Source organism: Candidatus Bathyarchaeota archaeon, assembly GCA_018396705.1.
Classification (GTDB): Archaea; Thermoproteota; Bathyarchaeia; order Bathyarchaeales; family Bathycorpusculaceae; genus DRVP01.
In genome coordinates this window covers 1-54,331 of record JAGTQZ010000007.1, presented here as the reverse complement: position 1 = coordinate 54,331, position 54,331 = coordinate 1, and the positions used below count along the sequence as shown (strand labels likewise).

The 54,331-nt window shown below is 44.6% G+C and carries 62 protein-coding genes and 4 tRNA genes; 24 read left to right on the top strand and 42 right to left on the bottom strand.

Translation table 11 applies throughout. The features are described 5' to 3' along the window. Positions 1-460 (top strand): carboxypeptidase regulatory-like domain-containing protein (locus KEJ24_07905; protein MBS7647743.1); only part of this gene is annotated, 460 nt, incomplete at its 5' end. Between the two features lie 71 nt (positions 461-531). Here KEJ24_07905 and rnz read toward each other — a convergent pair. Continuing rightward, entirely contained in the window at positions 532-1,455 is a 924-nt protein-coding gene (gene rnz / locus KEJ24_07900; GenBank protein MBS7647742.1) for a ribonuclease Z, read from the bottom strand. A gap of 132 nt (positions 1,456-1,587) precedes the next feature. On the opposite strand from rnz, the gene KEJ24_07895 reads away from it, so the two are divergent. Further along, complete coding sequence (locus KEJ24_07895; protein MBS7647741.1) at positions 1,588-2,076, top strand: FprA family A-type flavoprotein; 489 nt, start codon at positions 1,588-1,590, stop codon at positions 2,074-2,076. After that, a complete protein-coding gene (locus KEJ24_07890; protein ID MBS7647740.1) occupies positions 2,073-2,456 on the top strand; it encodes a hypothetical protein in 384 nt (127 codons plus the stop codon). The genes KEJ24_07895 and KEJ24_07890 overlap by 4 nt, the downstream gene beginning before the upstream one ends. 17 nt (positions 2,457-2,473) lie before the next feature. On the opposite strand, the gene KEJ24_07885 is transcribed toward KEJ24_07890, so the two are convergent. The 8 genes from KEJ24_07885 to fliE form a co-directional block, all read right to left on the bottom strand. Then, positions 2,474-3,517 carry an RsmD family RNA methyltransferase gene (locus KEJ24_07885; GenBank protein MBS7647739.1) on the bottom strand — a complete coding sequence of 348 codons (1,044 nt, stop codon included), beginning with the start codon at positions 3,515-3,517 and terminating at the stop codon, positions 2,474-2,476. A 1-nt stretch (position 3,518) separates the two neighbouring features. Further along, positions 3,519-4,397, bottom strand: coding sequence for a ribose-phosphate diphosphokinase (locus tag KEJ24_07880; protein MBS7647738.1), 879 nt, complete (start codon positions 4,395-4,397; stop codon positions 3,519-3,521). 31 nt (positions 4,398-4,428) lie between these two features. Next, positions 4,429-5,709, bottom strand: coding sequence for a hydroxymethylglutaryl-CoA reductase, degradative (locus KEJ24_07875; protein MBS7647737.1), 1,281 nt, complete (start codon positions 5,707-5,709; stop codon positions 4,429-4,431). A gap of 105 nt (positions 5,710-5,814) precedes the next feature. Next, positions 5,815-6,375 (bottom strand): hypothetical protein, encoded by a 561-nt coding sequence (locus KEJ24_07870; GenBank protein ID MBS7647736.1) that lies wholly within the window; start codon positions 6,373-6,375, stop codon positions 5,815-5,817. Further along, entirely contained in the window at positions 6,372-7,079 is a 708-nt protein-coding gene (locus KEJ24_07865; protein ID MBS7647735.1) for a hypothetical protein, read from the bottom strand. Before KEJ24_07865 ends, KEJ24_07870 begins: the two co-directional genes overlap by 4 nt. 121 nt (positions 7,080-7,200) lie before the next feature. Further along, entirely contained in the window at positions 7,201-8,202 is a 1,002-nt protein-coding gene (locus tag KEJ24_07860; GenBank protein MBS7647734.1) for an exonuclease, read from the bottom strand. An 82-nt stretch (positions 8,203-8,284) separates the two neighbouring features. Further along, positions 8,285-8,689: a hypothetical protein gene (locus tag KEJ24_07855; GenBank protein MBS7647733.1), complete on the bottom strand. Its 405-nt coding sequence runs from the start codon at positions 8,687-8,689 to the stop codon at positions 8,285-8,287. Further along, on the bottom strand, positions 8,677-9,207 hold the full coding sequence (gene fliE, locus KEJ24_07850) for a flagellar hook-basal body complex protein FliE (protein MBS7647732.1): 531 nt from the start codon (positions 9,205-9,207) through the stop codon (positions 8,677-8,679). The genes KEJ24_07855 and fliE overlap by 13 nt, the downstream gene beginning before the upstream one ends. 398 nt (positions 9,208-9,605) lie before the next feature. Here fliE and KEJ24_07845 point away from each other — a divergent pair, with 398 nt between their 5' ends. Then, positions 9,606-10,130: a hydrolase gene (locus KEJ24_07845; GenBank protein MBS7647731.1), complete on the top strand. Its 525-nt coding sequence runs from the start codon at positions 9,606-9,608 to the stop codon at positions 10,128-10,130. Positions 10,131-10,163: 33 nt separating this feature from the next. Here KEJ24_07845 and trpA read toward each other — a convergent pair whose 3' ends face one another. Genes trpA through trpE form a run of 7 tightly spaced genes read right to left on the bottom strand, consistent with a single transcriptional unit; the run spans position 10,164 to position 16,665 of the window. Then, positions 10,164-10,982 (bottom strand): tryptophan synthase subunit alpha, encoded by an 819-nt coding sequence (trpA, locus tag KEJ24_07840; protein MBS7647730.1) that lies wholly within the window; start codon positions 10,980-10,982, stop codon positions 10,164-10,166. Beyond that, positions 10,969-12,144 carry a tryptophan synthase subunit beta gene (trpB, locus tag KEJ24_07835; protein MBS7647729.1) on the bottom strand — a complete coding sequence of 392 codons (1,176 nt, stop codon included), beginning with the start codon at positions 12,142-12,144 and terminating at the stop codon, positions 10,969-10,971. The genes trpA and trpB overlap by 14 nt, the downstream gene beginning before the upstream one ends. A gap of 12 nt (positions 12,145-12,156) precedes the next feature. After that, positions 12,157-12,831, bottom strand: coding sequence for a phosphoribosylanthranilate isomerase (locus KEJ24_07830; GenBank protein MBS7647728.1), 675 nt, complete (start codon positions 12,829-12,831; stop codon positions 12,157-12,159). Continuing rightward, positions 12,828-13,628, bottom strand: a complete 801-nt coding sequence (locus tag KEJ24_07825) for an indole-3-glycerol-phosphate synthase (GenBank protein MBS7647727.1) — start codon at positions 13,626-13,628, stop codon at positions 12,828-12,830. Before KEJ24_07825 ends, KEJ24_07830 begins: the two co-directional genes overlap by 4 nt. Then, on the bottom strand, positions 13,609-14,670 hold the full coding sequence (gene trpD / locus KEJ24_07820) for an anthranilate phosphoribosyltransferase (GenBank protein MBS7647726.1): 1,062 nt from the start codon (positions 14,668-14,670) through the stop codon (positions 13,609-13,611). The genes KEJ24_07825 and trpD overlap by 20 nt, the downstream gene beginning before the upstream one ends. A gap of 7 nt (positions 14,671-14,677) precedes the next feature. Then, positions 14,678-15,259 (bottom strand): aminodeoxychorismate/anthranilate synthase component II, encoded by a 582-nt coding sequence (locus KEJ24_07815; GenBank protein ID MBS7647725.1) that lies wholly within the window; start codon positions 15,257-15,259, stop codon positions 14,678-14,680. After that, positions 15,259-16,665 (bottom strand): anthranilate synthase component I, encoded by a 1,407-nt coding sequence (gene trpE / locus KEJ24_07810; protein MBS7647724.1) that lies wholly within the window; start codon positions 16,663-16,665, stop codon positions 15,259-15,261. Before trpE ends, KEJ24_07815 begins: the two co-directional genes overlap by 1 nt. A 183-nt stretch (positions 16,666-16,848) precedes the next feature. Between trpE and KEJ24_07805 the strand changes: the two genes are divergently transcribed. From KEJ24_07805 to KEJ24_07795, 3 genes are all read left to right on the top strand, one after another. Then, entirely contained in the window at positions 16,849-17,778 is a 930-nt protein-coding gene (locus KEJ24_07805; protein MBS7647723.1) for an ABC transporter ATP-binding protein, read from the top strand. Between the two features lie 194 nt (positions 17,779-17,972). Beyond that, complete coding sequence (locus KEJ24_07800) at positions 17,973-18,596, top strand: hypothetical protein (GenBank protein ID MBS7647722.1); 624 nt, start codon at positions 17,973-17,975, stop codon at positions 18,594-18,596. Further along, positions 18,593-19,213: a hypothetical protein gene (locus KEJ24_07795; GenBank protein MBS7647721.1), complete on the top strand. Its 621-nt coding sequence runs from the start codon at positions 18,593-18,595 to the stop codon at positions 19,211-19,213. The genes KEJ24_07800 and KEJ24_07795 overlap by 4 nt, the downstream gene beginning before the upstream one ends. 42 nt (positions 19,214-19,255) lie before the next feature. Here the strand turns inward: KEJ24_07795 and KEJ24_07790 are convergent, their stop codons facing one another. Together KEJ24_07790 and KEJ24_07785 are read right to left on the bottom strand one after the other, a co-directional pair. After that, on the bottom strand, positions 19,256-20,410 hold the full coding sequence (locus KEJ24_07790) for a hypothetical protein (GenBank protein MBS7647720.1): 1,155 nt from the start codon (positions 20,408-20,410) through the stop codon (positions 19,256-19,258). A gap of 104 nt (positions 20,411-20,514) precedes the next feature. Beyond that, on the bottom strand, positions 20,515-21,897 hold the full coding sequence (locus KEJ24_07785; protein ID MBS7647719.1) for a serine hydroxymethyltransferase: 1,383 nt from the start codon (positions 21,895-21,897) through the stop codon (positions 20,515-20,517). 146 nt (positions 21,898-22,043) lie between these two features. Here KEJ24_07785 and KEJ24_07780 point away from each other — a divergent pair, with 146 nt between their 5' ends. Continuing rightward, positions 22,044-23,189 carry an alanine--glyoxylate aminotransferase family protein gene (locus tag KEJ24_07780; GenBank protein MBS7647718.1) on the top strand — a complete coding sequence of 382 codons (1,146 nt, stop codon included), beginning with the start codon at positions 22,044-22,046 and terminating at the stop codon, positions 23,187-23,189. 48 nt (positions 23,190-23,237) lie between these two features. Here the strand turns inward: KEJ24_07780 and KEJ24_07775 are convergent, their stop codons facing one another. Further along, positions 23,238-24,368 carry a 3-phosphoglycerate dehydrogenase gene (locus tag KEJ24_07775; protein MBS7647717.1) on the bottom strand — a complete coding sequence of 377 codons (1,131 nt, stop codon included), beginning with the start codon at positions 24,366-24,368 and terminating at the stop codon, positions 23,238-23,240. A 713-nt stretch (positions 24,369-25,081) separates the two neighbouring features. Then, a tRNA-Lys gene (locus KEJ24_07770) sits at positions 25,082-25,159 on the bottom strand. Between the two features lie 97 nt (positions 25,160-25,256). Here KEJ24_07770 and dph5 point away from each other — a divergent pair. The 3 genes from dph5 to KEJ24_07755 are packed head-to-tail and all read left to right on the top strand — an operon-like array spanning position 25,257 to position 26,796. Beyond that, positions 25,257-26,060 carry a diphthine synthase gene (gene dph5, locus KEJ24_07765; protein ID MBS7647716.1) on the top strand — a complete coding sequence of 268 codons (804 nt, stop codon included), beginning with the start codon at positions 25,257-25,259 and terminating at the stop codon, positions 26,058-26,060. After that, positions 26,057-26,344: a DUF357 domain-containing protein gene (locus tag KEJ24_07760; GenBank protein MBS7647715.1), complete on the top strand. Its 288-nt coding sequence runs from the start codon at positions 26,057-26,059 to the stop codon at positions 26,342-26,344. Before dph5 ends, KEJ24_07760 begins: the two co-directional genes overlap by 4 nt. Further along, positions 26,341-26,796 carry an FAD synthase gene (locus KEJ24_07755; protein ID MBS7647714.1) on the top strand — a complete coding sequence of 152 codons (456 nt, stop codon included), beginning with the start codon at positions 26,341-26,343 and terminating at the stop codon, positions 26,794-26,796. Before KEJ24_07760 ends, KEJ24_07755 begins: the two co-directional genes overlap by 4 nt. Before the next feature lie 27 nt (positions 26,797-26,823). Here KEJ24_07755 and KEJ24_07750 read toward each other — a convergent pair whose 3' ends face one another. The 9 genes from KEJ24_07750 to KEJ24_07710 all read right to left on the bottom strand — a co-directional run bounded on the left by KEJ24_07750 (position 26,824) and on the right by KEJ24_07710 (position 34,990). Continuing rightward, positions 26,824-27,513, bottom strand: a complete 690-nt coding sequence (locus tag KEJ24_07750; protein ID MBS7647713.1) for a DUF120 domain-containing protein — start codon at positions 27,511-27,513, stop codon at positions 26,824-26,826. A gap of 66 nt (positions 27,514-27,579) precedes the next feature. Continuing rightward, the gene (locus KEJ24_07745; protein ID MBS7647712.1) at positions 27,580-28,347 is read right to left on the bottom strand and encodes a hypothetical protein; all 768 of its coding nucleotides are present in this window, start codon (positions 28,345-28,347) and stop codon (positions 27,580-27,582) included. Next, positions 28,347-28,769 carry a hypothetical protein gene (locus KEJ24_07740; GenBank protein MBS7647711.1) on the bottom strand — a complete coding sequence of 141 codons (423 nt, stop codon included), beginning with the start codon at positions 28,767-28,769 and terminating at the stop codon, positions 28,347-28,349. Before KEJ24_07740 ends, KEJ24_07745 begins: the two co-directional genes overlap by 1 nt. Then, positions 28,766-29,821: a hypothetical protein gene (locus tag KEJ24_07735; protein MBS7647710.1), complete on the bottom strand. Its 1,056-nt coding sequence runs from the start codon at positions 29,819-29,821 to the stop codon at positions 28,766-28,768. The genes KEJ24_07740 and KEJ24_07735 overlap by 4 nt, the downstream gene beginning before the upstream one ends. A gap of 15 nt (positions 29,822-29,836) precedes the next feature. Further along, positions 29,837-31,345 (bottom strand): type II secretion system F family protein, encoded by a 1,509-nt coding sequence (locus KEJ24_07730; GenBank protein ID MBS7647709.1) that lies wholly within the window; start codon positions 31,343-31,345, stop codon positions 29,837-29,839. 3 nt (positions 31,346-31,348) lie between these two features. Next, positions 31,349-32,947 (bottom strand): type II/IV secretion system ATPase subunit, encoded by a 1,599-nt coding sequence (locus KEJ24_07725; GenBank protein MBS7647708.1) that lies wholly within the window; start codon positions 32,945-32,947, stop codon positions 31,349-31,351. Positions 32,948-32,952: 5 nt separating this feature from the next. Beyond that, positions 32,953-33,414: a hypothetical protein gene (locus tag KEJ24_07720; GenBank protein MBS7647707.1), complete on the bottom strand. Its 462-nt coding sequence runs from the start codon at positions 33,412-33,414 to the stop codon at positions 32,953-32,955. Position 33,415: 1 nt separating this feature from the next. After that, complete coding sequence (locus KEJ24_07715; protein ID MBS7647706.1) at positions 33,416-34,255, bottom strand: hypothetical protein; 840 nt, start codon at positions 34,253-34,255, stop codon at positions 33,416-33,418. 165 nt (positions 34,256-34,420) lie between these two features. Then, positions 34,421-34,990 carry a hypothetical protein gene (locus tag KEJ24_07710; protein ID MBS7647705.1) on the bottom strand — a complete coding sequence of 190 codons (570 nt, stop codon included), beginning with the start codon at positions 34,988-34,990 and terminating at the stop codon, positions 34,421-34,423. Positions 34,991-35,173: 183 nt separating this feature from the next. Here KEJ24_07710 and KEJ24_07705 point away from each other — a divergent pair, with 183 nt between their 5' ends. The 9 genes from KEJ24_07705 (at position 35,174) to KEJ24_07665 (ending at position 41,669) form a co-directional block, all read left to right on the top strand. After that, a complete protein-coding gene (locus KEJ24_07705) occupies positions 35,174-35,932 on the top strand; it encodes an ECF transporter S component (GenBank protein ID MBS7647704.1) in 759 nt (252 codons plus the stop codon). Between the two features lie 2 nt (positions 35,933-35,934). Next, positions 35,935-36,867 (top strand): hypothetical protein, encoded by a 933-nt coding sequence (locus KEJ24_07700; GenBank protein MBS7647703.1) that lies wholly within the window; start codon positions 35,935-35,937, stop codon positions 36,865-36,867. Further along, positions 36,843-37,367 (top strand): phosphopantetheine adenylyltransferase, encoded by a 525-nt coding sequence (locus KEJ24_07695; protein ID MBS7647702.1) that lies wholly within the window; start codon positions 36,843-36,845, stop codon positions 37,365-37,367. The genes KEJ24_07700 and KEJ24_07695 overlap by 25 nt, the downstream gene beginning before the upstream one ends. A 132-nt stretch (positions 37,368-37,499) precedes the next feature. Beyond that, positions 37,500-38,405: a radical SAM protein gene (locus KEJ24_07690; protein MBS7647701.1), complete on the top strand. Its 906-nt coding sequence runs from the start codon at positions 37,500-37,502 to the stop codon at positions 38,403-38,405. Between the two features lie 394 nt (positions 38,406-38,799). After that, positions 38,800-39,063 carry an MscL family protein gene (locus tag KEJ24_07685; protein ID MBS7647700.1) on the top strand — a complete coding sequence of 88 codons (264 nt, stop codon included), beginning with the start codon at positions 38,800-38,802 and terminating at the stop codon, positions 39,061-39,063. An 84-nt stretch (positions 39,064-39,147) separates the two neighbouring features. Continuing rightward, complete coding sequence (locus tag KEJ24_07680; protein MBS7647699.1) at positions 39,148-39,828, top strand: DUF1847 domain-containing protein; 681 nt, start codon at positions 39,148-39,150, stop codon at positions 39,826-39,828. Positions 39,829-39,834: 6 nt separating this feature from the next. Beyond that, the gene (locus tag KEJ24_07675) at positions 39,835-40,578 is read left to right on the top strand and encodes a radical SAM protein (protein MBS7647698.1); all 744 of its coding nucleotides are present in this window, start codon (positions 39,835-39,837) and stop codon (positions 40,576-40,578) included. A 41-nt stretch (positions 40,579-40,619) separates the two neighbouring features. Further along, on the top strand, positions 40,620-41,168 hold the full coding sequence (locus KEJ24_07670) for a YkgJ family cysteine cluster protein (protein ID MBS7647697.1): 549 nt from the start codon (positions 40,620-40,622) through the stop codon (positions 41,166-41,168). A gap of 45 nt (positions 41,169-41,213) precedes the next feature. After that, positions 41,214-41,669 carry a CBS domain-containing protein gene (locus KEJ24_07665; protein MBS7647696.1) on the top strand — a complete coding sequence of 152 codons (456 nt, stop codon included), beginning with the start codon at positions 41,214-41,216 and terminating at the stop codon, positions 41,667-41,669. 42 nt (positions 41,670-41,711) lie between these two features. Here the strand turns inward: KEJ24_07665 and KEJ24_07660 are convergent, their stop codons facing one another. From KEJ24_07660 to KEJ24_07640, 5 genes are all read right to left on the bottom strand, one after another. Then, positions 41,712-42,065: a helix-turn-helix transcriptional regulator gene (locus KEJ24_07660; protein MBS7647695.1), complete on the bottom strand. Its 354-nt coding sequence runs from the start codon at positions 42,063-42,065 to the stop codon at positions 41,712-41,714. A gap of 65 nt (positions 42,066-42,130) precedes the next feature. After that, positions 42,131-42,206: transfer RNA gene (locus tag KEJ24_07655), tRNA-Gln, on the bottom strand. Positions 42,207-42,250: 44 nt separating this feature from the next. Beyond that, a complete protein-coding gene (locus KEJ24_07650) occupies positions 42,251-42,802 on the bottom strand; it encodes an MFS transporter (protein ID MBS7647694.1) in 552 nt (183 codons plus the stop codon). 173 nt (positions 42,803-42,975) lie between these two features. Further along, positions 42,976-43,440 carry a universal stress protein gene (locus KEJ24_07645; protein ID MBS7647693.1) on the bottom strand — a complete coding sequence of 155 codons (465 nt, stop codon included), beginning with the start codon at positions 43,438-43,440 and terminating at the stop codon, positions 42,976-42,978. 95 nt (positions 43,441-43,535) lie between these two features. After that, the gene (locus KEJ24_07640; GenBank protein MBS7647692.1) at positions 43,536-43,763 is read right to left on the bottom strand and encodes a hypothetical protein; all 228 of its coding nucleotides are present in this window, start codon (positions 43,761-43,763) and stop codon (positions 43,536-43,538) included. Positions 43,764-43,998: 235 nt separating this feature from the next. On the opposite strand from KEJ24_07640, the gene KEJ24_07635 reads away from it, so the two are divergent. Both KEJ24_07635 and KEJ24_07630 read left to right on the top strand, forming a co-directional pair. Then, a complete protein-coding gene (locus KEJ24_07635; GenBank protein ID MBS7647691.1) occupies positions 43,999-44,139 on the top strand; it encodes a DNA-directed RNA polymerase in 141 nt (46 codons plus the stop codon). A gap of 281 nt (positions 44,140-44,420) precedes the next feature. Further along, positions 44,421-45,179: an undecaprenyl-diphosphate phosphatase gene (locus KEJ24_07630; protein ID MBS7647690.1), complete on the top strand. Its 759-nt coding sequence runs from the start codon at positions 44,421-44,423 to the stop codon at positions 45,177-45,179. On the opposite strand, the gene cca is transcribed toward KEJ24_07630, so the two are convergent. The 7 genes from cca to KEJ24_07595 all read right to left on the bottom strand — a co-directional run bounded on the left by cca (position 45,176) and on the right by KEJ24_07595 (position 51,670). After that, positions 45,176-46,603, bottom strand: a complete 1,428-nt coding sequence (gene cca / locus KEJ24_07625) for a CCA tRNA nucleotidyltransferase (protein ID MBS7647689.1) — start codon at positions 46,601-46,603, stop codon at positions 45,176-45,178. The two genes, KEJ24_07630 and cca, sit on opposite strands and share 4 nt — an antisense overlap. 28 nt (positions 46,604-46,631) lie before the next feature. Further along, complete coding sequence (gene thpR, locus KEJ24_07620; protein ID MBS7647688.1) at positions 46,632-47,201, bottom strand: RNA 2',3'-cyclic phosphodiesterase; 570 nt, start codon at positions 47,199-47,201, stop codon at positions 46,632-46,634. A 196-nt stretch (positions 47,202-47,397) separates the two neighbouring features. After that, positions 47,398-47,502, bottom strand: a tRNA-Met gene (locus KEJ24_07615). 256 nt (positions 47,503-47,758) lie between these two features. Then, positions 47,759-48,598 (bottom strand): right-handed parallel beta-helix repeat-containing protein, encoded by an 840-nt coding sequence (locus KEJ24_07610; GenBank protein MBS7647687.1) that lies wholly within the window; start codon positions 48,596-48,598, stop codon positions 47,759-47,761. 261 nt (positions 48,599-48,859) lie between these two features. Then, positions 48,860-49,975: a VIT1/CCC1 transporter family protein gene (locus KEJ24_07605; GenBank protein MBS7647686.1), complete on the bottom strand. Its 1,116-nt coding sequence runs from the start codon at positions 49,973-49,975 to the stop codon at positions 48,860-48,862. 266 nt (positions 49,976-50,241) lie between these two features. Further along, positions 50,242-50,946 (bottom strand): ribose 5-phosphate isomerase A, encoded by a 705-nt coding sequence (gene rpiA / locus KEJ24_07600; GenBank protein ID MBS7647685.1) that lies wholly within the window; start codon positions 50,944-50,946, stop codon positions 50,242-50,244. A gap of 10 nt (positions 50,947-50,956) precedes the next feature. Then, positions 50,957-51,670: a hypothetical protein gene (locus tag KEJ24_07595; protein ID MBS7647684.1), complete on the bottom strand. Its 714-nt coding sequence runs from the start codon at positions 51,668-51,670 to the stop codon at positions 50,957-50,959. A 164-nt stretch (positions 51,671-51,834) separates the two neighbouring features. Between KEJ24_07595 and KEJ24_07590 the strand changes: the two genes are divergently transcribed. Next, a tRNA-Asp gene (locus KEJ24_07590) sits at positions 51,835-51,912 on the top strand. Positions 51,913-51,979: 67 nt separating this feature from the next. Beyond that, positions 51,980-53,191 carry a tyrosine-type recombinase/integrase gene (locus KEJ24_07585; GenBank protein MBS7647683.1) on the top strand — a complete coding sequence of 404 codons (1,212 nt, stop codon included), beginning with the start codon at positions 51,980-51,982 and terminating at the stop codon, positions 53,189-53,191. Positions 53,192-53,710: 519 nt separating this feature from the next. Here the strand turns inward: KEJ24_07585 and KEJ24_07580 are convergent. Next, the gene (locus KEJ24_07580; GenBank protein ID MBS7647682.1) at positions 53,711-54,232 is read right to left on the bottom strand and encodes a hypothetical protein; all 522 of its coding nucleotides are present in this window, start codon (positions 54,230-54,232) and stop codon (positions 53,711-53,713) included. Between the last annotated feature and the right edge of the window lie 99 nt (positions 54,233-54,331).

Here is a 54,331-nt window from a genome sequence, read left to right as displayed (position 1 = left end):
TTTTTGCGCCCACCTCCTTGACAAAGGCTGGAAAGAGCCGAGATGTGTGCAGGCATGTCCAACTGGAGCACTGATATTCGGAGACCTAGACGACCCTAAAAGCACCGTATACAAAGTGGTCACATCTGGAAAAGCCGAGCGTTTTAAACCAGAGCTTGGCACAAATCCAAGGGTATATTATATTGGGCTGTACAGGTTTACTAAGGAATTCATTGCGGGAAGTGTAGTGCTCAAAGACACCGATGAGTGCGCTGAGAAAGTGAAGGTAACCCTCCATAGTAAAGAAGACGATTCAATTCAAGTAGCGCTTACAAATGAGTTTGGAGACTTTGAGTTTGATGGTTTAAACCCGGGAGAATATCACCTAAGCTTTGAATATCCTGGATACCAAGTACAGAAGATGGACGTAAAATTGCAGAAAAGCGTCCATCTAGGATACATCTTTCTTGAAAAGCAGTAGGCAGTGGTCAAGATGAACATCGATGTTGACCTTGGAACGGACATAGAAAGCGTCAAAAAGCTTGAAGGAGTCTACTTGCTTGAAAGCGGGACGTCGATGGACAATAAGTCTTCAGCCACAATGGTGTTTTTAAAGATTCTGCGGGCTTGCTCTAGGAGCATAGAAACATCTTTATACCTTGCACTAATATGAGTTAAAACAAGCTTTTTTACCCCTGCCTTTTTGGCGTTTTCTGCCGCGTGGCTTGGAGTTGAATGCCCGTCCTCGTCAGCCCTTTCAGCCAACTCATCACCGAAGGTTGAGTCATGAATAAGCAAGTCCGCGTCCGCTGCAAATTCCGCTAAACCTTCAAAAGGTCTAGTATCGCCGGTATAAACAATTTTTCTTCCAGGCCTTGGTGGGCCTAAAACATCTTCAGGTTTTATGGTTCTGCCGTCTGCAAGTCGGACGGTTTTCCCTCGCTGCAATTGTCCCCACAGAGGACCTTCTGGAACCTCTAAGGCTTTAGCCTTTTCTGGATAAAACTTTCCGGGGCGAGGTTTCTCCACCAAGGCGTAAGCTAAGCTGGGCAACATATGGTTCGCCCAAACCGCTTGAACAGTATACTCGGGTGTTTCACATACCACGCCAGCCTCACGGATTTCATGAATTTCTATCTGAAAAGTTAAGCCAAACTGCACAGTTTCTCTTACACATTCAATGAACTTTCGTAGTCCCGGAGGCCCGTAGACGATGAGCGGCTTTTCTCTACCATGCAGCGCCATGGTTTGCATGAGCCCCGGCAAGCCTAAAACATGGTCACCATGCATGTGCGTTATGAAGACTCTTGTCATCTTGTGGAAACTGGCGCCTGCCAATACCATCTGCCTTTGCATGCCCTCGCCGCAGTCAAAAAGCAATTGTTCGCTTTTACGCTTCACTAGGATAGCTGGTAGACTTCTTTTCGGGGTGGGAACGCTTCCAGCCGTACCCAAGAAGACAACTTTCAAGTTCATAAAGGCGCACTACACCGCTTAGAGTATAAAGCATATCCTTGTTAGCCTTTATGCTTTCCGAAATCACAAGTATGGCGGCAAAAACCAGTGTTTTAGTCCACAAGCCTTAATAGGTCGGCCGAGAACGTATAAATGGATTTGTTGTATATGGTGAAGGTGCTTATAGTTTTTGAGTCGCGTTATGGCAACACCAAACGCGTGGCAGAATCCATCGCTGAAGAAATGAGAGAAGTTAGTGGAGTGGAGGTTTCCATTAAAGAATTTAAAGAGGTGAACTTGAAGGATATTCCATTTTACGACGCGGTATTGATTGGCTCTCCAAATCATATAGGTGGACCAACAAGAGGCATTAGAGGCTTCATCGACAAGCTTGGCAAACTAAAGTTGGAGGGAAAGAAATACGCTGTTTTTGACACCTATATGGGCAGAGACTTTGATAAGGCAGTTAAGAAAATGGAGAAGCGAATAAGCGAAAAAGCTCCAGGCCTTACGCGCTTAACTGCTGGCTTGTCAATAAAGGTTAGGGGAATTAAGGGCCCCATTCTAGAAGAGGAGTTGCCAAAATGCAGGGAATTCGGCAAGAGTATAGCCATCCAGCTTAAGAAGGAGCGTGAAAAATGATGGCTTCAATGGCAAGAGACAAGATAGTGATTTTTGTCAGCTTTTTATGGATTGTTCAGTCTGTAGGCAGACTTTGTTTTGCAGCGGTCGGCACACCGGAGGGAATGGACCAGTTTCTGGATACGCCTATCTCGCCAACGACTTCTGCCATACTTTTTGCCATGTTTCTGATTCTGGGCGCTTTAGGACTTATCGCCGCCCTTGGCTTGTTAACAGGACAAAAGTGGGATTTCTGGATCGTAATGCTGGCCAGTTTCGCAACAATAGCCTTAGACCTATGTGGATTAACAATACAATTAACCGCCGCTATCGGTCTAATCGTACCGGCAATATCCATCCTAACAATATACGCGGAAAAGCACAAACCCTTAATGTCATGAAGGATAAACACTTAATTTCATTGTTTAAGGTTTTTGAATACTGCGATTTCGCGGGTAAGGCTTCTGTGTATGTAGACCATGTGAGATTCCACATGCTTGTAGCCAGCTGCTCTGCCTATTTGGCTTATGCCCACTGTTTTTGGCGCCGCCATGCATATGTGTCCGCCTTCACTAAGTAGGTCGCGAGTAGCGTTTAGGCATTCCTCAATTATCTGTTTTGTTGTCCGTTTGAGGGTTGTAGCGCTTTTTCCGTATGGCGGGTCTGCCACGATGCAGTCCACGGCTGTCACTGGCGGATTTTTTGCATCCGCCACCATGAGGCCTTCTGGCGTTATACGGAAATGGGCAAGGTTAGCTCGACTGCCCTTCACCATTCGCCACTGGATGTCGGCGCCCAAAACACGGCAGCCTATCAGCGCAGCCTCTATGAGCATGCTTCCCGTTCCACAGAAGGGGTCGAACACTAAATCGCCAGCTTTAGGTCTGGCTAGGTTTATCATGCACCTTGCAAGTTTCGGCGGCATAGCTGATGGATGAAAGAAGGGTCTATTTTTCGGGCGCCTTTCCATGAAGGGTTTCGGTGGAAGTTCTGCCAGTTTCAAGCCGAAAAGAAGCTTGTCATCTGTTAGGATTCCCGTGAAAGTTTTTTGAGGCGCTTTAAGGTTTACTTTGACATTTTCAGTCATTTTTAGGATTATTTCGCCAAGCTTCCGCTCTAAATTCATTCCATCAATGTGCCTAGCGTGGCTTTTCACATGTTTAACACGGACTGCGAAAGTTTCGCCTTCCTCTAGTAGATTGGTGATGTTCATCGAGCGTAGAGTTTTGACAGCCTCGCTTGCATCAGCCTCGCACGTGAAAAGCTCCAATGCGCAAAGCCTTGTCATGGCCGCCCGCTTTTTAACGATTTCCACACATTTGATGTCAGCTTCAATCCTCAAAACTTGGTCGAGTTCCTCCAAAACCGTGTATGCGCAGCCTTCAGCTTCCAAGATTGCTTTTAATTCTGCAGCTGGCAGTGTTTCATGCTCCCCTGACAACAGAAAAAATAGTCTAATCACTTTAAAGCTCCCGCAATGCTTGGGCTATAAGCGGTGCCAGCGAAACCTTGCTGACATGGCTTGGAACGCTGTCCGTTCCCACAATCTCTTTAACGCCGGTTTCCCGTAAGCGTTTTTCAGCTTCGCCTACCAAAAGCGGATGTACACATGCGGCGTAAACTTCTGCTGCTCCAAGCTCGTATAAAAGTTTTGTAGCCGCCATAATGGTGCCGCCAGTGCTGATAATATCATCAAAAATCACGACGGTTTTGCCTTCAACATTGAACTCTTTTTTCTCGACGCTCACCAGTCCAGTATAGCGGTCTCGATGTTTTTCCAGATAGCCGCATTCGCAACCCAGAACTTTTGCGGCTTCTTGAACTATGTGGATAGCGCCTTTGTCCGGAGCAAGTGCAAAAGCATCCTTGAAGCCCCTCCGTTTGAAGTATTCTGCCAGAATCGGGATAGCTGAGAGGTTCTTTGCCGGAAATGGGAACCTTGCTAGGACGTTTTTCTCATGAATATTTACTGTTATTAAGCTGTCTACACCTGCAGCTTTAAGCATTCTTGCGATGGCTTCTATGCTTATGGCTTCGCCTTTGAGGAAAAGCTTGTCTTGGCGGGCATACGCTAAATAGGGCACAACCGCTATAATGGTTTTAGCGTTATTTCTCTTAGCGGCATCCACCATCAGAGCCAGCTGGATTAGTCGCTGATCCTGCGGTGGACTTGTCGTTTGTACTATAACAGCGGTTTCGCCTTCAACTGTTCCTTCAAGTCTCACGTAGGATTCGCCGTCTGGAAAAACCTTAAAAAAGACCGGGGTTGGTTCCAAGCCTAGAAGGCTGGCTATTTTTCCACCTAGCTCCTTGGAGGCTGGACCGGGTAGGATTTTCATCATATCGCCGCTCTTTAATGAAAGACACAGTCTTTTAGATTTTTCCCGTTGCCTTGTACTGTTCGATAAGTTCTTTAGCTCTATCCATGCGGATTTTGCGCTCCTCTACCATCTTTTCGGCAACCAAGTCTATTAGTTCGCCAGTAGCGCCCGCCGCAATAGCGATGTTTCTCGCGTGAAGGGACATGTGTCCTCGTTGTATGCCTTCATGAGCCAAGGCTCTTAACGCGCCTAGGTTTTGGGCTAATCCCACAGCCGCCAAAACTTCAGCGAACTCGTTGGCTGTCTTTACGCCCAAAATTTTTAGGCAAATTTTGGCTATTGGATGGGTTCGCACAGCTCCACCTATCAGGCCGACAGCCATAGGCAGTTCTATGGAGCCCATCAGATCGCCGTTCTCGTTTTTCTCCCATGTGGAAAGCGTTGTGTAGTGGCCGCTTCGGGCAGCATACGCGTGAGCGCCAGCCTCTACGGCGCGGTGATCGTTACAGGTGGCGATTACAACGGCAATTATGCCATTCATAATCCCTTTGTTGTGGGTTGCCGCCCTAAACGGGTCGGCCGCCGCGAAAGCCCAAGCGTTCACAATGCCGTCTACAACCTCTTCGCCGCCAACCGCCTCTTTGGGTACAACACACCACGCTCTGGCTAAGCGTTTAACAGCCAAGTTCGAGATAATCCGCAAGTAAACACGGCCGCCGGTGATCCGCTCAATCAACGGGGCAACAGCCTCACACATGGTGTTCACAGCATTAGCGCCCATAGCATCCCGAACATCTACATGCAACTCCACAATAACCATTGGACCCTGCACCGTTTGAATAACTTTAGCGTCCAAGTCTTTAGCTCCGCCTCCAACAGAAACCAGCACCGGATCCTGCTCATTCGCCTTCTTTAGGATTTCCTCCTTAGCCTCCAAAACGCGAAGCCTAGCTGCATAAGGATCTTTAACGCGAACCACCTGCACCTGTCCAATCATTATTGGTGGAGTGCTGCTTGTGTGGAAGCCTCCGCCCTCCCGCACCATTTTAGCCGCATAGCTAGCCGCAGCCACCACAGAAGGCTCTTCAATCGCCATGGGAATCAAATAATCCCGCCCATTAATGAGAAAGTTCACAGCGATGCCCAATGGCACTGGAAAAGCACCAATAACATTCTCAATCATGCGGTCAGCCAGTTCCAGCGGCAAACCACCAGTATTCTGCAGCAGGGCGCATTCCTCATCAGTCAGACCAGCAAACTCCTTAACAAAAGCCAAACGCTCCTTTGGACTAAGCTTATAAAAACCCGAAAATGACGAAGATTTTTTACTCATTTCTATCAACACCCGGATATTTCGAAGCTAAATGTAGCAATATCCACAATACCATTTAAACTTTAGCAGAAAACAAGTCTTGCTCATAAATAAAAGAGGAGGAGTTTATTCAACTTTAATTTTAATCACTATTGTTATTTTTTTACCAGATGTTGCGTCCTTGTCAGCTTTCAAACTCCATTGAACAGCCCAAGTTTCATTAGCAGGCATCAATAGAGGTCCTATTTGTGTGCTGTTCGTTCCTTCTCCGGCGGGAAATACTTTGATGCTGCCTAGAACTGTACCATTTTGCGCAATCACTGTGATGTTGACATAGTCAAAGTTGCCTTGAAAATCACCTGTCAGCGAAACAAGGGTTAATGTAATAGTTTTAGCGGAACTAGCACTATTTGTTATATTAACAGCCTCGTCATAGGTTAAAACTTGGCCTGGTTGTATTGTTATCGAATCGAATGTGACCTCTGTTCCAGCCGGATTTATTGCGTCATCACCACCCAACTGGGTCGTATTGCCACCCGGAAAAAATCTCACTGTAGCTTCAGCAATAGTAATGTCCGTTCCACGTATGAATAGTTCGCTGTACGATGCTGCGCTTGCATAGCTGATTAGCAATGAAGTGAACAACAGTGTTAAAAATTTTGCAATCTTCCTGTAGTTTGTTTTCATTTTGTGTTTTCACCTCCTTTTCGTTTTTTCCTTTCTTTTAGGGTTTCTATCCAGATTTTTACGAGGATGTAGAGGCTTAGGGCTAGGACTACGGCGCAGGCTATTGCTAGAGCTGTGGCGGATGCAATGAAGGCTGCCTCTCCCCACGTGGGTTTGTATATGGCGTAGGCTGCTGCTGCGGCTATTATGGTGCCTGCGCCTAGGGCTATGTACCACCATCGCGGTTTGAAGAATACATAGGTGCCCAGCCCCACTACAATGGTGTCGAAGGCAACTATACCCACGAAGGTGGCTTCCCAGCCCATTTGAGGAACCATAACAAGCGGGTGAACCGCCACCTCCGCATAGTTAGACAGGAAGAAAACAGCTAATGTTAGTGATGGGATTGTGACGACGACCATGAAGATTCTCGCGTAGTTCATGAGCCTCTTAACCATACCTAGGTAAATGTTTAGGGCTACAATGTTGGCTAGGGCTACTGCCAAATATAGGAGGCTGTACCAGAAGCGCATGTACTCGCCGAAAGCCGCCATAAACTCTCGGCTTACGAGGAGATGGCCAAAACCGGCTAGGGCTGCCAGCTGGTAGATGTAGGGAAGTTGCCATGGGAAATGGCGGTCCAAGAGGCACGTTAAGAGGCTTAAGGCGAGGAATAGGTCTATGCCTACCAACGCAAAGAATTCTGGCTGTAGTGGGGAGGGCATGGTCTCTTACGCATCCGGACGCTCTGTTTCTGTAGGCTCGGAATCTGGATCCGAACTCAATAGTATAAGTTGGGATGGACAGAGATAAATCTTATGTAGTAATATTTAATACAAATTAAATTCAACGCTTAGGAAGCGCTACCGCTGGAACGTTAAAGCTTCGCTGAATATGCTTAGCCAGAGTTTCGGCATAACCCACACGGAAATTATCCGTGATGACAAGCCTAGGCTTGGAACGCCTTACATACTCCATTAAGCCGTCAAAATCCGAATGGTCGCTAAGGGCTATAACATACTCTTTTTCTGCGATTTCCCGGCACGGCACGTCGAATTCCCAACCGCTAACATAGACACAATAACATCCACGCCCAACTTTTCCCCGTGAGCCCATGTGATAGAAGGCTACACAAGGCTGGTTCTTTTCGAGAATGCTCTTAAACTCTTTCTCCTCAAGCCTATACACACGTCCAATATGCATGCCATGTCTTTCACAGATTTTAGAAACTTGAAAAACTCTTTCAGGTGCCACGAAAGGGGCTTTTACACCGGCTTCATGAAGAATTTGCATAACTTCTTGAAGCTTGCCATGGTAACCAAAAACATAAACCGAACCATGTTTTAGACCCTCTTCCACCATGGAGACAAGTAGTTCCTTGACATCCTGATTGAAGGGACGCCTACATGAAGGGCTGCCGTAGGTGGCTTCTATGATGAGTATGTCTGCATCCAACACCGGCGTTCCTTCAAGCCTAAAATCTCCAGTATAAACCATACGTGTGCCTTCAGCATCCTCAACAAGCACTTGAGCTGCCCCCAAAATGTGGTCTGCCGGAAAAAGAGCTATACTCTCCTCGTCGTAATGCATTGTTTTGGCGTAACCCAAGGTTTCTACACATCCACTCATGAGAAAAAGAGGGCTCCGCATAACATCAATCAAATCCTTTGTAGCTTCTGTCATGACTACTTTTTCGCATACTCGCAAACTTTGCTGCAAACCAATCATGTGATCCGCATGTGCGTGAGTCACAACCCTCAGCGGTCTAGACTCGTCGAAGGCATCACATGCCACACTTTTGCCGAGAATCACAGCGCCTTTGTGCGTTATTGCCACTTTAGAAGACAAACTGGAATCACCAGCCGCCGCTTAATGGATAATTAACCGTTTTCCACCGCTAACCTTTCTGAACTCCTATAGGGTACATGTCCTATTGAGTTGTTTTAGGGGCAAGCCAATCAATTAACTGCCGCGGATTGCCGCATTCAATCTGCACCTTTATTGGGCCTAAGGGTGACTCAGCTACGGCTTTGGAAAAAGATACGTGACCAGCATAGGCAACTTGCTTGTTTAGGTAGAATGTTATGTTGTTTTCGCTTAAACCCTCGAAGAGAACGCTACGTGCGGCATCGCGGATACGTTCTCTTCGCAGCAGATTGTAAAGCTTTGTCAAGGCTTCGAGGCCTCTTGCCTCTGCGGTTAATAGGTTTCCCTTCGCCAGAGGCTTTATTTGAATTGGGATACTGCCAAATATGTTTTCTACAGCCCTTTTCACTTTATCTTCAGATTCCGTGGGGTTTATTTCCACTTCAACGTAAACTTTCACTTCATCCATTTAGCCTCAATCCTCCTTAGGACTTGGGCAGCCTTTCTCTCAAAGGCATCTAGGCTTCCCTCGTTAATTATTACGTACTCGGCTAAGGCTATAGCGTTTCCTAGTCCAACGCTTAACTCCCGCATATCCCTTTCATGGAAAACTTCCCAATTACTGGGGTCGTCGCTTCTCCGCCTATGGAAAAGCCGCTTGAACCGTGTTTCCGGCGAAGCGTGTACAGCTATAACCACAAACTTTGAAAAGTTTCGCCTAAACTCTTCGACTTCAACTAGACTTCTTATGCCGTCCACGATGACCTTGTTTTCCGTCATTCCGGCAATTTTTGGAACACACCGTTTAGCTATTACGGCGTCGCCTTCCAAACGCCTCAATTCCAACATTATGCGACCAAGGTTTTCCGGAGTTGGCTCCAATCCACGTCTTCTAGCTTCCTCCCGCACCTCATCGCCCATAACAACAACACCGTAGCCATTAGTCTTAGCCACATTAACAACAATGGATTTTCCAGCGCCTGGCATTCCAGTTAAACCAACGACAAGTTTCCCACGGTTCACCCAGAACCCTTCTTGCAGCTTCTAATAGCAATGCCTCTCAAACAGTTAAAAAGCCTTTACTAAAATGTCCCCAGAGTGAAGGGTAGACTTTCCAGCAGACTGATTGTGTCGAAAGCCAATACAGGATGCTTTATGACGACGTGGGGCTATATGAGCATCGATAGGAAGAAAACGTATTATTATGTGTGCTAGCTTGCTGCGGCTTGTGATTCTTTAAACGAGCCCCTACTCGCGCGGCATATGCAATTTAAAATTAAAATAATTTTTTAAGTAAAAATTCTCAACTTCAAGGTACAAAGTTGTTGTAGGTTAATGGGATGCCTTTCACCCCATTTCACTTTGGCCCTAGTCTAGGATTCGGTTTGCCTTCGAGGAAATATATTCACGCTCCAACGTTTATTCTGGCAAACGTTATCGTTGATCTAGAACCGTTCCTAGCGTTCTTCTTTAGATTGAGGTATCCTCTACATGGGCACATGCACACTTTTATACTCGCTTTACCAATGAGCATGGCCTTTGGTGGCACCATGTACTTTCTCGAAAAATTTCCACAGCCACTTTACAAAGTCCTCTTGTTAGAAAACACCGCTATATGTCTGAAATCATTTGTTGCTGCGGGTATTTTAGGGTGGATGCTTCACGTATTTTTTGACGCTCCCCTTTACAGTGACATAAAGCCTTTTTATCCAATGACAGCAAACCCGTTGTATAATCCAGATCTAACGCTAGTAGTTTACAACCTCTGCATTTGGCTGGGAGCGCTTGGAACAATATACTACATCGCACTGTTAAGCATTTCAATTTACAGAAGCCTATACAAACGTGATGAGTATTTTCGCAAACCAAATAACTTTGCGAGAAATCTAATTTCCACCGTGTGCAGTTAATCGACAAAAAGGAGTAAAGTTAAACCGGCACGTTCACTTTCTATTATAAGTTGTACATCCCTGTTTTATTTCCCTTGCAAGCTCAGCTATTTTTGGCAGCGCCTCAAAGGGATTTTGCAACCTCTCGGCGTACAGTTTTGCGTAGGCGCTTCCCACTACAACACCATCTGCACCCATAGTGATCATTGTCTCTACGTGTTCTCGTTTTGAAATGCCAAATCCAACCATGACTGGAACATAGGCGTGAGTCTTCACGTTTCTGATGAGTTTACGTGTTATGGCTGTATCTTTTAGTCTTGAGCCCGTGACACCTTCCAAGCTTATTAGGTATATGAATCCTCTTGCGGCCTCTGTTATCTTTTTAAGCCTTTCCTTCGATGTTGTGGGTGCTACTTGAAGAATTAGGGGTAAGTCTTGTTTAGCTGCCAGCTCTAGGTATGGGTTCGCTTCTTCGATTGGGAGATCCGGAATTAACAAGCCTTGGGCTCCAGCATTTTTGATTTTATCTAGGAATTTGTTGAATCCCATGACATAAGGGATGTTGAAATATGTAGTTACAATTATCGGAGTGTCTATGCCGCTCTTTCTAAGCCGTTTTATGGCCTTTATGCATTTGAGTGGCGTCACACCAGTGTTTAACGCTCTTTCACATGCCGCTTGGAAAATCGGGCCGTCAGCTATGGGGTCAGAGAAGGGTATGCCAAACTCTATAATGTCGGAGCCATTCTCAACCAGCGTCTCAACCAGCCTTATTGAAAATTCTTCGCATGGATCTCCATAGTAGACATGCGCCATGTGCACGCCTTCGCCGTGCTTCTTAAGTTCTTGGAATTTCGCTTCAAGAAGATCCATAGAAAAACCTCAAAATAGTTTCTATATCTTTGTCGCCTCTTCCGGAAAAGTTTATAACAACAACATCATCTCGGTTAAATTCTTCAGGATGATTTAGTACATATGCTATAGCATGTGCCGTTTCAAGCGCAGGAATTAACCCCTCTGTTCGACACATTATGCGTACTGCTTCAAACACTTCACGATCTAAGGCGTAACAAGGTTTCACTCGGCCTATTTCACATAAGTGGGCTATCTCTGGGCCTCTGCCCGGATAGTTTAGCCCTGCAGCTCTTGTTTTGGAGGGCCTTATTTGGCCCCAACGATCCTGCATGATGATTGAGAGGCATCCATGTAATACACCTGGAGTGCCAAGCTGGAGCGCTGCTGCGCTGTTTTCAGCCCCCAAACGTTCGCCTCCTCCCTCAACAAAGTATAACCTCACGCCAGTGTGGTCTATGAATGGCTTGAAGGCTCCGAGGGCGTTGCTTCCACCGCTTCCGCAAGCAACGATGGCGTCTGGAAGCCTACCCTCCTTTTCGAGTATCTGCTTTTTTAATTCTTGGCCTATCACGCTCTGGAAAGTTGCAACTATTGTTGGAAAGGGATGCGGCCCAACAGTTGAGCCTATAAGATAATGTGTTGTCCTTGAGCATGCAGCCCACTCGCGCAGCGTCTCCGAAACAGCATCCTTAAGCACTCCAGCCCCGGTTTTTACAGGCTTGACCGTTGCGCCTAGAAGCTTCATTTTCTTAACGTTTGAAGCTTGACGTTCAATGTCTTTCGCGCCCATAAATATTTCAGTCTTGAGGCCGCATATATTGCCAGCCATAGCAGTAGCCAATCCATGCTGTCCTGCCGCCGTCTCCGTGATAAGGCGTTTCTTCCCCATCCTTTTTGCTAGCAACGCTTGTCCAAGCGCGTTGTTAAGCTTATGGGACCCCCCGCACAGCAAGTCTTCACGTTTAAGGTAAACCTTAAACCCAACATGCTTGCTGAAGTTTCTTGCGTAGTAAAGCGGTGTAGGGCGCCCCCCATAATCCCTTAGTAATCCATGAAAATCCCTTTGAAACTCTTCTGTTGGATATATACGCTCAAAGGCCTCTTCAAGCTCTAACAATGCATGCATAAGAACTTCGCTTACATACATTCCGCCGTATCTGCCAAACCTGCCTTTGGCCATGAGCATCACTCACTAAACAGCTTTACGTCTAACAGTTTTGAAAGACTCGTTCTTGGCGTTTCTTATAAATGCCTCCATAAGCAAATGATCCTTAATTCCCGGCTTTGATTCAACGCCCGAAGAGACATCCACAGCGTATGGCTTGACAGTTCTGATGGCGTCTCTTACATTCCATGGATTAAGCCCCCCAGCCAATATAACAGGCTTTGGATGAACAACCTCCTTTAACCGTCGACTCAAATTCCAATCGTGAACAATTCCAGTTCCACCATGCTTCCCTGCACTGTGAGTGTCAGCATGGAAACCATCAAAAAATGGCATTAGATCCACTGCTTTTGTTACTGCATCATATCCTATCGCTAAAGCCTTAACAAGGAAAACCTTGGGAAGCTTTTCGCGTAGAAGATCATAGTCTTTGACACCATCGCCATGAAGCTGTATTATGTCCGGTTTCACTCGCTTGTAAGTTTCTAAAAGCTGGTCTAGGCTGGATGGCACCGTTACCAGCACGCTTTTAACATTGTGGGGTACAAGTCGGAACAGATATTCGGCTCTCTCGATGCTTAAATTTCTCGGTGATGATGGAACTTCAACAACGAAGCCAACCATGTCTGCGCCGAAGCGGCAAGCGGCTTCCAAGTCCTCTTCACGGGTTATGCCACAGATTTTCACTTTTACAGTACTCATATAGCATTCACAAGCTCCCTAATTTTTCCTTGAATATCCTCTGCAAGCATGACTGCTGAGCCTACTAGAAAAGCTCTTGCGCCGCATTTCCACAGAAAACGTATGTCTTCGGCTTTCTCTACGCCGCTTTCGCTTACAACTATCCTTCCATTAGGGTCTACTTTGTCCAAAATCCTCTTCGTTGTGTTTAGGTCAACCTTCAATGTTCTAATGTTCCTATTGTTTATTCCTATGAGATCTGCTTCCGTTTTGAGCGCCGATCGAAATTCCCCACGTGTATGGGTTTCAAGAAGAACCTCCAAGTTCAAGGAGTGAGCTAGATCGATAACTTCCTCAAGCGAGTACTTAATCATGTTATCTTTAAACACTGCGTAAATAAGCAAGATAGCGTCGGCGCCAAGCCTCAAAGCAGCTTCAACTTGAACCGGATCGACAACAATATCCTTCATGAGAATAGGAAGCCGCGTGTTTTCCTTCACTTCAGCTAATCGTTTCAAAGAGCCATTGAAGTGTTTTGGCTCTGTTAGAACAGAGATTCCAACAGCTCCTCCAGCTTCGATTAACCTTGCCATCTCAGCAGAGTTAACTACTTGCCTCAGCTTTCCACGGGATGGAGATTCAGGTTTGATCTCAGCAATTACAGGTGCATGATGGCATTCCATTATAGCTTTTTTTAGGCTTGTCTTAGGGCTAGATGCGTAAGACTCGTTTAAGGCGTGTCTGTAGTATCCGCTACGCACAGTTTCAAGTGCATCTCTTATGAGAGTTTTAAGGAAGTCAACCATATTTAGCTTCAAGCTCCTCCAGCTTTTCCATGCTGCCCCCATAAAACTTTACGAGTTCCCTGAGTTTTTTGTAGGCTGCTCCACTTTCAATGGCTTCTCGAGCCAACTCTAACCCATACGCAAATTCGTCAGCTTTTCCACCTACGATGATTCCAGCAGCAGCATTCACCGCTACAATGTCCCATTCAGAGTCTCCCGGGCCTAGACAATTATATAGAACTCTGAAAATTGTTTCAGCACTTTGTGAGGGACTAGAACTGGCTATCTTTTCAATGTTGGCCTTTTTCACGCCCAGCATTTCAGGCGTAACCTCTAGAGTTTCAACATCACCGTCTCTAAGCCAAGCTATAGCTGTTTTTCCAACGGTAGAGATCTCATCTAACCCGTCAAGCCCATGAACCACCATAGCCTCTTCAAGGCCTAACTCCTTTAGAACTTTGGCGACTTTCTCTACAAGATAAATATCGTAAACGCCAACCAATTGTGCGTTCGCGTTTGCAGGGTTGGCAAGGGGTCCAAGCACGTTGAAGATTGTTCTTATGCCAATCTCTTTTCTTGTAGTGGCAACATTCTTCATGGCTGGATGAAAAGCCGGAGCAAACATGAAGCCTATCCCAACATGTTTTATAGAAGCCTCCACGGTTTCAGGCGGCACGCTAAGATTTAGACCTAAAAATTCCAGCACGTCTGCGCTTCCACTCCGGCTTGTAACCGACCTGTTTCCATGCTTGGCCACTGGTACATCCGCCCCGGCCACCACAAAAGCGGCTGCCGTGCTTATGTTAAAAGTTTTTATTCTATCTCCTCCCGTTCCGCAAGTATCTACTAGACGGCCGTTTACGCTGGGCTTTATTCCGTAGCAAAAGCTTCTCATAGCGGAGGCAAAGGCTACCATCTCCTCTATCGTTTCACCCTTCATTCTTAAGGCTGTTAAGAAGGCTGCAACTTGCGCTTGTGTGGCTTTTCCTGACATTATTTCCGTCATGGACATGTAAGCCTCTTGGTAAGACAGGCTCTTGCCGTTTACTAGTTTTTCAATAACCTCACGTAACATGAGAGGTTCACCATCCGTCGAGAAAGTTTTTAAGCATTGCTTTACCATGCTCGGTTATTATTGACTCTGGATGGAATTGTACGCCTTCAATAGGGTAATGCTCATGACGGACACCCATAATCTCCCCGTCGTCTAGCGAAACCGCAGTAACTGACAAACATTCAGGTAGGTTGCCTTTATCAGCTACAAGCGAATGGTAACGCGTCGCTTGAATAGGGTTTTTTACGCCTTTAAAGATGCCTTTTCCATCGTGCTTTATGGGGCTTGTCTTGCCGTGCATTACTCTGCTAGCCCTTACTATTTTACCGCCAAAAGAATAGACAATACCCTGATGGCCGAGGCAAACGCCTAATGTTGGAACCTTTGGACCCATGTGCTTTATTATCTGGGAGCAAATTCCGAAGAACTTTGGTTCCTCTGGCGTTCCAGGGCCAGGTGAAATCATAACTCGGTCAGGTTTAAGCTTGACCGCCCTTATAAGCGTGATCTGATCGTTTCTGTAAACTATTGGTTTGGCTCCTAATTCACCGATGTACTGGGCGAGATTGTAAACAAAAGAATCATAATTATCTATGATTAGAACCTTCATTATAACCTCACTTCCATAGAGGCTATTTTAAGGGCTTTAAGAAGGGCTTGAGCTTTATGTTCAGTTTCAGACCATTCTCTTTCAGGAATTGAGTCGGCAACTATTCCCGCACCAACTTGTATGTAGGCACGGTTTTCACATGCAACAAGCGTTCTTATGGTTATGGCGAAGTCCGCATTGCCATTACGTGAGAAGTAGCCAACAGCCCCGGCGTAAGGTCCCCTTCTTACAGGCTCAAGTTCCTCGATTATCTCCATGGCTCTGACTTTAGGGGCTCCAGTAACGGTTCCAGCTGGGAAAACAGCTCTTAAAGCGTCATAGCAGTCCAAGCCTCTCCTGAGTCTGCCTACAACCCTTGAAACCATATGCTGGACATGACTATACTTGTAGATCTCCATAAACTCAGGAACATGCACCGACCCATACTCGCATACTTTTCCAATATCGTTTCTGGCAAGATCTACAAGCATAACGTGTTCTGCGCACTCTTTCGGATCGCTTTTAAGCTCTCTCGCAAGAGCCTCGTCTTTGTTTGGATCCTCCAGTTTGCGGGGCCTTGTTCCAGCGATGGGAAACGTTTCAACGCTTCCATTTTCAACTCGCACAAGCATTTCAGGACTTGAACCAACTATTTGGCGGCTGCCCATTTTGAGGAAATACATGTATGGTGACGGGTTTATTCTTCTGAGCGCCGTATAGAATGGAATAAGGCTTCCATGAAAATTGAACTCGAAACGTCGGGACAACACAACTTGGAATATATCACCTGATGCAATGTACTCCTTAGATATGGCTAAGAGCTCCTCGAATTTTTCCTTTTCAATATTTGTTTTGGGACTTGAATAGCTGAATTGTTCAATGCAAGGCTCTTTTTTAACAGAATCTTCGATTTCATGTATCCTACTGTTACCGTAATGATAGTAGTAGACTTCGCCTAGCTTATGGTCAAACAGGAAACCGTCGTCGTATATGGCTAAGTCTACATCTGGAAAATGTAAGTCATCGACAGCCTTGTTAGGTAAACGCTCCCAATATCTTATTGCGTCGTAGGAAAAGTAGCCTACAGCTCCTCCAATAAACCTTAACCCATTAGTGTTTGCACTGTTACATTTTCCGACAAGGTTTTTGATTAATGGAAGCGGATCAGCTACATCGTATCTCGTTTTGCAATCGTTCGCCCCGTCGTAAACCTCAACAAGTCCATTTTTGACGCTAACCGTGAGACGCGGTTCAAACCCTACAAACGAGTATTCAGCTAGCCTTTCCGGACCTTCAACGGATTCCAGAATGTATGCATATTCACATTGTTCCGCTAATTTGCTGAAAATCTCAAGAGCTGAAAGCCTCCAGTTAAGCTTGACAAGATTAGCGCCCAGCTTTTTAGTTGTTAGCAAACCAAACGTGATTCCTCATTGCTCGCCCATCCCGTGACTGTTTGATGATGAATGAACATATTTAAACTTTTATGAACATAAATGTACATGTGGACTAGATTGCGTCGCTTGAGTATTAATCTCGACGTTGGTAAACTTTATTTTTAAAGCATTACATAAAATCTGAATATCCTTTGATAGGGTGATTGTGCGACTATGCCTTTGGTTGTAGCTGAAAATCTGGTCAAAAGTTACGGTAAAGTGAGGGCTGTTGAAGGATTGAGCTTAACACTGGATGAAGGTTCTGTTACCGGTTTGATAGGCCCTAATGGTGCTGGAAAAACTACGACTATCAAAATGATTTTGGGTTTGCTGAAGCCTGATAGTGGTAGGGTTGAGGTTTTCGGTGAGAACCCCTGGGATAATCCTAAAATTCGTACTTTAATAGGGGTTGTTCACGAAAAAGCCTATTTTCCATCCCATCAAAGAACAGCAGATTATCTGAGAAGGACTTGTAGAATTTTCGGAGTCTCGGAGTCTCGCGCATTGGAAGTTTTAAAGCTGGTAGATTTGCTGGAGGCTCGCGACCGCACTATTAAAGCGCTTTCAGCCGGCATGCTCCAAAAATTCGCTATTGCTCACGCACTAATCAATTATCCGCGTTTAGTTATTGCAGACGAGATGACCGCCAACCTTGACCCCCAAGCCAGAAGCTCCCTCTTAGACTTAGTTTTGCGACTTAACAAAGACGAGAAGGTTACGTTTCTTTTGTCATCACATATTCTTCCAGAGTTAAGCAGAGTCTGTGACTCAGTAGCTATAATTAACCGCGGAAAGGTTTGGGCTTTTGGAAAACTAACCGAACTCTATGAGAAATATGGGGCTGGAAGAGTGCGAATTTCAACAGACAAGCCTGCTGAGTTGGCTGAAGAAATTAAAAAACTATCCTACGTAGAACGACTGGAGTTTGATGCTCGAGGAGTCTCTGTTAAGGTTGCAAAAGGAAAAGATGAAGAATTTTATGGAGACATTTCCAAGCTGGCTAGAAAAGTTAAAGCAAAAATACATGGCGTCGAAACTGGAAGCGCATCCTTGGAAGAACTTTATCGACTTGCTGTAGGTGCCAATAAATTGGAGGTTGCCTAACTACGCAGAAGGGAAAAGGCAAACCTTTTCTGGAAGTTTTAGCCTCAGCCATAAGCGAAGACTATAGGTTTCCAATACTTGAAATATTTGTTTTCCTATACGCCTTAGGCACTTTTGCACTCGCAAGTTTCGCGGGAGCTTTATCAACAACAGGAGCCTCCAGTGAAGCTGTTGCTTACAGTCTAACTTCCTCAGTGCTGGGAACGCCTCTATTCATCTTTTTAATTCTTGTCTTCAAGAATCTTGCGTATGGCTTTGGAAGCGACATAGAAAAGGGAGTAGTCCAAACATACCTCTCTTATCCCTTAAAGAGACATCAGATTCTTTCAGCTAAGCTTCTCTCGGCTGTTGGTCTAGCGCTTCTATTATTGTTTGGTATTCAGATTCCAGCCTTGTATTTGCTGGCTCCCGACGTTGTTGCAGGCTTTCTCAACACAGTTCTGCTCACCTACGCTGCAAACCTCAGCCCGGTGCTTTTAATTTCGGGCATAATCTTGTTGGCAACCTTAATCATTAGGAGGGGTGGCTTGTCGCTGGTTTTCGGCATAATTCTATACTTTGCGCTTTCCATAGCTTCGAGCATGGCGATGTTTATGGCTTTCGCAACAAGGTCTCCAACATCTCTGAAAGTAATAGCACTCTTTTATCCAAGTACCGTTTTAAGCCGATTCTACCAAATGCAGTTTTTCCCCGGCATGGAGGAAGTTTGGGCTCCGACGTTTTTGGAAGTTGCCCTTTACATTGGAGCCAGCTACGCAATCACCGCTTTCGTGTTCACCATGGCATACATCTACTTCTGTAGGAGGTTTAGTACATGAAAAGATGGATGATTCTGCTCGGCAGATGTGGAACAACCATAATAGCCATAGGGCTTGCCCTGTTCCTGGTATCGTTAATTCCTCAAGCAACTGTAAGAAGTTTTAGCGGCAGCGGAGACCTTCAAGCAAAAACATGGAGAACATATTACCAAAGTGTTTTGACACCACAAAACAGTTTAAACATCAAAATCAAAGCAAACAACACAATTAGGGCTTATCTGCTTGAAGTAAGCTTTCAAACAATTTATGATTGGATAAACAAGATACACCCGCAAATTCCCGGAACAGACCCCCTCCAAATTTTTAATCAAACACTTTTAACGGAGTTTCTGGAGGCAAACCCGCAAACAATTGCTATAGAAAAGGAGGTAGTTAATAATAGAGAAACTATGCTAGAGTATATGCCGACAAAAATAGCAAATGTCACCCTAATTTTATGTAATCCAAACGTGGTTCGTGTCCAAGTGAACTATGAAGGCTCTGAATTTCTAAACGTGGCTCCTAAGGCTAAACTGCAAACCGTAAGCGAAATAATCACACCTATTGGGGCTATTCTAACCGTACCATGGATTGCAAGATCTTTCAAAGAAAGGAAAAAGCATAACTTTGCAAACTAAAAGGCTAAAAACACCAACGGCGTCCAACAAAAGCTTGGCATCTTAGGGAAGCGTTTCTATTGTTGTCGTGCTCCTCGTTGCGATTTCAAGTTGGTCTGCAAATCCCTTCTTGACATCAGCTTTTTTTATGACTATCTTTTCGCCTGGTTTTAGGTTTATAGTTTTTTCCACATTTTTGCGCCACACTGAAACCCATACGCTTCCTGTTTCATCCTTTAATTCGAAAACTGCCAGTTTCACGTTTTCACCTTTTGCTGTTCTCACCTCTCTTATTAGCGGTTTTGTCGACACCACGCCTTGGACGTTAACATTTTTCATTCCTTCTTTCAGTTCAGCAATTTTACAAAACTCTTTTCTAGAAGAAAACGTTAATAGGTCAATGTATGTTTCGCGGTCAGCGTGAACCTCCATTTTTCCATCCAAAGCCTGTTTAACTTTGGCGTTTACAACCTGTAACATAGCTCCCTCTTTCAGAAGCTCTTTGATCTCTTTGACTTTCTCATTCCAAACCACCACTGATATTTCACCGGTTTCATCAGCCAAAACAAAGCGCATAACCCTCCCAGATGTTGAATTCTCCCTCTGGAAAGCAGAATCGTGTAGGATCCTCCTAACTCTTCCAACGAGGTTTATCCTCCTGTTCCTAAGGATGCTGGTGATTGCCCCAATTTTCGTTGAAAGCTCCAGGATCGTGGGATAGCTTTCCCCCTCCGAATTTTCATGAATCTCCACTGTGCTTTTCTGGCCTACATGAAGCTCCACGCGTCCAAAACGGCCCTCTCTGGTGTATCCATGGGAAAACTTTACAACTTGTTCAGTCTTTACCTTTCCGAAATTCACAAGATCCGCTTTGTCGTTCCATAAGACGACACGTATCACGCCACTTTTATCGGCGACCAGTACACTTGCAAACTTGGAGTTAGCTGTTTTAGATGGATAGACGGCGATAACTCTTCCGGCAATTGAAACATCGTTTAAGCCCGGAACGAGACCGCTTATAGGTATAGAAGGGACAGAAACAACACCACTAGAAAGTTTAACACCAAACTCGGCGGCAACTATACGTAACAAAACATCTTCAGAAATAAGGCCGCCAGACCTTTCACGCTCTTCGCTAAGCCTTTTTAATATAGCTTCTCGCGAAACTTCAGGATGTCTCGAAACTATTGCATCAACAAGCTCGTCAAGGCTTGCCATTAAACTTCAAACCAACACAAACAAGAAAAACGTTCCATAAAAGAGTTTAGCAATCTGACTTGCGCAGTTTTTCAGTACATTAGTGTTATGCACGTGTTTAAAAGCTATAACTTTCTCAGATGGTTTATTGCTTCTTCGACGCTATTGAAGCCATATTCAACTTTGTTGAACCGCTTCTTTAAAGCCATCACTTCTTCACGGGCTTCGCTGGGTTTGCATTTCCCTTTTATTATTCTCAGCATTACGTCGCAGAGATATTTGATGTCACCTTCTCTGAAGCCTCTTCTAGTCACATCTTGGAAACCTAGTCGAACACCGGAAGGATTTTCACGGTTATTCTGGTTGTCATATGGCAGAAGGTTTTTGTTGACTATTATGTTGGCCTCCTCTAGTTTCTCAGCAACTTTCTTCCCGCCTCCATACTCACGGACGTCTATAGCCAGCTGATGTGACTGAGTGAAACCCTTTTTCTCACCAAGCACCTTGATTCCATGCTCGTACAAGTATTGTCCTGCGATTTGCGCGTTTTTAACCGTTTGCTTCGCCAACTCCGCACCAAATAGCTTTAACTCTAGGGCTGCCACACCAACGGCGGGCAATCTTGCCAAGTGCACATTAGAAGTGCTAAGTGGGAAAACTGCATGTTGAACCCCCTTTATGGCTTTTTCCATACGGCTGTCCGACGGATTCGCTAGTATCAAACCCCCTTGAGGCCCGGGAAAAGTTTTGTGAGTAGAGGCAGTCATAAAGTCAGCTCCTTCCCTTAAGGGGTCTTGGAAGGCCCCACCAGCTATGAGCCCCAAAACATGAGCCCCATCGTACACTAAGTAAGCTCCAACCTCTTCTACTACACTTTTAAGTTCTTTTACTGGATGTGGGAACAGGAAAAGACTTGCACCCAGCGTAACCAAGCCTGGACGCGCAGCTCTAATTATTTCAATTGACTTATCTACATCTATGTTTAACTCTTCCATATCATAGGCAAGGTTTATAATTTCAAGCCCTAGGACTTGCCCTGCTAAGCCGGTATAATCATGGGAGATGTGGGCGCCGCAACTTAGAGGGGCCACAACCATCTTCCTGTTTTTGGTCACGTTTGAGAGCCCTTTAAACGTTGCCAGATTTGCATGCGTGCCAGAAACCACTCGTATGTCTGCCCAATTGCAGTTAAAAAGGTTCTTAACTAAATCGGTAGTGCAATTTTCGATTATTGTTATGTATTTTTGCCCTTGATAGTGTCTTTCTTTAACATGTCCTTGAAGGTCATTTTCTCCTTCAGAATATCTGGACTCAAGATCCATGCAAAGCCTAAGCATCTCCTTAACAGCCGGAGATTTTATACCTTCGCTTGCGATTAGGTTTATACACTCTAAATCACGGTATTTTTCATGAGCGTAACTAGCTTCAACAAGCTCAACGAAAATTCTTGTAAACTCGTCCATGCCGCCCATCCCAAAGTCTGCAAGGCTTAAATGGCAAACGCACACTTCCCTATAACTGTTTCGATATAATGAGCAAAAACATTTACTTAGACGGAGAATATTAAAATAATTTGAGCTTTTACAGCAGTGAAAGCTTATATAAAATTATTTAGAATTTATTAGCCTATTTACAAGGTCTCTTGGGATTACAAATGATCGATAGAAGGTTAATAATGCTTCCAGGGCCAACGAACGTTCCAGAACGCATCGCACATGCAATGATCCAGCCAATGATAAATCACAGAGGAGAGGAGTTTCATAAGATTTACTCTGAAATTGAAGCTAACCTAAAGTATACGTTTCAGACGAAAAACGACGTTTTTGTGTTGACGGCGTCTGGAACAGGAGGCGTTGAGTGTGCAGTAAGCAACCTAGTTAATCATGGAGAGAAAGTTATAGTTCCAATTTTCGGAGCTTTCAGCAAACGATTGGCTGAAATAATTAAGTGTAGAGGTGGAATCCCTATAGAGTTGAACCTCCCGTTGGGAGCTGCCCCAAAAGCTTGCCATATTACAGAGTTGATTGAAAAAGAGTCGGATACCAAGGCAATCTTTGTAGTATACAACGAAACATCAACAGGAGTCAGGGTCTGCGAACTTCCCGAGATTGCAAAAATCGCGGAAGAAAATGAGGTGCTCATGGTAGTGGATGCAGTGTCAGCGCTTGGTGGAGATGAACTTCCGGTGGATAAATGGAAGATAGATGTTTGTGTGACGGGTAGTCAGAAATGCTTAGCTTGTCCACCAGGACTTTCCATTATCTCCGTAAGTCAGAAGGCTTGGGAGAAAATAGAGAAAACCAAGAACAAACCGAGTTACTTTGATTTAACATTGATGAGGGAGTTTGCTGCTAAAAAGGAAACACCGTTTACCCCCGCAATCCCACTGTTTTACGCCTTAAATGAAGCGCTAAAAATGATGAGAGAGGAGGGGCTTGAGAGAAGCATTGAAAGGCATAGGAAATGTGCAAAGGCATTTTACAACGCTATAGAAGCGTATGGGCTGTCCGTTTTCCCAAAAGACAGAGAAGTTCGCTCAAACACTGTTATAGCAGTTAACGTCCCCGAGAAAGTTGACGAAAGATTGGTACGTAGCATAATGCGAGACAAATATAAAGTGGTTATCGGCAGCGGAATGGACGAATTAAAGGGTAAAATTTTCAGAATTGGAAATATGGGGAAAGTAACTCTGGCAGAAGTGGTTACAACGTTAAGTGCGCTTGGGAACGCTCTAATAGATGTCGGATATGATTTAAACATTAAAGCTGGACTCGAAGCCGCAGCCAAAGTATTTAATTAATGAAAAATTTAAAGGTGAACCTGCACATGCTCTGCTACATTTTTGAAATCAGAGTTTAACGCATTCTTGACATGGTTTTTCACACACACCTTCAAGAGTGTGCTTGAACAGTTGAATTATTTTTGATGCAATGTCGATTGACGCATCTTTTTGAGCTTCCACGGTCTGGGCACCTATATGCGGTGTGCACACCACATTTTGCAGTTTAACAACCAGACAAGAGTTAGGCGGTTCCTTCTCATAGACATCTAACGCTGCCCCTGCTATTTTTCCAGTCTTTAAGGCTTCAAAAAGGGCTTCTTCATCAACAACTAATCCTCTAGAAGTGTTTACGATGTAAACGCCATCCTTCATTCTTTCCATTTCATCTTTGCCTATCATGTGATATGTTTGGTTTGTAAGCGGAACATGTAGCGTTATAACGTCGCTATCGCTTAGAAGTTTTTCTAAGGACACAAGTTGTGCGCCAAGCTCATTGAGGCTGTTCTCAGATGGCTGGTTCAAGTCGTATACGAGAATTCTCATTCCAAAAGCTTTGGCAAGCTGTGCAACCCTCTGGCCTATACGTCCAAATCCTATTATGCCAAGGGTTTTGCCGCGTAGCTCCCAACCTTCTAGTTCATTTTTTATCCATTTTCCATTTTTCATTTCCCGGTCTGCGCGGGGTATTTGCCGAGCAAGGGACAATATTAGACCTATCGTTAGCTCTGCCACGGAGTTAGCCACAGCATCTGATGCACAGATGACTTTTATCCCTTTTTTCTCAGCATATTCAACGTCTATATTGTCCACACCAGCTCCAGCTCGAGCTACTACTTTAAGATTTTTGCCAGCATCTATGATTTCTTTTGTCACCTTAGTTCTGCTTCGAACAATTAACACGTCGCAATTGGCAACCTCTTTTTTGAGTTCTTCATAAGCGATCCCGGGCTTATTTAAAACTTCAAACCCGGACATTTGGAATAGCTTTACACCCTCTTTATCGATTGGATCACATATAAGAACCCTCGGCTTTAGCCTTTTTTCACTCACGTTTTCCTCTACATGCCTTTTTGAAATGAAATCCTTAATTATGGGCAAAGCTTCGTCAAGCCTCTCAGAGTTTAAAACCACCTTGGCATATTTTGTGAGAATTGGTGCGGGATTAAAGGCTATCCCAAGCCCAGCCTTGCTTATCATACTTGCGTCATTAGCCCCATCCCCCATAGCGATTACATTTTCCAGTTTAACACCATACCGCTTAGCCAGACATTCCACATGTATGTCCTTGTTAGCGTCCACCACTAATTCAACCCCTGCGAGTTTGCCGTTATTGAAAACCAGTTTGTTAGTTACGGCAAAATCAAGCCCAAGCTTTTCTTTAACGGGATTCACAACTATGTCAAAGCATCCCGTTACAACTCCAACTTTGACATTTCCGAACTTCCGCAAAGCGTCAATAAACTCACATGCACCCGGGTAAAGCTTTAAAGTTCTAGCAGCTTCTAGGCATTTTTCGTATTCAATTCCCCTAAGCAATGCAATCCTCCGGTGTAAAGTTTCTCTCCAATCTGAACGCCCTTCAACACCGTTCTTGGTAAGCTCTTCTATAATGTCACATTTGCCAACCATTTTAGCAAGTTCCAGAAGGTATTCGCCCTTTACAAGCACTCCTTCGAAATCTAAAACCACTAGAAACATAGCAGACACCTACCGAAAACGTTGATATGATAAACTGTGAAAACCGAGAAAAGAGCAGCATACTTTAGCTGGATTGGCGAGCCATCACTACCGGCCCAACACAAAGATAGCCCCTCATAAATAAAAACTTTTCCCTCTGGAATGTAACATCCAATAGAGGATGAAAAGAAACAAAACGCACGTGACAGAAAAGAGATTAACCCTTTTAGATTTGGCGGGCCCGCCGGGAATTGAACCCGGGACCCCCGGGTTAAAAGCCCGGTGCTCTATCCTTACTGAGCTACGGGCCCTCTGCGTATTTAGAGCATTTAAATGGTATTAATAAGTTGTGCGGTGTGCTTCTTTTAGAAAGGGTTTTAAGCTTTATGGTGATTTGTGTGGGAAGGGATGGTTTTGGGCGAGCTTGTGTTTGTTGGTTTGGGTTTGCATGACGAAAAGGGCATTAGCCTACAGGGCCTGGAGGAGGCCAGAACAGCCTTGGCTGTTTTTCTAGAAGCTTACACGAGCTTTATGCCGGGCTTTTCCTTGGAAGGTTTTGAGAGGCTTTTGGGCAGGCGGGTTGTGATTGTTTCGCGGAGGCATCTTGAAGATGATGATGGGCGGGTTGTTTTGGATGCTGCCAGCAGGGGCAAAGCGGTTTTGCTCGTCCCCGGCGATCCGCTTGTTGCAACTACGCATGTAGCGCTCAGACTCGAAGCCGAGAAACGTGGAATTAAAACACGGGTTGTTCACGGCGCTTCCATCGTTTCCGCTGTCATGGGCTTATGTGGCCTACATAACTATAAGTTTGGTAGGAGCGTGACTATACCGTTTCCGGAGAATTTTTCGGAAGCGCCTTACATGGTTTTAGCCCAAAACATAGGTTTAGGGCTTCACACATTATGCTTGCTGGATATTGACGTTGAGAGAAACCGATTTCTCACAATTCAGGAGGCCCTTGAAACTCTTTTAAAAATTGAGACTGAGAAGCGGTTAGGCATCATAGGTGAGGAGACTCTTGTCGTGGGTGTCGCAAGGGCTGGAAGCCCGGACCCAACGGTTAAGGCTGGCGCCATCAGAGAGTTGTTAGGTTATGATTTTGGCGGTCCACCCTACAGCCTCGTTTTTCCCGGGAAACTCCACTTTATGGAGGCTGAAGCCCTCATAGTGCTTGCCAAGGCGCCTGCAACTGTTAGGAGGCTTATGGAGTGAGTCTCGAACAGCTTGTTGCAAGGTATATTGCTTCAGCCGAGCGTGTTTTAAGCGAGCTGCAAATAACCGTCAAAGATGATGTTTTATGCTTGCCTAGAAAGGCTATTCTTGAGGTTATTGATTTGGCAAAAGCCTATTTGCATGATGCCAAATATTATAGGAACCGCAAGCGTTTTGACGTAGGTCTAGCCTCGGTGGCTTACTGCGAAGGCCTGCTGGATGCTTTAAGGATATTGGGGGCGGTGAGGTTCGAATGGCCAACGAGAAAAGAAGGGAACACGTGAAAAAGCGAACGGTGGTTCTGGCTTCCGGAGTATTTGACCTACTGCATCTTGGACATGTCAGATATTTGGAGGAAGCCAAGAAGGCTGGCGGAGAGAACGCCGAGTTAATTGTTATTGTGGCAAGGGATAGCACTGTTGAGAAGCGGAAGGGCTACAAGCCAGTCATGCCTGAAAACCAGAGGCGGGCACTTGTGGAATCCTTGAAAGTCGTGAATGAAGCCATTTTAGGTTATGAAGAATTCGACATTGGCAAGGTTATTGAAAAAATTAAACCCGACATCATAGCCGTAGGCCATGATCAAGACGGGATGGAGAAAGCCGTAATGGACTATATTCGAAAGAAAGGCCTAAGAATAAAAGTTGTGCGTATCGGCAAATTCGGCGAAAGTGAACTGGACAGCTCTTCGAAAATAAAGCAAAAAATTATTGAAGACTATAAAAGGGTAAAATAGTTGTTCAAAATCTTGGAATGTTCACTTTTATGGAAGAGTCAAAACTTCAACTTTTACTTTATGACCATCTTTCAGGTTAAGATGTTTTCTCAAGCATACTGGGGCTATTAACTCTATCACCGAAGTGTCGTAGTGGCTTCTCATAGCTGCCACAAGGGCACCCTTAACTTTGTTCTCTATAATGACTGGGTAACATTTCACCGGCCCAAAAGTGCGATCCTCACTTTTGAAGCCTTCAACCTCAATGGCTGGATAAGCTTCCAACTCCAAGCGGGTTTTGACATCATAATCCGACGATAATTTTAGGTTCAATGTTCCCGGATATGGATCGAAGCCAAGCTTTTCCATGAACTGTCGCCTGTAATGGTCTCTTGTCACATAGTAGGCGCCTTCGCCAAGTCCTGTAAAAACCACACCTTCAAGCGTCACCGAAGGCGGGTAGGCGGTTTCCATCAAAAAGCGCAGGTTTGCATAAAGCCTTTTAAGCTGGCTGGCGCCTGGTTCTGCAATTTGCACTAGACAGCCCTCCGGTGTTATGGTGCGTTTTATCCAGCCTTTGAGTTCAAGCTCAATTAGATGGCGGGAGGCTGACTGCTGAGAAACACCCAGTTTTCTAGCTAAAAACTCCGTGGAGATTTTGGCAGTTCTACGGTGGGCGCCTAGCTCCGCCAGCTTCAAAAGTGTGTAGAGATGGCGCCAGTCTTGCTTTTCACTCATTTCTTTAGCCCTTCGCTTACTCATTTAAGGGTGGATACTTCTATATTTAAAGAACACGAAATCTTGTTAAGCTTGGCTACACGTGGTATTCGCTGCAACAAAAATGTTGCGAGCATCAACCATTTGAGCTGAAACATACACAGCCTCTGAGGCTGTTGTTATGGTGAAGGATATAACATATGTGCCATTGCCACAATCCACAATAGATAAGCTTCGAATGGGCAGCCAAACTTCAGGAGCTTGTCCCCAATAGACATTTACTTGTTTGACTTTAGCTGGTTTATCCTCATTGAAAACTTTGCATGTCAAACTCACAGTCTTAATTGTTTCATTTTCGCCAATTGTGTAGTAACCGTTAATCACAAGGGTGGTTGTTATGTTTAAGGCGCTATGTATGGTCAGATTGGATGCTGGTTCCAAAATTTTAAGCGTGTATAGAACATATGCGCTTGAAACACCGAGTCCAGAGCTACCCCATGAAAGCTTTATACCATCATCATATCCGGCAACGCTTGGAAGCGTGTAGGCAATTTGGCATGGTTGCTGTGGATGCAACTGCATATAGGTGTCTACAAGCAAGGCAAGATTTTCCGCTAGAACGTTCTTTCGTCCACCGTTCGTTATATTAGCGAGGGCGCTCACTACGGCGTTTCTTAAACCAGTATTTAAGGCCAAGGCCAACTCGAGGGTGGAACAATTTTTCATTGTTTGGATTTCTGTTGTCAACTCGTATACGTAGATGAATGTAGATGTTATCAAGATAGCAATAACTAAAGACGCGACTATTAAAAGCTGCCCGGAACTGTTAGCCATAAATGCTTTGCCAGTTTTCATTACTTCGCCACCGCTAAGTAGAGGTAAACCACATAGTAACGGAACTCCGGGCTTTGACTTGTGCAAACATATTTTACAAGGGTTACTTCTTGGCTGTTTAAGCCTCCGTTAGAGACTGTTTCAGTGTTAACTCGTCTCATTTGGCTGTCATAGACGGTTAAGTTGAAGGATACACCTGCTGGCAGCAGCAGATTTAAGGCTTCCCTAAGCCCGGACCAGTTGCCGGCGGTTATGTAGGCAGCCAAGCTTCCGTCAGAGTCCAATTGCAAAAGCGTCTGCATGCCAATGGAGGCCAAACCGTTGTTCGTGGAGTTTACGCTTTTGGTTGTTAAGTTCACTGAAATAGTTAAGGCTGAAAAGATTATGAATAAGGCTAGAAAAGCCTCAATAACCCTGATTTGCCCATGATTTCGTCCTTTCACGTTTTTGGGCCCCCGATGAAGATTATGCACTTGTATATTCCATAGCCAATGCTAACAAGGTGCTCAAAGGCGTAAACGTTTGTGGTGCTCAGTAAGCTTACGAAGTCAACACCCACCTGAACTGGAATCTGCGGGTAAGCAGTCCACTCTACGAAATTTTGTGTAGCGTTTAAGCCAAAAACAATAAGCACTGTGGGGCTTTCATCGATGGATTCTGGAATGCTGAAGGTGTTGCTTCCGGTTTGTGTCAACCGCCATGCATCGTTGAATGTTATAGCGTAGGCGCTTGTTAAAATCGCCTCGCTGCTGGTCGGCGTTACAGTTAGCGTGTTATTTATTGGGGAAAGCTTCAAAAAAGTGCCTTTTGATGGTGGTTCGCCTCGACCAGCTATAGAATAAACGCCATATGAGACTACACGGTTGTTGTACGTGGATTTTGCAAAAACAACAAGCAACGCTGGGCTTTCAAGGCTTATTGGAACTGTGACGTTGAAGCTTGCTCTTCCACAAGCATTTTGAAACGTGTAGGTCTGCAGGAGGCTTTCCGCCAAAACAAAGACCTTCAAATTCGTAAAGACAGCTAAGCCATCATCTTTTTCCGTCGCCGCTTCAAATGTGTAAATCATCTTATCTGAATCTTGAATAACTGCCGTTAGGTTTAGCTTCACATTGAAAATAGGTTTAATCTCAATCCTAAAAGAGATGTCTGGTGATTTTAGGCTCGTGAATATTTGGGAATAACTTAAACAGTAGAGATTTTCACTGTTCAACCTCGAAACTTTATCTATGTCGAGGGCATATGGACTGCTTGCTCCAGCTTCAGCTAAGCCAAACTCTTCTGGAACTATTTGCCCATCCAGTCCCCAGTTGGCTGGCTTTCCAGTATAGAGCAGTATGCGCTTGGCAACTTCGCCGAACCTTTGAGAGGTTTCAATTTTGGCTTGTGTGTTTATAAGAGGTTGAAGAATTTTGGCTGTGGCCGTCATAGCTGAAAGCACTAACAAAACCATGAGCGCACATGCAAAAAATGTATCAATCGACACGGCTGGCATAGCCTCTCACACCATCTATGGTTGAATTGCTAAGCCAAGCATGCCTCCCAACAAGCTTTGGGAAAGCGCGAGGGAAATATGAGCCGTCAAGACAAGCATAGCTGAATATTTAAAGCCAGCTGCAAAAGTGCCCTCGTTAACTTTGCCCACGAAAAAACCTGAAAGCCAGCACTGTAGCAATATGCCAAGCGAAAAGAGGTTCATCTGCTCCTGCAAAGCAAAGAATGGTGTGGGCGTTGCCCCTGGAAGCGAAAGACTAGTCAAAGCGTAAACCGTCAAAGCCACCATAGTGGTTGTTAGGGCGATTAAAACGCTCCAGATGAAAGCTAAAATCACATATGGCCTTAATAGAGCTTTCTTATTAACTTCTACATCTTTCTGTTTTTCGCTATACTCTGTCAATATTTCAAGGGCTAGACTGGAACCTCCACCAGTCTTTATGGTTTCAACAAGAATTAGGAAGTTTACTAGAACTGGCCAAGTTTGAATCTTCCTCTTGACATTTCCGAAAATTTTTCTTAATGGGACACCCCACTCCATCTGGCTTTTGATGAGCGCCAAAACTTCTGAAAATTTGCCGTAGCCTGGGCGTCCAGCGGCGTGTATTATGCTTTTCTCCGGTGAAAGACCAGTTTTTCGTGCTTCAGTCACGTCTCTTAAAAAGCTGGGTGTAGCGTTTTCAGCAGCATTGTTTATTCTAGCAATATCTATGTAAAATCCGGCTGCTGGAACGGAAATCGCCAGTAAACAAGACGTCACCAAGAGAGGCGCGACTTGCGGTGCAGTCAAATATTTAAGTTGAGGCATTGTAAAAGCAAGCGCCAAGAAAACTGCAGCGCCTATAGCAGTTACCACCGCCACTTGGTATGGCTTTTTGACACCTACAAGGTTGCTTTTCCGCTCTATGTGGGCAAAGACCATGAAAACCACCGAGATCAACGGCGTTAATAGGAATATGAGGAGGCATACAACCTCCGTGGAGATCCCTGGAGCACCCGATGCCCTCATAGGGTCAAATATAGATGTAGATGAAAAGACTATGAAGAGGATGTAGGAGCACAATGTCACAATAAGCATGACGGCGTAAGCCTCCACAATAGTTCCAAGCCTTTCGATGCTTCGAAGGGCGGCAGCGCTTTGGATCTCGAAAATGGAGCGAAGCTTGCTCCTAAGATAGTTTACGACGTTGCCTCCGCTTCTGACTGCTGAAACATAGCCCAGCAAGAATTCACGGTAAACCTTTGACTTGGTTTTTTCCGCCCTTTTCTGCATAACCGTCAACGGATCGTAGCCCAAAACCTCCACTTGACGGACAACCTCCTTCGCCTCTTTCTGAAAAACTGGCAAATGCTCGATGCTGCGGAGTTTCTTCCAACTTTCATAGAGAGTGACTCCGCTTGCTGCCAAAATGGTGAATAGCAGCGCTGCGAAGGGTAGCTCCCGATTTATTTCGCTTGTATTCTCCTCCATTAAGCGATTTAACAAACCTCCGAAAATCTTCGGTCCCTTGAATGACGCTTGCATTTTTCACCACCCGCCTTTTTCGAGGAACTCCCTCTGGAAAAGCTCGGGATTATTGTAGTATTTGCTCAAGACTTTGTTAACGCTTAGGTAGTCACGGATGCCATGTTCCACCATGTGAGCCAAAACTCGCTTACGATATTCCAATTCGTCCAAAAGTCTTTCCACAGGTATGTCAAGACTTGAAGCCATCTTCTTTAAAAGATGGCTTTCCTGCAGATTTTCCAAGAACATGTCTGTGGAAGGGTTCCAACTGAAAACTTCTTGATAGCTATTATAATCTTTGATTTCTGTAATGCTAACGAACTTTCTGCTGGAAAGTCTTCTTTCGGATTCCAGGAAAACTGGTGTTCGAACATGTTTGACTGTTATGACACAATTCATCAGCGGAATTATAGACGTAGGAATATTCATAGGCGGCTGGGTCAACCGTTTGATAGCTGTATCTACGTCCTCAGCGTGCAAAGTACACAGTCCACCGTGACCAGTGGCCAACGCTTGAAACAGCACATAGGCTTCTTCGCCTCTAACCTCGCCGACAATTATGAGGTCTGGGCGGTGGCGCATCGCTGACTTGATGAGGTCATATAAAGTTATTTCGCCCTCGCTCTCCGGCCCGAAGCCTGACCGCGCAATTGTGGATGTCCAGTTTTCATGAGGAAGGTTGATTTCAGCAACCTCTTCTACGGATATGATTTTGTAGCTTGGCTTTGTAAGGCATGCAATTGCGTTTAAGGCTGTTGTTTTTCCGGCGCCGGTAGCTCCAATAATCATCACGGACATCTTGTTCTCCATCAAGAGCCAGAGATAGGCTGCTATGCTCTCGTTTATGGTTTCATTTTCAATTAAGTCTATGATGGTGAAGGGGTCTTTGCGGAACTTGCGAATTGTGAAGGCTGTTCCGTAGGGTGTGGTTTCTCTGCCGAAGGACACGGCTAAACGGTGTTTTTCCGGAAGCGTAACATCCACTATTGGATAAGCTATGCTCACATGCTTGCCGGACTTGTGGACAATGCGCATGACAAAGTCTTCAAGTTCCTGCTCGTCCCGGAAAACAATGTTGGTTTTAATGTTCTCGTATTTCCGATGCCAAAGGTAAACGGGTTTGCCGACACCGCTGCAGCTGATATCCTCCACATAATCGTCATACATTAAGGGGTCTATTTTACCGTAGCCTGTGATGTCTCTTTCAAGATAATAGAGGATTTTGCGCACTCCGACTGGAGATACACCTATCAACACTTTCTTGTGTTTGACGAGAATGGCGGGTATCTGCCTCCTGAAAGATTCTGCAAGTGTTTCCTCGCCTTCCGGGGCTTGCAGCTCAAACTCCAAAATATTTCTAAGCCGAGCGTAGCCTTCACGTTCCTCCCTTGACAAGGGAAGCTCGTCGAGAACATACATGTATTCCAAGGTTTCCTCCTTTTGGACTATAGCCGCATAGGAGAAGGGCGGCTTAAGCGGATAATACTCAACTTCCACGTAGCCCTCCGGGACGCTCCACCTTTGAGTTTCAAGCACACCCGCTAGCTCAGCTTGTTCCCAAAACGTGTCTTTGGCTTCTTGTTTCTCGCCGCCTTTCCAAAGTTTAAGGTTAAACTTCAAACATTTCACCATCCAGTTTGGCTTAAACTTGAAATGACGATTCTAGGAGCTGCGGCGCCTGTAAAGCATGTCAGATGGATGGCGCCATAACCGCTGACATAACAGCCTGAAGCCTCCGCCTTGCAGGACAAAAAGACGCGAAGCACACCGCCTTCGGTTGGAGTGTCTCCAAAGCCGCCTTCCAGCCAAGCCCTAACTGAATCATTTCTGAGGGCAAGCCAGTACTGTTGGCGGCCTAGAGCGGCTGGCGCTTGAATGTATGTTTCAGCCGAAACGTTTGTGGTTAGGGCCATGGTCAAGAGTTCTGTGGCTTCAGCCGCCACATGATCCATCAAGTCCCTAAGCTTCCAAACTTCAGACGAAAAACGTATGGCGTTAGCATAATCCATAAACGAGGCTAAGAGAATGCTGGACACGGCGATCAAAGCGAAGAAGGTGTAGAGGTAGCCCGGGGTTATGGCTGGCATCCTATAGGTTCACCGCCTGCACGTTTACGTGGCAAACGTAGGTTTCAACGCTTACAACAGCGCCCTCCGCACCACTTTGCACCGGCAGCCAAACCGTTGTTTTGGCGTTATAGGAAGAAGCTTCAAGGGCAAGAGAGGAAACCGAACTGTTGAACTCGAAACGCATGACGGCCGAAGTAACGTTCACCACTGAAACTTTCAGGTGGAAGCTTCCATAAATCGAAAAGTTTCTGGAACAGCCCAAGCTTATGATGTAAACGCGTATAATGTTCAGCGGCTTTGCTTCACCGTTTGCGCCAACCGCCAGTACTGTTGCCATCGGTCTATAGCATAGGGCAAGCTGCTGGGCTTTTTCGCCTTCCTCGTCAAAGTCAAAGAATAGTTGGGTGACAGTGTAGGCGCCCTGTCCCACTATGGTTCGGCTGTCACCCCTAACGAATAGACCTGCTTGGCTTTCGGCCAAGCCCTCAAGCGCATACGAGACTTTCCCAACGGAACCGTTGAACACTACATGCGAAAAGGCTTGGCTGTCCGTCAATGCTATTGTTAGGTTTTTAGCCAAAGGCCTCGAGTGGAAAAAGCATCCACAATCCTCCATGTAAACGGTTTTGGAGACGCCTGCAGACCATGCCACAAAACGGATAGCCTCGTCCAAAGCTTGCATATTTCTTTTGGCGACTGAAACCTTCAGCTGGGCGGCTTCCGCGCTTATGCGGGCTATGGCAAACCCGTAAGTGGCCGATATTATGACTATAAGCGAAGCAAATAATAGTAGATAAGTGACTGGAATAGCCAAGCCCCTTCTTGAATGTACAAGCTTTCCTAGGCTTTTAACGGACACTTTTACAGTCTCCTCTCTTGCAAACCGCCGCCAATAATAAACATTTGACAGACGTGTTAAGATAAGATGGTGTGTGTAGAACAAAACTACACATAAGCTAAAGACTCAAAATCCATAGTGATGATAAACAAAAAGTAGGAAAAGAAAAGGGAGTTGCTGGCTATTTTACGTGGCTGCTTCAACGTTGGCTTCCTTGTAGTATTGAGCGTTTGAGGTGAACACTGTTATACCGACTGTCAAGCCAATGTCGTTCATAGAGAGGCTGTCCGGGTTCTTCATGTAAATTATGATGGTGTATCCAGACTTCAGTGTTAAGTCCATGTTGGCTTTTCCAGCGGATAACGTTAAGTTTTTACTGGGGTTTTGTGGGTCTTTAATCCCAATGTCTTTTTCAGCAGCTATGTTGTCTATGAATGGCAAGTCCTCAGATATTCCTCCCTTGGTCACACAGTAGAAAACGTAATCCCATGAAACTGTTTGTCCTCTGACTGCGATCTTGTCGAGGACGACGTCACGTCCGCCTGTGTTTATTATCATGATGGCGCCTAAGTAGTAGCTTGAGTTTTTGACCCAAAGGTGGGGCTTTGTTAGGAATAGGGCTTCTTCTTGTACTCTGGTTGTTGTGACGTTTATGGCGTAGAACGTTACAACCGTTGCCAACAGCACTGAAACCACTAGAATTATTAGTGTAGTTACTACTGTGCTGAGGGCTTTCTTATTCCTTAGGAGTTTCATTTTTACTTTCGCTCCGTGGTTCAAAAATCAACATTAATTTAATATGATGGTTTGTGCGTAGAACAGAGCTACACATAACTGTTCAACAGTTCAACACGAACTAAAGTTTAAACATGTTTAAAGAATTCATAGGAAATTTTTATTTAGAAAAGTTTTGTTAGCATTCGCTTGAGGAATAGAACAATGAAGGTTCGAGTGTTGGACGTGGCGATGGCCGGGATCTGTGCAGGCTTATACGCCCTAATAGGTCGTTTAACAGATTTAGGCATAACTTTTGGAGGGGTCGCCTTCTGGCCAGCAGCCGTTATACCGGCGGTTTTCTCAGTTCTCTTTGGGCCATGGGTTGGCGGAACCGGCGCAGCTATAGGCATATTTATTCGTGACATGCTTTTCCACGGAGATGCCTTGTTAAGCCTTTCAGCAGGCGTTACTGCCAATTTTGCAGGCGGCTTTTTAATTGGCTATTTCGCCCGCACAAACCTAACCTTGAAAAAAGTTGGCACAAGCATGTTTGTAGGCAGCGTTACAATAGTGGCGGGTTTACTCTTGCCCACTGTTCTGTTGCCAGCAGAGTCTGAGCTCTTCACAGGTTGGCCCGCCTACATAAGCCTCATCGTCTTTACAGCGGCTGTTATTGCAAGTATAGTCATAATGGTAGTTGTCGTAAAACGTTGGCCTGAATGGAGAAGCTATACGGTCGGCTCTATTATCGGGTTGGGAGTTGCCAGTCTAATAATCGCTTTGGTTGTTTGGGGGTACAGCCAAGTCTTTTGGAGCCCGGGAGGCTATTTCAAGGCACCTCTCCCACCAGAGTTTATGTCGCTAATCTTTGTTTGGACTTTCGCCACGGAAATCCCCTTTGTCCTCCTTCTTGGACCGCCCATTATCAAGGCTTGCCGCAATGCTTTCCCATCTTTAACCCGCAACATAAAGAGCGAATAAAATTGAAAACAGCTAAAGCCTTTAGTCCAGCAGCAATTTCAAGCTTTTTTGAGATATGTGATACATTACCGAATGGAACGCCCATTGCGGACTTTGAAAAGATTGGAGCTAGGGGAGGGGGCTTCGGACTACAGAAAGGCATAACTACAGAAGTTAACGTTTCAGAAGCTGAAAAAACAAACATAGTCATCTACATCAATGGGCGAATTGCTCCTGAAGCTGAAACCACGCGAACCGTTGTAGAGACACTTTTAGAAAAAGCTGGTGAAAACCATTGTGTTGAAGTTAAGCATTGGATTGATGTTCCAATAGGAGCTGGTTTTGGCACAAGCGCTGGAGGCGCCATAACAACTGCATTAGCCCTCTCCAAGGCCTTGAATTTAAAGCTAACCTTGAATCAGCTTGGCAAAATAGCTCACATGGCGGAAATACGATGCAAAACTGGTTTAGGTACGGTAGCACCATTGACTATTGGCGGAGGCTGCGTCGTCACCATCGAGCCCGGTGCACCGGGAACGGCCGTAATTGATCGAATCCCAATAACGGCAGATCACGTAATAGTAGCTGGAGTTTTTGGGGCGATACCAACTAAGGAGGTTTTGGCCTCGCCTGAAAAACGTTTAGCCGTAAACAGATGGGGGAGGCAAACCCTTAAAAAAATTTTGGCTGAGCCTTCGCTGGAGAATTTTTTGGTTTGTTGCCGCGAGTTCGCCGAAAAAACTAGTTTCGCCACTGAGCGTGTTCGTAGACTCTTTAGGGCCGCCGAAGAGGCTGGCGCCATTGGTGTGGCTCAAAACATGGTTGGTGAGGCTGTCCATGCGTTAACAACATTAGAAAACGCTGAAAAAGTGGCGCAAGCTTTTAAGCGGATTCTTCCAGAGAACAAGGTTCTCATGGCAAACGTGGAGTTATGCGGAGTGAGGTTGCTGGGGTAAGATTGGCGGCCAAAAAGTTTAGGATCGTAGGAGTTGGCGGAACCTTCGACGAACTACACAAAGGACACAGAACGCTGCTTTTAAGGGCGTTCGAAGTTAGCGAACAAGTTTGGATAGGTTTGTGCACAGATGAATTCGTAGCTAAAATGAATAAACCTCACATTGTGGCTCCATACGAAGAGAGACGGATGGAGCTGGAAAACTTCCTAAAAGCGCATGGTCTTACGGAAAGAGCGAAGATAATGCCGTTGAACGATGCTTACGGAATAACGTTACGGAAAGGCTGCCTCGAAGCGTTGGTGGTCAGTCAAGAAACTGAACCTATGGCCAAAAAGATAAATGAAGAGAGAGTCAAACGAGGACTTAAACCCCTCCACATAATAGTTGTAGACATGGTTCCATCGGAAAACCATACGCCAATCTCTACAACAAGAATACGCAGAGGCGAAATAGACCGAGAGGGACGTCTGATAAAACAGCTGGAAAAAGCACCATCTTAAACCATTTAAAAGAGTTTTGTTTAGACGGCGCAAGCTTTCAAGAAAGTCAATTTGCAACCTGCCTTACAAAAGCTTTTCAAAGAAGATTTGACACAAAACTCAGATAAGTAAACAGCGAGGCCAACAGGGCAATTGAATTTACTCACATGGTTTGATCCTTGGCGTTCGCCTTTTTGCACATGCCCGCCTAAGTTGACTTTTAATCCTTACACTGGTTGCGACCATCGATGCGTCTACTGTTACGCATCCAGCTATATCCCGCGGTTTTATGAGTGTAGACCCAAAAAAGACTTGCTACCGCGGTTGAAACGCGAGGCTGTTAAACTAAAAGGCGAGCTAGTTTCCATTTCGAATTCATCAGACCCTTATCCAACCGTTGAGGCTGAAACCGGTTTGACGAGACGTTGCATCCAAATTTTGGCCGAGTGTAACTGCCTTATCCAGATAATAACCAAGTCCAGCATTGTGGTTAGGGATATAGACCTTTTAAAGCGGGTGCCTTCCATGGTGGCTTTAACAATAACAACGGATGATGTTGAAACAGCTAAAATTCTTGAGCCTTATGCGCCGACGCCTGCTGAACGTCTAAAAGCCGCCGAGAGGCTTTTGGCGGAGGATATACCTGTGGCGGTACGCATAGACCCGGTGATCCCCTACGTGAATGAAAACCCAGAATCCTTGGTTAAAGCCATAGCAGAAATAGGTGTCAAGCACATAACCGCCTCCACTTATAAGGTTAAGGCGGACAACTGGCAACGGCTAAGCCTAGCTATGCCAAAACTCTCTGAAAAGCTTAAACCCCTCTACTTTGAGAAAGGCGAAAAATTGGGACGGTACACTTACCTGCCGAAAATTCTGAGGCTTAAGCTTTTAGAGAATTTGGCGAAGCTAGCTAAAAAACATGGATTAAAGTTTGCTACTTGCCGCGAGGGTTTGAAAAGCTTAAATACAGCAGCCACATGCGATGGCTCATGGCTGCTTAAGACAAATACCATAAAGGCGTCTACGTTTACAAAAATGTCCTTAGACATAGTTTAACATAAACTTCCATGGAACCTAAAACCGGCCGTTGCGAAAGTAAAGTTGTACAGTCCACGTGCCAGTTTTATCCATTCACTTGCGTAGGTTGTTTGGCTGCCTCGTGAGGTTATGTGGCTCCAAAACGTTCCTCAGTCTAATTTATTAGGCCATTATTTAAGTTACGAAGGCAAAATTTAGATTACATCTAAACGGAGACAAGCCTCACGACATGTAAGAAATACGGCAAATGTTAAATTGACAACCAACAGTATAATAAAACGGTGAAACTTTGTCCAAATCTAAAGCAAGAGATGAAGAAATACTCCAAGTTTTAAAGGAGATAAAAGCCTTGTTAGAACCTAAACCACCGCCACCACCACCGCCACCGCCAAAGGGCTTATGGAAGGAGTTTATGGACTTCATTTCTAAATACAAGGTCATGGGAATGGCTGTAGCCTTCATTCTCGGCTTGTATTTGGGCGCTTTAGTTCAAGCTCTAGTAAACGATATAATCATGCCAATAATAACGTTGGTGCTACCGGGAGTAGAATGGGAAGCCTTCACACTTGGACCTTTCCGCATAGGTCATTTCATAGGCGCATTGATAACATTCATTCTAGTAGCGTTCGTAATCTTCATCATAGTAAAAGTAACCAAAAAGTGGGGAGTCGAATAAAGGGCTTAACATCATCTCTTAATTTTTCTTCAGAGGAAAAGTATCATAAACATTCACGCTATTGAGGCTCTATGAGGGTGCATGATGGTTTATCCTCAATGTGGTAAATGCTCAAGCTTTTACTGCAGTCGCATGCCGCTGGAAAAGGTTGACGAGAAACTGCTCCCAAGCTTTTGTCCTATGAAAAACAGCAAAGAAACAATTCAATCAGCAATTAAAAAATACGTGGAAGACGAGGTAAAGCGAATTTACGTTCCAGCCACAATCACTGAGAAAGAGGCCTACCAAGTTGTTAGAGGTGTTTTGATGGCTGTTCGCCCAAGAATAAGGGAACTTATAGAATTCGCTAAACTGATAAATGCCAAAAAACTTGGGGTGGCTTTCTGCGCTGGGCTTCAAGATGAAGCGGCTAGAACGGTGGCGATTCTCGAAGAAGCTGGGTTTACCGTTGCGTCTGTTCGCTGCAAATGCGGCGCCATAGACAAAACAGAACTCGGCGTAAATAAAGACTACAAAATCGGCAACCCATCCGCATTTGAGGCTGCATGCAACCCCATTGTTCAAGCACAGCTTTTAAACGAGGCTAAAACAGACATAAACATCATTGTCGGCTTATGTGTGGGTCACGACATGCTTTTCACCATGCATTCAAAAGCTCCAGTAACAACCTTAATTGTGAAGGATAGGCTTTTAGGCCACAACCCAGTGGCCGCTCTCTACAGCAACTATCATAGGGACATAGTAAAATTTCAGAAGCACCTATGAAAATCCATGATAATTAAAGAAATCTATGCAAAAACCATTCTATCCAAATCAAAAGTTCTAGATTACGTTATCAACCCCTACGTCGGTTGTGAACACGGTTGCACCTACTGCTATGCTCGCTATATTAAGAGGTTCACAAACCACATGGAGCCATGGGGCGAATTTGTAGACGTGAAAATTAACGCGCCCACACTACTTCAACGGGAAATACGCCATAAGAAAGTTGGAAGAGTTTGGGTTAGCGGGCTATGCGATCCTTACCAGCCGTTAGAAAGACGGTACAACATAACGAGAAGATGCATTGAAATTTTGTTGAAGAAGGGGTGGCCAGTCACTATACAGACAAAATCAACCCTTATACTGCGTGACATGGCCCTCCTAAAAGGTCATGGCAACGTTGAAGTCATCTTAACTATAACAACAGCCGACGAAGGGATTAAACAAATTTTCGAACCTAAAGCACCATCCATTAAGGAACGGTTAGATGCTTTGGAGAAGCTACATTCAGCCGGTATTAAAACATGTGTCATGATTGCGCCCTTACTGCCTAAAGCTGAAGGCTTGATCGAAGCAATTGTTGGTAAAGCAGACTATGTGCTGGTGGACAAGATGAACTATCAATATGCAAACTGGATTTATAGGCGGCATGGCCTTGAGTACGCCATGACTCCCGAGTATTTCCAGCAAAAGAAAAGGGAGTTAACAAAACTCCTCGAACGGGAAGGACTATCTTATGAATTTGAATTTTAGAGAGTAAAAGTTATTTTAGCGTAAAATTTGGCTTGGTGTGTATGAACCCCCATTATGCCAAGCTTAAGCTTGGAGAAAAGACCCATTTTAAATGTTTAAGATGCGGGCGGTGCTGTAGCAATGGCCCAAACGTGGGACTTACAGCCTTTGACATACATCGCATAGCCTGTTTTCTTAACGTGGACTGGTGGAAGCTTAAAGGCAAATATGTGGTGGCTGTCATAGCTGATATGCTGGCGGTTCCGACGCTACGCGGCAAAGCAGATGGCACATGTATCTTCCTCGAATATAAAGATGAATTGCCCTTCTGCAGTATTTATCCCATCCGTCCCATGAGGTGTAGGCTATATCCCTTCATGCCCTATAGTCCAAGTAATAGCGAAACAATCTATTTGGACACATGCTGTCCTGGTTTAAAAGCTGGAACTGAGATAGAGCCCCCATGGAAGTGTTTAAGAGAATACTACGTTGAAGTAAAACTCCACTATACGAAGCTTTATAGTTTCATATTCCAAGAAGGATGCGAACCATTAGAAGCATTAGAAAAAACCATTGAAGATTGCATAAAGAAAAACAGCCTCTTTCTGTGAAAACATTTTAAACTCTGCAATTATACAGTTTTTGAGGTTCCAAGTTTGCTGTTAGTGAAAGATGTTATGGTGACAGACGTTGTAACCATTGAACCTAACGTTAACGTTAGAAAAGCTGTAAGGGTTATGAACGACTTTGAAATTGGTTGTCTAATAGTGGTTGAAGCCGGCCGCGTTGTCGGAATTTTAACCGAAAGAGACGTGCTTAAACGAGTGGTTGACGAAGGCAGAAAACCTGAAGAAACACGCGTTGGAGAAGTAATGTCTAAACCACCAATAACCATAAGCCCGGAAGCCAGCCTTGAAACCGCTATAGAACTCATGTTCAAACATAAAGTCAAAAAGCTTCCAGTTGTCGAAGACTATAAACTTGTAGGCTTAATAACATTAACGGACCTTGTCCGCGCTCAACCAGCACTAATACAAACCCTGAGAAGGCTTATGGAAACCTATGAGATGCCTAAAAGCCTAAGCAAAGTCGTAAAATACTACATTGTATAAGCTTGTAAAAGGTCACAACACGATTCGAAAACGTGCAAGCGATTATCCTTCAAAAATTTTTGCGATAAAAAATTTCATCTCATCCATGGACGTAGTAACGTCAACCATCATTTTTCCCAGCTCAGTAACTCTGTATACTCTCTTCCTTCCTTTCTTAACTACAAGTTTAATTAAGCCTTCCCTTTCCATGGAATACAGCCTAGAATATACTGTTCCCGGGCTTAAAAGTAAACCAAACTGTTTTTGGACAAAAACTAAAACGTCATAGCCGCTGAAAGCTCTATCCTTGAAATGCGCCATAATCACGATGTCCAAAAAACTTATAATTATTCGCTCAATAAACTTTTTCTTTATCTTGGAAGCATCAGAATTTCTAGCAACATCAGCCAAGGCCATAAGTACTGAACCGATTATGAGGCATATTACTTTTACCCAAAAGCTAGAATAGTTGCCGAGAGTTTTGGTAGCCCGGGGGAGATTCGAACTCCCGTCAAGGGCTCCAGAGGCCCCCATGCTTGACCGCTACACCACCGGGCTTCGCGTGTCTTCAAGCATTTAAGCTTTAGTTCTCCATAATAACCTTAACGTTTACATTTAAGTACAAATATTCCCGTTGTGGCTTGGCAGCCGGAACATATGAAGAACAATGTTTCAAACCCTATCTTTGTGGCTACTACCGTGGATAATAGCGCTGCAACCGCTTCTGTAATGTCATATATGGATTCAAACATTCCGAGGATTGTACCGCTTTTCTTTTTCTTGCCCAAATCCACCATCAACGCTAAGATTGAGGGACGTTGCAGCGCATAAGAAACCCCAAACAGGAATTCAATCATGTAAAGGCCCGTCATGTTTGGCACGTAAATGTAGCCCAAAGAACACAGCGCACCCATCATCACTCCAGCAAAAAAGACCCTCTCCTTACCATAGACGTCTGTAAGCCTTCCAGCAGCCGTCTTGAAGAGTGCTGCCACACCACAGAAAAACGCGTACAACAAGCCTACGTCCATAACTGTAGCGGAAAACCGATTAATAACAAATATTGGGTATATTGGCCCCAGCAAGCCGACTCCTAAAGAGTATAGAGTACTTAAAGCTAAGGCAAGCATGAGTGTGCGGGATGACTTCAGCATACATAACTCCTCCTGCTGAAGCCATCGCGGAATCATAGCCTATTTTATTCACGTACATTTCTGAGTCGGCTTGCCTCCGGGTTAGGTGAGAGAATCCGAATAGCGCATAAAAATAAACCTTTTGGTGAGAAAATGAACCGGTTTCATGCGGTATGACAAGTCTCTGCGAGAACCTATTTAGTCACTAGGACAGGGCATGAAGCGTTTCGAATAACGCCGTCGCTGACGCTTCCCAAAAGTATCTCCCTTATCCGGCTTAAACCCCTTGCACCTATGACAATCAAGTCGAATTTGCATTCTTTGGCCGCTTTAACTATCTCGTGGACTACGTGACCTTCTAATAACACAGTTTCAACTTCCATGCCTTCAGCCCTCACCCTTTTTGCGCCCTCGGCTAAAATTTTTGCACCAGCTTCTCTGACTGCTTCAGCAACCCTAGAATATTCAGCTGGAGTCACCATCGGAATACTTGGAACAAAAGTCGTCGGTTCCGGCACAAAAAATGGTCTGACACCAATGGAATAAATGTGGATCAACGTGATCTTACTTTCGAACTTTTTAGCTATTTGTATGGCAATGTCCAAAGCCCTCATAGAGTGTTCAGAACCGTCCAAAGGAACAAGAATTTTTTTAAACAAGGAAAACGGTCCTCCGATAATTACTGGTTGCAAGGCCTTAAATATATATTTTTGAAAACTGTCATTTACACCCCAGAATTGAAGGCTAAAAGTAGCTATAAAAGTGAAAAGTCTGTGGATTTTATCTTTCCCTTGGCGTCTATGACAACCTCAAAGCGTTCAGCCCATGGGTGGCCTTCAAGGTCTATAGGACATGTTCCCCTAACAATCCAGCAGTCACCCCTCTGCTCGACGGAAGCAACATCAATTTTTTCAGTCTTTTTCCTCTTCTTTAGAAAGTCCACAACTATCCTTTGGGCTTCCTCTTCCATCAAAACCTTCATGGCATATGTCCCAACTACTTTCGGTTATTTTTTCAGAACAAATGGCATTAAAAGTTATGAACAATGAATCTTTAGCAAAGCTAAACATACGCTAACTAACCATTAAATGCTGATTTGAATTTCATGAAAACTTTTATAAGCGGCATTCAACTCTACATAACGAAGTGCAAAACTGCTTTCTAAATAGGCGGTTTTTGCACAAAAATAAACAGGTAAAGGAGTTAAACTGGCTAAAATGTCTAGTAAAGAAATGCATAAGGCGGTCTGCTCCGACTGTGGCATGGAATGTGAGGTTCCCTTCGTTCCAGACCCAAGCAGACCAGTCTACTGCCGAGCATGCTGGATGAAAAGAAGAGACCGGAGAAGAAGGTACTAGTTCACGTTTAGTCCTTTCATTTAAGCCACTATTTCCTCCATTTTTGCCTTATACGAGAAATATTTATGCTAGATTATTATGGAATAAGCAAAACACGTTTAAGAGATGTAGGTTGAAAGCAGGACGTTAATTGCCCGTGCCGCTAGAGAATTGCGAATTTTTCTTCTGCAAAAGGTCTCAGCAAAAAATGTAATTTATGGCAACTTTTTAATAAGGTTAACCTTTTAGAAGGCAAAGAGGGCGTGTGTAAGTGTTTGAACGATTTGCTTAAGGTTATAATATTGAGTGTGATTCAAGGCTTTACGGAATGGCTTCCCATATCAAGCACTGGACATTTGAAAATTTGCGAAAATCTTCTCGGCTTGAAAGTTCCGCTGCTTTTTGATGTTGTTTTGCACGTTGGAACACTGATTGTTGTTCTGGCTTTCTTTAGAAACGATATTGCAGCCACTCTGAGGGCGCTTACAAATTTAGACTTCAAAACCGAGCATGGAAGGCTAATCCCCCTCATAATTGTTGGCACTGTGCCAACAGCGGCTATAGGATGGTTTTTCTATGAATTTTTGGAACATGTTTTTCATGAACTTTCAGTTACAGCCACGGCTTTTGTTGTCTGCGGTGTTTTTCTCTGGTTAACAAAAATTGGAAGAGAAAGATTCACTGACATCCATTATAAAGAAGCTCTCTCGATAGGGATTGCACAAGGTTTGGCCGTTGTTCCCGGGCTTTCAAGAAGCGGGTTAACCATTGCCGTTGCACTTCTGCTTGGGGTTAAGTGTGAAAAAGCGTTTAAATTCTCCTTTTTATTGTCGATTCCGGCAGTTGTTGGAGCATTGGCTTTGACTCTTTATAGGGAGCATAATATGCTGTTCACATCAACGTTTGGTTTATTTGAGTTTTCTGTTGGAGCAGTTGTAGTCATGATCGTCGGTTATTTAGTCTTAAAACTGCTTTGGAAAGTTTTAGCGAGAAGAAAATTCCACTTTTTCGCCATTTACTGTTGGCTTTTAGGTATTGCTCTGCTTTCAACCACATTTTAGGCGTTTTCTAGCCATTTAGGCTTGCCTTGAAGAAAGTCTGTCAAGAATTTTGCAAATTCGCCGTTTTGGACGTAAACCTCAGTTATTTCCTCGTTCACAAAAATTCTGAAACCCTCGTTCAATATTTTGGCTATCTCTCTGGCTACACCGGCGCTTCTTCCACCACTGTCTTTAAGGCTCTCAGTCAAAAGTGTAACCGCGTCTGTGCATTTTCGCTTGATTTCAACAACCCATCTTCCGTCATCAATGTATGGCCCAGAAATCGTCTCCGAGTTGGCGACATATTTAGCCAAAAATCTTTCACAGTCCGCGATTTTTTCCAGCGGTGGCCCAAGATGTTTTTTGACTCGTGGAAGACTGTGGCTTTCAAGTTCAAAAATGAAAGTGTTTAGATTTTCCTCATCACTCCAAGCAGTATGCCGTAATATTGCGAAATCGTTTGTTTCCAGAAGTTTTGCCAATGAACGTTGGGACTTATAAAGTTGCCCCCATAAAACATCTGGAACAGCGTTAACCTTACCGAAAACTATAAAGAGCAATGTGGAACCACGTTTTTGCAGCGTCGCCTTCAGTTCTTCAACATTTAACGGCTTTGTTTCAGGCGGATAAAAGAATTTTAGGCTCGGCTTTTCCAGAAATGCGCGGGCCGCAGCCACAAAAGTATAAAGCTTTTGAGGATGAACGGCTGCAGCAACGTTTCGTCCCATGTCCACTGGGTCAACGATCACTAAAGGCTCGTTAAAGAGCAGTGGCAATTCGTCCTCTCTGCCCTTAAAATGCTTTTCTATGTCTATGACTATCCGCTTTGTCCATTGAGCAAACGCCTTTAAAACCTCTGCAAAAGAGCCATAGTGAAGAACTAAGAGCTCACACAAATAGCCACTGAAACCTCCCACTTTTATTTCTGCGCCGTAGACACCTATACCCTTCATGAATCTTTTCAAGAGGCGAACTTCGCCATGCATATGCGGCTTTAAACATTTTTTCACGTAATCCGTGTGGTAGGGTGTGCGGTCTGTGGCGCTTAGCCATTCCCCGCGCTGAACTTCATAGCAGGGCACAATGTTAACTCGCACATTGTCTACAAACGCCTCAAGGTACGGGTGTTCCGCAAATCTTTCCACTTGTCTCGCTCCCTCCGTAGCTTTTCTAGCTATTTTTAGGGCAACTTCGCCGAGGTTGGCACGAGGTATACTCGGGGGCAAACGCATGAAAATATCTATGTCTGGCTCTCCGCTGAGCCAAGTGTCCTTGGCCACAGAACCTTCAAGTCGTACTGTTGCTTTTACGCCAAAATATTCCGCCGCTTCCTTAACCCGCTTTTCCAGCATTTGCGCCAAGCTCTCTGTTTTTTCATACTCCTCCAGGTTTGGGGTTATTTTCTCCAAAACGATTTTGCAAACTTTTTCTAACGCACTTTGCATAGTTTTAAGCCCGACCATTCTCCTTAAATCAGCATTTTGGACAGTATTCTCTGAGTGTTGTATAAATAGGTCCTTTGGGCGTTAAGTCGCTTCTTTTAAGCCTTAAACAGCTGGCTTCAATAATGCCGAAGTCAAAGTTTGCATTTTCCATTAGACATCTTGTAAGCTGTGCTTTGTTCCGTCCAGACCTTACACGGGCAATTGTTAAGTGGGGACTGAAGCCTTTTGGGTCTGGGGCAAAACCTAAATCACGAAGAGAAGGCTCTAACTGTTCGAAGATTCCTCGAAGTTGCGTGGAGCCCTCCCTTATCCCGGCCCAAATAACTCGGGGGTTCCGCTGATTTGGAAAAGCACCCAGCCCGTGAAGCTTAATGGTAAAAGGAGAAAATTGAATTTTACACATTGCCTCATAAACCTTGTCCACAGTAGCTGGTGTTATGTTTCCTAAAAAACGCAGGGTTATGTGAACCTTTTTAGGTTCAACAAGCTTTAAATCTGCACCCGCCCCAACTAAAATCCTCTGCATTTTTGCAATGTTCTCTAAGACGTTGGTGTTCTCGATGTCGAAAGCTATGAAACTCCTTATTGTTCCAGGCATCAGCCATTCCTTCGCATATTTTTAGTCCATAACTTTCATAAATGCTTTTAACGTTCTTGGAAATTTCATGGAATAAACCTTTATCTTGTTTTTCAGAAATCTTACCTGCATTATATGTACGAAAAATCCCACATAAAAACCAGACGGAGAGCAGTTAGTTTTAGTTTTCAGCTCCCCCCCAGGATCATGCAAAGAGTGCCGGGGGCGGGATTTGAGCCCGCGACATCTGGCGTTAGGCGCTTAGCCCCGTTCGACTCCAGATTATGAGTCTGGCGCCCATTCCAGGCTAGGCTACCCCGGCAGATTTTTCCGGATTAATTATGATTTTAGCGCTTGCTTATTTACGTTTTCTGAAGAGCAGCAGTCGGTTCCCTTTCGCAAACGTATTTGAACTCAACCTATGATAACGCTCTAATTTCATCAAGTGTTGAGACTGTTTTCATGCGAAATTTAACATATAAAGCAGGTCTCGAAGCTTGCACACGGAAGTCTGCGGCTTTATCGCGCAAACAAAAGTCGAATAACAGTAGAGATTTGCAATAGAAAAAAGAGAATGGTCACATTCGATTTTTAGTTTTCTTTTCCCTAGTAATTATTGCGATTGATGTAAGCATAGCTAATGCAAGAGGTGGTATTATGTTTATTGAGAATTCTGGTATAAGTGGATAACGATCTCGGTTATTGTTGTCAATTATGTATGGTGTGTCGCCTATTTCGTCGCTTCCAGTTTCATTCTGGTAGGGGCCACTGTAAAGGTCAACACCAGCGTAGTCGCTCCAATAGTTTCCACCGCTTGGATAACCCTTGTCCCAAACATTTATCGATGGAGGACATAGATTGTGATCCCATGAATAATCGTAGACTTGATGCGTGTTATTAATAAAGTTGTTATGGTGAAACTTGTTGCTTGAGGAATCCTCGAGATAGAGGCCAATCCCATTGTTTGCTATGTTGTTTCCGGAAATGCTGTTGTTCGAGGATGCGTAGAGCCAGACGCCAATCCCGTTGTTTGTTATAGTGTTTCCAGAGATTATATTGTTTTGTGAACAGAAGAAATAGATGCCATAATCAAAATTTTTGATTACGATGCTTTTGATGGTTACATTGCTTCTGTAAGCCAAATTTAGTCCAATTCCCCATGTTCCTTGAAGGGCGTAGCCTGCCCCATCAATTATTATGTTGTCTTTTTCAACGACAATACTATCGTTGATGTTATCAGTGAAAGTGTAGACGTTCCCAACCCGCTGAATCTTATCCGTCCCCTCAACTGAACCGTCAGCTCTAATATATATGATTCCGCCACCACGAACCTTGGAAACATTTAAAGCTACGCCAAACACTACTGACAGAAGCATCAATGCTGAAATGCCAGAAGCCAAAACATTTTTTATAATCATATCCAATCACTTAACATTTCACGCTATACACATACAAACAACTTTTAAGATTTACGGAAAATCTTCAATAGACACCGACATTTTCGCTTCCACTTTAAAAGAAAAAAGAGGGATGAGGGGGATCTCCATTAAAAGCGTAAATTGGCTACCTGGTACATTTTTGTATTTTTATTTGCGCTTCCTAAAAATATTAAGTCGTCCTTTTTGAAAAACAAGCTATATCTATTTCATGATGAGTGCAAACTGCTTAATAACGCATGTTTATTGCATCAATTGAATAAAAAATGAGGCTATCCAGCCAACAAAGAATACTACGGCTGTTAGAACAAGGCCGCTTATTATTAGTTCAGTTACTTTTCCACTTATGCTTGTTTCCGTAGATATTGCTGCCAGAAAACCTGTAAAAACCAGTACAGCAAGTGTAATCAGTACTGAGATTGGAACCGTCAATACTAATGGCAAGTTCAAGAAGTATGGTATCAGCGGGAAAATCGTGCCAATAAGCCTAAACAATCCAGCATACAGTCCGGTCCTGCGTGGATCGCCAAGTGCTTCCTCGTGTATACCATATCTTTCCTCAGCAAATAATCTCCTTAACAGGTTAGTGTCTTGCATCAACTCTTCGCCGACCATCGTCGCAGTTCCTTTGCTCAACCCCTTCTTCTCAAAAAACTTAATCATTCTCTCTGAGAAAACATCAGGAAGATTTTCCGTAATGATTTTCAATCTTTGCATTATACCTATTTTTATTTGTTTTTCTGTTTTGCCATAAAAATAGAAGCTAACGGCTGAGCTCATAGCCTCTGTAAAACCTACCAATAATCCAGCTATGGCTGCCGCAAATGGTTGTCTATAAACTCCAGCTAAGCCGGCGGATACAGATAGTACGGTTACAAGCCCACCACTAATCTGCGTTAAGACAATAGCCAAATTTTTTAAGAAGAACTTGTAACTTGCAGCGTATTCTTCAAACAGCTCTTCATGTCGAAGCTCATCAATTAGAATTCCCCTAATTGTCGATTGTTCCTCATTTGAGAGTTCTGGATCGTATAGAATGGTGCAATAATTGTTGATGGCTGCACGCTCACCTCTTTCAAGGAACTTCAAACCTAAACCCACGCCTAATAGTCTAAAAACAAAAGTGTAAACAACAACTTTGAGGGAGCTGGCTCTGAAAACTTTCGTTTCAACACCGCGTTTCTCCAGAAATCTCGACCAGAATCTCGCATGTTCCGCCTCAGTTTCGGACAAAACGCCTAATCTTTCCGACAAGGATTCAGCACGATAGCTCTTGGCAAGCCTGCTGTAAACAGCTGAAGTTTCAAGTTCATTCAGTAATGCCTTTTTTGCAAAGTTAATAGTCTCGACTTTAGCCATTGAAACCGCCTCGCAACAAGAAACATTCTTTAGAATTCAATAGAGATGCTTCCCATGTTATATCTAACATTACCAACTTTAAATTCATTTCACTTAAAATTCATTAAAACAATGGAATAGTACTACTAAGTCATCATTGTTATTATATCAATTTTAAAAACATTTAAATTTTGATATATAATATAAATTGCTAGGAGGTGGTTGGAGTGTCTGGAAAAATAATGATGAGGTTTATTGAAAGGGTGAAGGCGTTTTTAAAGAGGAAGCTAAAGGTGTCTAGCTTCAGCCGTTATTTTTAACTCTTCAACTGCGTCAGGTCTTCCTAAATAAACCGTGTCAGTCATTTCCACAAAAAGTCCTGTCTCAACAATCCCAGGGATTGCCTTCAGTTTCTCTTCGAGTTCAGCTGGGTTTTCTATCAAACCAAAGTCCACGTCTATTAAAAAGTTGCCGTTGTCCGTAACGATGGGCCCAACTTTCCCGGAGCCTTCCCTCACTTTGGATTTTCCTCCAAGCATGCTTATTCTGCGAATTACGAGGGGGACAGCGAAAGGCAAGACTTCTATTGGAACTAATTGGCCATTTTCTCCCAGGGTTCCAGCTTTTTTCCTCCAATCCGCGATTATTATAAGGGCTTTAGAGGCTGCAGCCACTATTTTTTCGCGAGTTAGGGCGCCACCCATACCTTTTATCAAGTTTAGGTTCTTGTCTATTTGGTCTGCACCGTCGATCGTCAAGTCTAGCAGAGGGTTTTCTTCGAGTGTTGTTGTTGGGATGCCGTTTTTGACGGCAAGCATGAAGGCTTGATACGACGTGGGAACCACTTTCACGTGTAAGTTTTCAACCCTTATCCTTCTTCCAATTTCTTCTGCTGCGTAGACAACCGTGCTTCCGCTTCCAAGTCCTATTACAAAGCCGTCTTTAACATGTTTTACAGCTTCTAGAGCCGCGTTTCTTTTGGCTTTTTCCAATTCCTCGCTTTTAGGTTTCAATTTCCATCTGCCCCAATCTTTCCAAAACTTTTTCCACTTCAGCGCGGATTTCCTCTATACGTTTTTCAGCCTCTGTTCTTGGAGGAGTCTTAGTTGGTGGTTTCCGCTTTTTCCTTTCTTTTTCCTTTGTTTCCTCCTCTGGTTTTTCCTCCTCCATCATTTTAACTGGCCTAGCCGGAGAGATGGCTATTTCCTTTATAGGTTTAGCTTCAACTTTTGAGCGAAGTTCCTCTATTTTCTCGGTTATTTCATCAAAACGTTCGCTGAAAAGTTTTATTAGATCCTCCTGCATGGCTTCAAGCTCGTGTAAGGCCACAAGCGACTCGTCCTTTGAAATGGCTTCCTTAACAATCATCATTCTCTCTTTATATGTTTGGGCAAGTTTATCCCTCTCTTCTTCGGTTATTTTGCCTTCGGCGTGCGCCTCATAAAGCTTCCTTATAGCGTCGCTTAGAATCTCCCTTTCTAAATCCAATATCCGCAGTTCTTCACGAGCTTTTGCAGCCTCCTCCGGAGAAACTGTTTTAACTATCTTGAAAGGTAAAGCCTTCGCCCCTACTTCGCTACTCCCCTTTTCAGCCGCTGCCTCAGCTTCACCCTTCCTTAATTTCTTCCTCATAGAATAAATGATTATGGAACATGCGATTATCGCCCCTACAGTGGTAATCATAAGCGCGATCGTTAGAGGATCGTCGAAGGGCAAAAGTTTCCCTCTACACTATCCACTAAATTCATAAAGACCTCTTATATATTTTTAAATTGTCCAGCCTGCAATCGTTAGGGCTAATGCCAACAACATTGGGGGCACGCTGCTAAGAAAACAAGAAATCCTTAAATCTGGAAATATAAACAGAATTGACATAGATTGCCCTGGTAGTATAGCCCGGTCTAGTATAGGCGGCTGTCGCCCGCCCGACCCGGGTTCAAATCCCGGCCAGGGCGCCACACTTTTGGGTTCAAATCCCTTCTCCCTGATTTAAATTCGCAGACAGTAAACGGCATAGGGCGTGAATTGAAGGGAATATATGACTACGAGGAGAGGCTTCAGCGGTACAGACGCGTTATAGCCAGCTTCGGCGTCAACGGCGAGGTTGCACTGCGCTTTCTCGACCACCTCTTCAGCCTGAACCTAAGCGTTGCGAGGGTCAGCAAGATCGCCAGCCACATTCCCGCACTGCTCCGCCTCATCCACTTCGATCTAAAGGACGCCGCGCGAAGCGACGTCGAGCGCGTTGTAGCCGCCATAAACAGCAACAGGCGTTGGAGCGCTTGGACCAAGCACGACAAGAAGCTGATCCTACGCAAGCTCGTCCAGTACGCTAAATACGGCAGCTGCGACAGAAGCACGCCAATCCCGCCAGAGGTTAGCTGGATAAGGCTTAAAGTGAAGGACGATGAGAGCCGCGTCACGCCTGAAAAACTCCTGACGCCGGAGGATTTCGAGGCGCTCGTCAAGGCCGCCGATAACCGCCGCGACAAGGCCATGCTCTACGTACTCTTCGAGGGCGCCCTCAGGCCCGGCGAGCTTCTGAGCATGAGCGTGGGAAGCGTTAAGTTCAAGGAGGTTGAAAACGAGTCCGGGAAGTGCAGCTACTGCGTAATCTCGGTCAGAGGCAAAACTGGCCTAAAAGTCGTACCGCTAGTTGTCAGCTACAGGCCACTCATCGAGTGGCTAGATGATCACCCGAGGAGGACGGACCCCGACGCGCCGCTGTGGTGCTCGCTGGCCCCAAACCACAAGGGCGAAAGGCTAAGCTACAGGCACTTCCGCCTCATAATAAAGTACACAGCGAAGAAGGCTGGGCTTAGAAAGGAAGTGTGGCCCTACCTGTTCCGCCACTCAACCCTTACGGCCCTCGCCAAAGTCTTTACGGAAGCCCGCTTAGAGCAGTTCGCTGGCTGGGTTCATGGCTCAAAGATGAGTGCCCGCTACGTGCACCTCAGCGCAAGGGATCTAGAAAACGCCATACTGGAGCTTCACGGTCTAGCAAGGCCTAGGCATGGCATAGACGTACTACAACTAGCCGCATGCCCAAGATGTGGATGCAAAAACGCCCCAAGCCTTGTTAGATGCAGTTTCTGTGGTTTCGTGTTAGACAGAGAGCTGGCCGCAAAGATCGAGGAGGAAAATCGCCATATGGAAGAAGCTATAATCAGGCGAATAGAAAACCTTGAGCGGTTAGTGCACACCATGCTCAACAGCCGAAGCGTTCCTCAAGAATGAGTTTTTAAGTTCCTTAAATTCTCCTACACTTTTTCCAAGTCAACCCTCCGCATAATAATGCAATCGTCACCGTCCACAATCTCACCGCCATCAAACAGCACTAAAATTTAAAATTCTAACTAATGATTTTTGAGAATTTGTCTATAACTTACGAAATTAAGCCCCCTCGTAGAGCCCAGAACACGAGCCAAAATATACGGACGACAAGATTTTGCGAATTCGCTAGATAAATCAGGTCAGGACATTTCGGAGTTAAATTAGCGCCTAAAAAGCGATCGGAGCGGCCAAAACTCTTTGACATAGTGTCCTCAGACGCCTCTATTGTTGGAGAAGCTGAATTTATCGCCACGGAGAAAAAGAATCACTCCTAGAACATCAGCCCACATAACGGGAATTGTCTGGCTACTAGAAAAAGATAGATGCAAAAACAAAATTCATAGCCTTTGAGGAAATGAACAACCTCCAAAGAAATGGTTGAAGAAATATAGAAAAGGAAAACTTATATGGGTGGCATTAATCTTAAATCTTAATACATGAGATGAGTCCCAAAAGATTTACACGAGAAAAAATTAAACTGCTTGAGGTTACGAAGTACAAAAACTTTACAAAATTAAGAGTCCCTCCAGCCGACACATACCTAACTGAAACTCCCGTCCATGTAGGTTTGACCACCACGTCAGACTTGCCGAAATCGCCGGTCACTTCCAGCCCAACATTTAGGCTTAGGCCACTCGACTCAAAGATCGATCGTAACCCCTCGATAAGTAGCCCTATGGCCAGCCTATGGTTCTGAATGTAAAGTGCGTCCACTCTGCCGTCAGCTTCATGATGTTGTAAAGCTTTTCTGATGCAGCCTCGGCAAGAATATTTTAGCAGTGTGTCCAGCACGAAGGCTTTTCTAGGCTTTCCAGAAGGCGTTAGAAGTCCATACTTTATGGCTATGTCGTTGCAAATCTTGTCAAGCCAAATTCTTAATTGTTCGAAGGAAGGCTTTTGATCGTGCATGACTATGAATGTGGAAGCTTCGTCCAGCCGTTTCATGTTTCGTCCTCCTAAGTGACGTAGTCTAAGCCTTCCCATCCACAACTTTGTTGTATGTCATCCTTGTCGTCGGACGCGCTGTCTTGGCGCTGGCTTAAC

What these genes read in the sequence shown, in the direction of transcription:
- rnz (MBS7647742.1), bottom strand. Translation starts at nt 1,455, where the DNA reads ATGAACTTGAAAGTTGTCTTCTTGGGTACGGCTGGAAGCGTTCCCACC.
- KEJ24_07895 (MBS7647741.1), top strand. Translation starts at nt 1,588, where the DNA reads ATGGATTTGTTGTATATGGTGAAGGTGCTTATAGTTTTTGAGTCGCGT.
- KEJ24_07890 (MBS7647740.1), top strand. Translation starts at nt 2,073, where the DNA reads ATGATGGCTTCAATGGCAAGAGACAAGATAGTGATTTTTGTCAGCTTT.
- KEJ24_07880 (MBS7647738.1), bottom strand. Translation starts at nt 4,397, where the DNA reads ATGATGAAAATCCTACCCGGTCCAGCCTCCAAGGAGCTAGGTGGAAAA.
- KEJ24_07875 (MBS7647737.1), bottom strand. Translation starts at nt 5,709, where the DNA reads ATGAGTAAAAAATCTTCGTCATTTTCGGGTTTTTATAAGCTTAGTCCA.
- KEJ24_07870 (MBS7647736.1), bottom strand. Translation starts at nt 6,375, where the DNA reads ATGAAAACAAACTACAGGAAGATTGCAAAATTTTTAACACTGTTGTTC.
- KEJ24_07865 (MBS7647735.1), bottom strand. Translation starts at nt 7,079, where the DNA reads ATGCCCTCCCCACTACAGCCAGAATTCTTTGCGTTGGTAGGCATAGAC.
- KEJ24_07855 (MBS7647733.1), bottom strand. Translation starts at nt 8,689, where the DNA reads ATGGATGAAGTGAAAGTTTACGTTGAAGTGGAAATAAACCCCACGGAA.
- fliE (MBS7647732.1), bottom strand. Translation starts at nt 9,207, where the DNA reads ATGCCAGGCGCTGGAAAATCCATTGTTGTTAATGTGGCTAAGACTAAT.
- trpA (MBS7647730.1), bottom strand. Translation starts at nt 10,982, where the DNA reads ATGGATCTTCTTGAAGCGAAATTCCAAGAACTTAAGAAGCACGGCGAA.
- trpB (MBS7647729.1), bottom strand. Translation starts at nt 12,144, where the DNA reads ATGGCCAAAGGCAGGTTTGGCAGATACGGCGGAATGTATGTAAGCGAA.
- KEJ24_07830 (MBS7647728.1), bottom strand. Translation starts at nt 12,831, where the DNA reads ATGAGTACTGTAAAAGTGAAAATCTGTGGCATAACCCGTGAAGAGGAC.
- trpD (MBS7647726.1), bottom strand. Translation starts at nt 14,670, where the DNA reads ATGTTACGTGAGGTTATTGAAAAACTAGTAAACGGCAAGAGCCTGTCT.
- KEJ24_07815 (MBS7647725.1), bottom strand. Translation starts at nt 15,259, where the DNA reads ATGAAGGTTCTAATCATAGATAATTATGATTCTTTTGTTTACAATCTC.
- KEJ24_07805 (MBS7647723.1), top strand. Translation starts at nt 16,849, where the DNA reads ATGCCTTTGGTTGTAGCTGAAAATCTGGTCAAAAGTTACGGTAAAGTG.
- KEJ24_07795 (MBS7647721.1), top strand. Translation starts at nt 18,593, where the DNA reads ATGAAAAGATGGATGATTCTGCTCGGCAGATGTGGAACAACCATAATA.
- KEJ24_07790 (MBS7647720.1), bottom strand. Translation starts at nt 20,410, where the DNA reads ATGGCAAGCCTTGACGAGCTTGTTGATGCAATAGTTTCGAGACATCCT.
- KEJ24_07780 (MBS7647718.1), top strand. Translation starts at nt 22,044, where the DNA reads ATGATCGATAGAAGGTTAATAATGCTTCCAGGGCCAACGAACGTTCCA.
- KEJ24_07775 (MBS7647717.1), bottom strand. Translation starts at nt 24,368, where the DNA reads ATGATAAGCAAGGCTGGGCTTGGGATAGCCTTTAATCCCGCACCAATT.
- dph5 (MBS7647716.1), top strand. Translation starts at nt 25,257, where the DNA reads ATGGTTTTGGGCGAGCTTGTGTTTGTTGGTTTGGGTTTGCATGACGAA.
- KEJ24_07750 (MBS7647713.1), bottom strand. Translation starts at nt 27,513, where the DNA reads ATGAGTGAAAAGCAAGACTGGCGCCATCTCTACACACTTTTGAAGCTG.
- KEJ24_07745 (MBS7647712.1), bottom strand. Translation starts at nt 28,347, where the DNA reads ATGAAAACTGGCAAAGCATTTATGGCTAACAGTTCCGGGCAGCTTTTA.
- KEJ24_07735 (MBS7647710.1), bottom strand. Translation starts at nt 29,821, where the DNA reads ATGCCAGCCGTGTCGATTGATACATTTTTTGCATGTGCGCTCATGGTT.
- KEJ24_07730 (MBS7647709.1), bottom strand. Translation starts at nt 31,345, where the DNA reads ATGCAAGCGTCATTCAAGGGACCGAAGATTTTCGGAGGTTTGTTAAAT.
- KEJ24_07720 (MBS7647707.1), bottom strand. Translation starts at nt 33,414, where the DNA reads ATGCCAGCCATAACCCCGGGCTACCTCTACACCTTCTTCGCTTTGATC.
- KEJ24_07710 (MBS7647705.1), bottom strand. Translation starts at nt 34,990, where the DNA reads ATGAAACTCCTAAGGAATAAGAAAGCCCTCAGCACAGTAGTAACTACA.
- KEJ24_07705 (MBS7647704.1), top strand. Translation starts at nt 35,174, where the DNA reads ATGAAGGTTCGAGTGTTGGACGTGGCGATGGCCGGGATCTGTGCAGGC.
- KEJ24_07695 (MBS7647702.1), top strand. Translation starts at nt 36,843, where the DNA reads ATGCGGAGTGAGGTTGCTGGGGTAAGATTGGCGGCCAAAAAGTTTAGG.
- KEJ24_07685 (MBS7647700.1), top strand. Translation starts at nt 38,800, where the DNA reads ATGGACTTCATTTCTAAATACAAGGTCATGGGAATGGCTGTAGCCTTC.
- KEJ24_07680 (MBS7647699.1), top strand. Translation starts at nt 39,148, where the DNA reads ATGGTTTATCCTCAATGTGGTAAATGCTCAAGCTTTTACTGCAGTCGC.
- KEJ24_07675 (MBS7647698.1), top strand. Translation starts at nt 39,835, where the DNA reads ATGATAATTAAAGAAATCTATGCAAAAACCATTCTATCCAAATCAAAA.
- KEJ24_07670 (MBS7647697.1), top strand. Translation starts at nt 40,620, where the DNA reads ATGAACCCCCATTATGCCAAGCTTAAGCTTGGAGAAAAGACCCATTTT.
- KEJ24_07660 (MBS7647695.1), bottom strand. Translation starts at nt 42,065, where the DNA reads ATGGCCTTGGCTGATGTTGCTAGAAATTCTGATGCTTCCAAGATAAAG.
- KEJ24_07650 (MBS7647694.1), bottom strand. Translation starts at nt 42,802, where the DNA reads ATGCTGAAGTCATCCCGCACACTCATGCTTGCCTTAGCTTTAAGTACT.
- KEJ24_07640 (MBS7647692.1), bottom strand. Translation starts at nt 43,763, where the DNA reads ATGAAGGTTTTGATGGAAGAGGAAGCCCAAAGGATAGTTGTGGACTTT.
- KEJ24_07635 (MBS7647691.1), top strand. Translation starts at nt 43,999, where the DNA reads ATGTCTAGTAAAGAAATGCATAAGGCGGTCTGCTCCGACTGTGGCATG.
- cca (MBS7647689.1), bottom strand. Translation starts at nt 46,603, where the DNA reads ATGCAAAGTGCGTTAGAAAAAGTTTGCAAAATCGTTTTGGAGAAAATA.
- thpR (MBS7647688.1), bottom strand. Translation starts at nt 47,201, where the DNA reads ATGCCTGGAACAATAAGGAGTTTCATAGCTTTCGACATCGAGAACACC.
- KEJ24_07610 (MBS7647687.1), bottom strand. Translation starts at nt 48,598, where the DNA reads ATGATTATAAAAAATGTTTTGGCTTCTGGCATTTCAGCATTGATGCTT.
- KEJ24_07605 (MBS7647686.1), bottom strand. Translation starts at nt 49,975, where the DNA reads ATGGCTAAAGTCGAGACTATTAACTTTGCAAAAAAGGCATTACTGAAT.
- KEJ24_07580 (MBS7647682.1), bottom strand. Translation starts at nt 54,232, where the DNA reads ATGAAACGGCTGGACGAAGCTTCCACATTCATAGTCATGCACGATCAA.